Source organism: Amycolatopsis sp. NPDC051106, assembly GCF_040682775.1.
GTDB lineage: Bacteria > Actinomycetota > Actinomycetes > Mycobacteriales > Pseudonocardiaceae > Amycolatopsis.
In genome coordinates this window covers 1-55,690 of record NZ_JBFBBQ010000015.1, presented here as the reverse complement: position 1 = coordinate 55,690, position 55,690 = coordinate 1, and the positions used below count along the sequence as shown (strand labels likewise).

Below are 55,690 nucleotides of genomic sequence, written 5' to 3'. Positions count from 1 at the left end.
GCTCGTCGAGGCGGCGCAGCACGCGCGGCGCCGGCCCGGCGATGCTGATGGCGGCGATCGGCCGGCCCGAGTGATCGCGCACGGCGGCGGCGACGCACCCGACGTCCGGCTCGTTCTCGACCTCGTCGACCGCCCAGCCGCGGCGGCTGGTCCGCGCGAGGTCGTCGAGCAGCCGGAGCGGGTCGTTGATCGTCTTGAGCGTGAGGGAGTCGAGCTTCATCCGCCGGACGCGCTCGGCCCGGTCGGCTTCGGGCAGCGCAGCGAGCCAGGCCTTCCCGAGCGACGTGGCGTGCTGCGGCCGGCGCGTACCCAGGCGGCAGGCGAGGGTGACGGCGCTGGCACTGCGTTCGGTGGCGACGTAGACCATGGTGTCGTTGTCGGGCACGGCGAGGTAGGTGGTCTCCCCGGACCGTTCGGCGAGCGACGCGAGGTACCGAGGCGCGCACCGGTGCAGATCGGTGGCGGCCATGGCCCGCGCCCCGAGTTCGACGAGCCGGGTCCCGAGCCGCACCCGACCGGTGACCTGGTCGGCTTCGAGGTATTCGAGACTCTTGAGGGTGCCGACGATGCGGTAGGCGGCACTGCGGGAAAGCCCCAGTTGCCGCGCGATCGCATTGGTGGAAATCTCCTGGTGCCGACCCACGTGCTCGAGCACCGCGAGTCCGCGTTCGAGAGTTCCGCTGTTCTCCAGTGCGCGCTCCGGTCCCACGTTGCCCTCCGTTGGACGTTCCCGGTTTCCGCTCAGCGGTACGCATTTCCGCTGGGTGGGGTTGGACGGTAACACCTCCGATGTATGTGTGGAAGATCTTGAAACGTCTCAGAGTCAGACTCGGAGAATGCGGTTACTTGCGCGGGCTAATTGGTACAACCTCCGATGGTTAAGTTTCCTACCTATGGCGGTTGCGGAGCTTGGGACGGGGTCGTTCGACAAGTTCGACGGCGGGGGATTCAGATTCGTGAATGGGTTGTGAAGGGAGTAGAGACCGTCGCCGAACGTCTTGAATGAGTCATTCAGGACCCCCGCAGACCTGAATGACTCATTCAGGACATCCCGCCCGGCACTGCCGGCGGGGCTCGGTGGCCCGGGTCACGGACTCAGCGAACTCACAGCGCCCACCGAGCACCATCCAGCCGGTGACCGACCGCCGCCCCCTTCGTACCCGCGCGTCCGTGACCGCCGGCCGGATCACCGCTTGGCTCTCCCGCCACGCCGGACTCGGCCAAGGCGGCGTCATCGGCGGCCGCGTCACTCTCGCGCTCGATCCGAAAGCCCTTCGCGCGCTCGGGCGGGACCGCACGGTCGTGCTCGTCACCGGTACCAACGGCAAGACCACCACCGCCCTGATGATCACGCGGGCCCTCGAAGCGCTCGCCGAAGTCGCCGCCAACAGCGACGGCGCCAACATGCCCGATGGCGTCCTCGCCGCACTCGCCGCGAGCCCCGAAGCGCCCTACGCCGTTCTCGAAGTCGACGAGACCTACCTGCCCTGGGTTGCCGAGCAGCTGGAGCCGGCGGTGCTTGTGCTGCTCAACCTGAGCCGCGACCAGCTCGACCGCGTCGGCGAGGTTCGCTCGACCGAGCGCGATCTGCGCGCCGCGATCGCCGGACATCCCGGAACCACGATTGTCGCCAATTGCGACGACGTTCTCGTCACCTCCGCGGCGACCGCGGCCGCCAAGCCGCCGCTCTGGGTCGGGACCGGCCGCCGCTGGACCGGGGACTCGACCGCCTGCCCGCGCTGCGACGGCCTGATCGAACACGCCCAAGAACACTGGAGCTGCGCCTGCGGGCTCGCCCGCCCTGAGCCCGCCTGGACCCTCGACGGCGACCTCGTCCGCACGCCCGGTGGCCGCCAAGTCGACCTCGACCTGCGGCTGCCCGGCGACGCGAACCGCGCGAACGCCGCCTTCGCGCTCGCCGCCGCGCACCGGCTCGGCGTGCCGCCGCACACCGCCGCCGCCCGGCTGCGGACCATCACCGACATCGGCGGCCGCTACCGGACGATCCGCCGGTCGCGCCACTCCGTGCGGCTGATGCTCGCCAAGAACCCGGCCGGCTGGGCCGAAACGCTGCGCGTGCTCGACGAGGACACGCCGGTCGTCGTCGCGGTCAACGCCCAGGAAGCCGACGGCCGCGACCTGTCCTGGCTCTGGGACGTGCACTTCGAACGGCTGCGCGGCCGCCAGGTCGTCGTCACCGGCGAGCGTGGTGCCGACCTCGCCGTGCGGCTCTGCTACGCCGAGGTCGCGCACTGGGCCGAGCCCGACCCGGTCGCCGCGATCGACGCGCTGCCGCCCGGCGGCGTCGAGCTCGTCGCCAACTACACCGCCTTCCGCGAGCTGGTCGGCAGGCTGCCCGGTGCGTGACTCGATCGTCCACATCGGACTCCTGTTGCCCGAGGTCCTCGGCACCTACGGCGACACCGGCAACGCGCAGGTCCTGTGCCAGCGGCTGCGCTGGCGCGGGATCGAAGCCGAGGTCGTGCCGGTCGGGCTCGGCGTGCCGGTGCCGTCCACTTTGGACCTCTACCTGCTCGGCGGCGGCGAGGACGGCGCCCAGGCCCTGGCCGCGGCCCACCTGCGGAAGCACCGGCGGGCCCTGACCCCCGAGGCGGTGGTCTTCGGCGTCTGCGCCGGCCTGCAGGTGCTCGGCACCCGCTTCCGCGGCCTCGACGGCGTCGACCACGACGGCCTCGGCCTGCTCGACGTCACCACCGAACCCGGCGAGCGCCGCGCGGTCTCCGAGCTGGTCGCGACATCCTCGGAAATCCTGGACAACGCGCCGCTCACCGGCTTCGAGAACCACCTCGGCGTCAGCAAGCTCGGCGCCGGCAGCGACCCGCTCGGCCAAGTCGTGCGCGGCACCGGCAACGGCGACGGCACCGAAGGCGCGGTGACCGGCCACATCGTCGGCACCTACCTGCACGGCCCGGCGCTCGCCCGCAACCCCGCGCTGGCGGACCTCCTGCTGACCTGGACGGCCGGGTACCCGCTGCCGCCCCTCGAACTGCCCGAAGTCGACCGCCTGCGCGGTGAACGCCTCGCGCGCCGCCGCCGGACGTCGTGATGGCCGGTTACGCTGAGTTGGTGAAACTGGGCAGCGTGATCGCCGCGACCGGCGTCCGGATGCGGACCACCGCGGTGGCCGTCTTCGCGCTCGCGCTGGCCATCGCGGCCGCGCTCGCCGTGGTCGTGGTGCTGCTCGAAGAGTCGCTCGACCGCAGCGTCACCGAGAGTGCCCGCAGCACCGGCCGCCAGGTCGCCATCCAGCTCGTCCGCGAGGGCGCGCGCGACCTCAGCGCGTCCGACGTCGCCAGCACCGGCGACACCGAAGCCGTCACCCAGGTGCTCAACGCGCGCGGCGTGCCGATCGCGAGCGACCCGGCGATCGTCGGGCACCCGCCGCTGACCGCCGCCCGCCCGGCCGTCGGGCAGGAGACCATCGAAACCCTCCCGCTCGGGCTCAACGGCGACAGTGACGACTACCGCGTCGTGTCGCAGCAGGTCAACGGGCCGGGCGGGCCGTACACGGTGGTCTCCGCGCGCTCGCTGGAGCCGGTGACCGAGGCGTCGACCCGGCTGACGCTGCTGCTCGGGCTGATCGCGATCCCGCTGCTGGCGATCTCCGGGCTCGCGGTCTACCGCGCGGTCGGCTCGGCGCTGCGGCCGGTGGAGCGGATGCGCCGGACCGTCGCCGAGATCTCGACGCGCGACCTCGCCGCCCGCGTCGCGCTGCCGCCGGGCGGCGACGAGGTGCACCGGCTGGCCGTGACGCTCAACGAGATGCTCGGCCGGCTCGCGTCGGCGCAGGCGGCGCAACGGCGGTTCGTCGCGGACGCCAGCCACGAGCTGCGCTCGCCGCTGTCCACGATCAGCACCGCGCTCGACGTCTCCGGGCGGCACCCGGAGAGCGCGCAAGACCTGGTGCCGGTGATCGGCCGGGAGACCGCGCGGCTGCGCGAACTCGTCGACGACCTGCTCATGCTGGCCCGCACGGACGACACGACCGACCGGCCGTCGCGCACCGAGGTCGACCTCGACGACATCGTCCGCGCGGAGGCCGAGCGGGTCCGCGGCGAGTGCGCGCTGGAGGTCGAGGTCCGTGCCGGGCCGGCGAAGGTGCGCGGCAGCGAAACCCAGCTGCGGCGCGCGGTGCGGAACCTGGTCGACAACGCCCGCGGGCACGCGCGCTCGCGCATCCGCGTCGCCAGTTCGGTGCGCGGCGACGTCGCCGTCGTCGAGGTGAGCGACGACGGCCCGGGCGTCGCGGAAGCCGACCGCGAACGGATCTTCGAGCGGTTCGTCCGCCTCGACGCGTCGCGCCAGCGCGGGCACGGCGGCACCGGGCTGGGCCTGCCGATCGTGGCGGGCATCGCAGCGCGGCACGGCGGCCGGGCGTGCTACCGCGCGTCGGACGAGCCGGGCGCGCGGTTCGTGCTCGAGCTGCCGGTGCTGGAACTGCCGGAGGAGGAGTAGTGCGCCTGCTGATCGTGGAGGACGAGCGAGAGTTCGCGGAGACGCTGCGGCGCGGCCTGGTCGCCGAGGGGTTCACCGTCGACGTCGCGCACACCGGTCGCGAGGGCCTCTGGCGGGCCACCGAGCAGGAGTACGACGTCGTCGTGCTCGACATCATGCTGCCCGAGCTGTCCGGCTACGAAGTGCTCAAACGCCTGCGGGCGGCCGAAAACTGGACGCCGGTGCTGATGCTCACCGCGAAGGACGGCGAGTACGACGAAGCCGACGCGTTCGACCTCGGCGCCGACGACTACCTGTCGAAGCCGTTCTCCTTCGTCGTCCTCATCGCCCGGTTGCGCGCGCTGCTGCGCCGCGGGGCGCCGGCCCGGCCCGCCGTGCTGGAGGCGGGCGACCTGCGGCTCGACCCGTCCGCGCGGACCGTCCACAGAGGACAACAGCGGATCGAGCTGACCGCGCGCGAGTTCGGGTTGCTGGAGTTCCTGCTGCGGCGGCCGGGCACCGCGCTGACGAAGAACGAGATCCTGAGCCACGTCTGGGACGCGCACTACGACGGCGACGAGAACGTCGTCGAGGTCTACATCGGCTACCTGCGGCGCAAAATCGACGTGCCGTTCGGCACCCGTACCATCGAGACGGTCCGGGGCGTGGGGTACCGGCTGGTGGACGTTACCCGATCGTGATTTGCCGGGCGAAATCGGCGAGGGGGTCCGCACGGTGTCCGGCGCTGGTCCGTTTGCCGCCGCCGGTTGCCGCGGATCGCCCAGCCGTTCCCGCGAACCGGTGAAATTCCAGGTGTCGTTGATCATCCGCTGGCGGTTGTGCGCGTTGCTACGGTGGGCAATCGGCCGGGACGGGAAAAGCGATGACGGAATCGCCGAAACCGTCTCTCGCCCGAAGTGAAAGGTGGACCGGAATTTCGGAGTAATCCGTTTCCCGGGTTCACGCCACCGATTCCCGAGAGGCTGCGAGAATGGGCATGGACACCTGCGTCCGGTACGCCGAGGCGCTGCGGCGGCCGCTGAACACGCCCGGGCAGCCGTGACGCTGCAGCTCTACGGCGTCGTGCGCGCCGGGCACCCGCGGGCGCCGCGGACGGTGTGCTGGGAGGACCTGGCGATGGTCGTCGGCGAACCCGAACCCGATCCGGCGGTGCACCTGGCGGTGGTGTCCGCGCTCGTCGAAGGCGGGCCGGTGCTGCCGGTCCGGTTCGGCACCGTCGCCGACGACGAGGAAGCCGTCCGGGACGAGGTGCTGGCCCCCGCGGCCGCTAGCTACCGCGCCGACCTCGACCGGCTCGACGGCCTGGCCGAGGTGCACGTCTGCCTGCGGTTCACCGAGCCGGGCTCGGCGGCGCGGGCAGCTCGTTCCGACGTGCTGCTCAGCGAGGTCGCCGAACGCGCCCGCGATTCGGTGTCGCTGCCGGCGGGCGAGTCCGCCGACGAGCGGTGGGCGTTCCTGGTCGGGATGGGCGACCTGCTCGTCGTCCGCGACGCGGTCACCGGGCTGGCCCGCGACGACGGCGTCCAGGCCGACTGGATCGGGCCGCTGCCCGCGTACAGCTTCCTGGAGCGGCGGGCCTGCCCGCGGTGGAGCTGGTGAGCGCCGGCGAAACAGTCGCTGAACACTCTTTTCGGTACTGGCCGCCGTGGCTCGCGGTCGGCGATCCTGGCGTCGTGGTCACCAGTGAAGTCGCGGCGCTGCCCCGCGCTTTCGGCGGGCCCGGCTCGGGGCCGGGCCAGTTCCGCGCGCCGTCCGGAATCGCCGTCGACGTCCGCGGACGCGTGTGGGTGGCGGACACCGGCAACGACCGCGTGCAGGCGTTCACCCGCGACGGCGCGCTCGTGCGCGTGCTGTCCGGGCGGCTCAAGGCACCGGAAGGAGTCGCGGTCGACGCGGCGGGCAACGTCTACGTCGCCGACACCGGCAACCGCCGGGTGGTGCAGTTCTCGTGGCGGGGCGGGTTCGTGCGGGAGTTCGGCGGCTTCGGCCGGCCCCGCGCGGTCGCGCTGGACCCGGCCGGCCGCCTGCTGGTCGACGACGCCGGACGCCGGCGCTTCGCGCGGTTCGACACCCGCACGGGCGCGGCGCTGCCCGACACGACCGAGCCGATCAGCTCACCCCGCGACGTCGCGGACGACGGCCTGGGCGGAGTCTGGGTCGCCGAGACCGGCAACCACCGCATCGTCCACTTCGGAGCTTCCGCCTAGTTCTTCGAGATCGCGGCCGTCGCGCGGACGACGGCGGTGCAGCGGTTCTCGACGTACTCGAGCCCGCCTTCTTCGGCGATGCGGCGCGCTTCCGCCGAGACGATGCCCTGCTGCAGCCACAGCGCCTTCGCGCCGATCTCGACGGCGTCGCGGGCGATGCCGGGCGCCTCGGGGGACGGCCGGAAGACGTCTACGAGGTCGACGGGCTCCGGGATGTCCTTCAGCGACCGGTAGACCTTCTCGCCGAGCAGCTCGGTCGCGGTCGGGTGCACCGGGATGATCCGGAAGCCGTGCGCCTGCAGGACCGCCGGCACGCCGTGCGCGGCCTTGGCCGGATCGCGGCTCAGGCCGACGACCGCGATGGTCTTCGCGTCCGCCAGGATTTCTTCTGCCTTCATGTGGGTGGAACGCGCGGCGGGTGTCAAAGCTTCCAGAGCCGCAGGCCCCGGACGCGGTAGACGGGCCAGATCACGTGCCACGGCTTGCGGCGGGCGAAGGTCGCGGCGCACGTCAGGATGTTGCGGGCGGACGTCGTCGTGACCTCGTGGCGGTCCGGCCAGACCTCGCCCTTGGCGCCGACGGCGATGCGGAACACGGTCAGCAGGCCGCGGCCCTGGAGGTCGTACTTCGCGCCGGTGTCGCCCGAGTGGGGGGCCAGTTCGGCGATCTCGGCGCCGAACGCGCGGGCGGCCTGCGGCGCGACCTCGGCGGGAACGACGCCGACACTGCGGGTGATCGCCTTGCCGTGCAGGCGCCGCGCGTACCGGTGCAGCAGCGAGCGCTCCCACCACGGCAGCAGCCGCTGGTGGGCCAGCAGCGCGGCGCACTCGCCGTGCCCGATCGCGAAGATGCTCGTCAGCTCGTCGTAGGCGCCGTTCGTCGCCGGCTCGTTGAGGTGCAGCCGGACCTCGAACCGGGTGCGGGCGGTCAGTTCGTCGAGCCGCTCGCGGTGATCGAGCCGCGCTTTCGCGCGGGAGAGGGACCAGTCGGACATCGGACCTCCAGGCGTCGCGCACAGGGTATGCGGCGCGCGACGCCCGGAACAGGAGTTTCAGCCGATCTTCTCGCCGTACATCTCGCCGAGCGGGTCGGAGATCAGCTCGACGCGGGCACCGTCCGGATCGGACAGGTAGATGGAGGTCTCGCTCTCCAGCAGGTACTGCACGCCGGCTTCGTCGAGCTTGTCCTTGATCACGCTCCACCGTTCGGGCGTGACGGAGAGGGCCAGGTGGTGCAGTCCACCGAGGACCTCCGCGTAGGGGCCGAGGTCCAGACCGGGCAGGTCGAAGAAGGCGACGGCGTTGCCGTTGCCGACGTCGAAGAAGAAGTGGCTGGAGCCGGGGTAGTCGCGGTTCTCGATCAGCTCGGTGAGCGGGAAGCCGAGGATGTCCTGGTAGAACTCGATGGTCCGCTCGACGTCGCTGGAGATCAGCGCGGTGTGGTGGATGCCGCGCCCGTTCGTCGCCGGGCGGTCGGCGGCCGGGCGCAGGTGGCGCTCGCGCAGCTGGTCGCGGATCTCGGCGAGCTTGGTGACCTCGGCCTGGGTCGGTGCCATGTCCCTCACGTCCCTTCTTGCTGGTGCCTCGAACGGTACGCTTAATTTATCTTGCGCGCAAGAGGTTGACTGGCGAGAGGTCCGCTGGGCGGAACGTCGAGGCTTGTGTGCGAGGTGCACGCACGGCAGAGTCGCGGAGGTGGACGTCAGCAACGTGCAGGAGGCCGCCGCCGCTTTGACGCGGGCCTACGCGACGCACGAACCGATCGAGCCGCTGATCAAGACCTACCCGGAAGCCGGGGTCGAAGACGCGTACCGGATTCAGCAGGAGCAGGTGCGGCAGTGGGTCGAGGGCGGCGACGCCGTCCGCGGGCACAAGGTCGGGCTCGCCTCCGCCGCGATGCAGCGGCAGATGGGCGTCGACCAGCCCGACTACGGGCACCTGACCGGCAGCATGTTCCACCTCGAGCACCAGCCGATCCCGACGGCGGCGTTCCTGCAGCCGCGGATCGAGCCGGAGATCGCGTTCGTGCTCGGCTCGGCGTTGCGCGGCCCCGGCGTCACGGTCGCCGACGCGGTCCAGGCGGTCGACTTCGTACTGCCGTCGCTGGAGATCGTCGACTCGCGGATCCGGGACTGGAAGATCTCGCTGTTCGACACGATCGCCGACAACGCGTCGTCCGGCGGCGTGGTGCTGGGCAGCAGCCCGACGGCGCTGGGTTCGGTGGATCTGCGGCTGGCCGGCTGCGTGCTCTACCAGAACGGCTCGGTGGCGGCGACTGGCGCGGGCGGCGCGGTGCTCGGCTCGCCGCTCAACTCGCTGGTGTGGCTGGCGAACACGGTCGGCCCGCTGGGCGTCACCCTGGAACCCGGGCACGTCGTGCTGCCGGGATCGATGACCCGGGCGATCCCGGTGTCGCCGGGCGACACGATCGTCGCGACCATCGCCGGCCTCGGCAGCGTCACCGCGGTCTTCGCTCCTGCTTCGGAGGAATCATGAACGTGCGCGAGGCGGCCGCCGCGCTGTTGGGGACGGTTTCGGAGCGGGCTCCGCTCTCGGAAGACTGGCCCGGGTTGGACGTCGACACGGCGTACGCGATCCAGGACGAGGCCCTGCGGCTGCGACGGGCCCGCGGCGAGACGCTGATCGGGCTCAAGCTGGGCCTGACGTCCCGGGCCAAGCAGCAGCGAATGGGCATCGACTCGCCGCTGCTGGCCTGGCTGACGGACGCGATGGTCCTGCCGGCGGGCGCGCCGCTGCCGCACGACTCGCTGATCCACCCGCGGGCCGAGCCGGAGCTGGTCTTCGTGCTGGGCCGCGCTTTGGCGGGTCCGGGGGTCACCGCGGCGACCGCGCTGGCCGCCGTCGACCGCGTGTACGGCGGCATGGAGGTCATCGACAGCCGGTACGCCGACTACCGCTTCACGCTCCCGGACGCCGTCGCGGACAACGGCTCGTCGGCGTACTTCGGCGTCGGCCCGGTGGGGCTGCCGCCGTCGGCGTTGGACTTGTCCCTGGAAGCGGCGCTGCTGGAGGTCGACGGCCAGATCGTCGACACGGCCACCGGCGCGGCGGTCCAGGGCCACCCGGCGGAAGCGCTGGCCCTGGCGGCGAACGCCCTGGGCGCGCGGGGCCTGGCGTTGGAGCCGGGCTGGCTGGTCCTGACCGGCGGCATGACGGACGCGGTCCCGGTCCGCCGCGGCTCCCGCGTCGCGGCCCACTTCTCCCACCTGGGCTCGATCACCCTCTCCACCTGACCGGTGATGCCCCTCCAATCACGCGAGATGCCCTTCCAATCACGCGAGTTACGCGCCCAATCACGCGAGTTACGTGCTCAATCACGCGAGGTCGGCGTTTCCGCCCGGTCCGCGATGCGCGTGATGCCCCTGATCACCCGCGGCCAGACCGCGCGGGGCAGGTCGTGACCCATGCCCGGGACGATGTCCAGGTCCGCGCCGGGGATCGCGCGGGCCGTCGCGCGGCCGCCGGAGACGTGGACCAGGGGGTCGCGGGCGCCGTGCACCACCAGGGCCGGCACCCGCACCCGGCGCAGCCGGGGCCCGCGGTCGCGGTCGGCCATGACCGCCGCGAGCTGGCGCGCCGTGCCGCCCGGGTCGACGCCGCGGTCGAACGTGCGCTCGGCGCGGTCACGCATGCGCGCCTCGTCGAAGGGGTAGCCCGGCGAGCCGATCAGCCGGAACGTCCGCACGAGCATCTCGACGTAGGCCGCCCGGTCGCGCGGCGGGGTGCCGAGCAGCAGCGACATCGCCCGGCCGCTCGGCCGTCCGACGAGCCGCCCGCCGGTGCTGGACATGATCGACGTCAGCGAAAGCACCCGCGCGGGATTCCGGATGGCGAGGGTCTGCGCGATCATCCCGCCCATCGACGCCCCCACGACGTGCGCGGCCGGGATGCCCAGCACGTCGAGCAGGCCCGCCGCGTCGGCGGCCATGTCCGCGAGCGAGTACGGCGCGCGACGCAGCAGGTACGCCTGCGCGAGGTTGGCCCGGCCGTGCATCCGGCTCGACCGTCCCGCGTCCCGGTTGTCGAACCGGATGACGCGAAAGCCCTGTGCGGCAAGGTTTTCGCAGAACTCTTCGTCCCACCAGATCATCGGCGCGCCGAGGCCCATGACGAGCAGCAGCGGCCGGCCGCCCGCGTCGCCGAACGTCTCGTGACAGAGTTCGACTCCGTTGACTTGCGCCAGTTGTTCCGCCATCAGGCCTCCTGGGTGCGCGCGGCGCGGGGCGCCGGGACCGCCGTGCCGCTGCGGTACGCGCGCGCCTGGATTTCGTACAGCTCGTGGTACAGGCCGCCCTCGCGGATCAGCTCGTCGTGGGTGCCCTGCTCGATCAGCCTTCCCTTCTCCAGTACCAGGATCCGGTCCGCCGAGCGGATGTTGGCCAGCCGGTGGGTCACCAGGACCGTTGTGCGGCGGCCGTCGTGGGATGCGCTCGCGTGCTGGAGACCCGCGAACACCCGGGCCTCCGCGCGGGCGTCCAGCGCCGCCGTCGGTTCGTCGGCCACCAGGATCGAGGCGTCGCGGTAGATGCCGCGGGCGATGCCCATGCGCTGCCACTGGCCGCCGGACAGGTCGTGGCCCTCGTCGAACTTCTTCGACAGCACCGTGTTCTCCTTGGCGGGCAACGACTCGATCACCTCGTCCGCGCCCGAGTAGCCCACCGCCTCACGCCACGCCCGGCCGTCCGGGTCGGCACGGCCGAGGCGGCCTACCGTGATGTTGTTCGCCGCTGTCATCGGCCACTCCGCCGGTTCCTGCGCGATCACCGCGATGTTCGCGTGCACCGATGCCGGGTCGGCGTGCGCGAGGTCGACGTCGTCCCAGCGCACCACGCCTTCGTCCGGCGGGTAGAGCCCGGTCAGCAGCTTGCCGAGGGTGGTCTTGCCCGAGCCGTTCTCGCCGACGAGCGCGACCACCTCGCCGCGCCGGATCGTCAGCGAGACGTCCTTCAGCGCCGGGCTTTCCCGGCCCGGATAGGTGAACGTGACGCCCTCCAGCCGGATCTCGGCCGGGTCGGCGGGCGCGGACAGCGCGGCCGGCGGCGGCTGCAGCTTGACCGACTCCGCCAGCAGCTCGTTGTAGAACCCGATGTAGAACGAGTCCTCGTACAGCGAGTTGACCGCGCGCATGGTGTTGGACAGCGCCGTCGACGCCGTGCGCATCGCCAGCACCGCCGTGCCGGCCAGCGCCAGCTCCATCCCGCCGGAGTAGAGCAGCCAGCCCAGCACCAGGTACGCGACGGCGGTGCCGAACCCGGCCGCCGCCCGGCCGGTGGTGCGCACCAGGTTGCTGCGGTGCGCGAGCCGGACCTCCTCCCGCGTCAGGCTGCGCGAGATGCGCCGGTACTCGCCGAGCAGCGGCTCCTGCAGCGTCAGCGCGTGCCGTTCGAGGGCCATCGACCGCCAGGTGGCGACCTCCTCGACGACCGACTTGCGGATGTTGCGCCCGACCGTGTCGAGGAAGTGGCGGTAGTTCAGCTTCGCGACGCGGGCGGCGGCCCAGCCGTCGGCCGCCGCGGCGAGCAGCAGCACCGGGGCCAGCCACGGGTTGAGCAGGCCCGCGGTGAGCATCGCCGCCGCGAGCGAGATCGCCGACGACGTCAGGTCGGCCACCCGGCGCAGGCTCGTCTCGATCGCCCGGACGCCGAACCGCGCGCCCTGCCTGGCCAGCTCCCGGAAGTCCGCGTCCTCGAACGCGATCAGCCCGACGCGCACGACCGACGCGGTCACCGCGTCGTCGGCCGCCGCCGTGACGCGCGGCCGCAGCGCTCCCTCGACGGCCGCGACGGCGGCGTCCAGCAACGCCCGCGCCGCGTACGAACCCATGACGACCGCGATCGCCGGCAGCGACTGCAGCACCCGTTCCGGGGTGGCGCCCTGTTCGAGCAGCGCGGTGAAGACGTTCGCGGTGGCGAGCAGCCCGAACGCCGTGACGCAGCCCGAGACGACGTGCACCACGCCCGCCAGCAGTGTCAACCGCGGCGACGTCCGCCAGGCCAGCCGCAGCACGACGGCGATCGCCGCCGGCAACGCGCGCACGGCCTGACCGAACCCGGCGTCGGCCACGCGTTCGTCGACGCGCGCCCACTCGGGCATCTTGAGGTTCTCGACCCCGATCAGCGGGGGCGATTCCGTGGTGTCCTGGGGTGTTCCGGCGGATCCGCGCACACCTGCAGTTGTACTCCGGGGGTCCGACAATTCCGGGCGATCGCGTCCTCGTGCCGGAGAAAGGAGCTCGCTACTTGTCTTCCCGCGTGTACCGCGCACGCAGGAACGGGCTGAATTCGCGGTCCTCGCCCAGCTTGACGTCGATTTCGTGCGTCAGGGTGTCGCCGTCCGGGGTGAGCCGGTGCCGGGCCACTCCGCGAGGGGTCTGCTTGTCCAGGACGAGGGTGGCGCCGTCCCAGCCGCCGCGGGCGGGCGACTCGGGCGGGAAGCCGTAGCTGTCGAAGCCGTACCAGAGCGTTTCGCCGGTCTGCGGGTCGACGGTGAAAATGTTGTGCCCCAGGAACTCCGAGCCGTCTTCGCGGTGCTGGCGATACTGCTGGACCAGAGCGAAACCGTTGAGCGCCACGCGGTATTCGCAGTCGGCGCGCGCCGTCGAAGCCGGCGCCCACGGCGAAGCGGCGAGATCTTCGGTGCCGGTCCAGTCGCCGGCGAAGGCCTTGAGGGCGTCGTGCGCGGGCCCGAGAGTGGGCATGTCCATGGTCGTCTCCATTTCGACAGGTACCTGTCGATGTGCGAGACTAGCACGCATGCGGTCCCTTCGAGCCGAAACTTTCACCCGGGTGATCGACGCGGTCTTCGCGTGCAACGGCGGCTTCCTGGCCGCAGGAGACGCGCTGACGGAGCCGGTCGGGCTGACGGCGGCGCAGTGGCAGGTCCTCGGCTTCCTCGAGGACGGCCCGGCGACCGCGGCGGAGGTGGCGCGCCGCCGCGGGCTGCGCCGGCAGAGCGTGCAGGAGACGGTGAACCGCTTGCTGCGCAACGGAATGCTCGACCGCCTGCCGAATCCGGCCGACGCGCGGGCGCCGCTGTTGTCGGTGACCCGGCGGGCGAAGGAGGCGCTGCGCGAGCTGGGGGTGGCGCAGGTCGAATGGGCGGAGGACGTGGCGGAATCGGTGTCCCAGGAAGATCTGGAGACGACGCTGCGCACGTTGCGGCGGCTGCGGGAGGCCGCGGCCCAGCCGAGGTTGCCCTGAGGATGCGGATCAGTTCGCCGCGCCGGGGCCGGGGAGCGGGTCGATGTCGCGGGCGTGCATCGGCTCGCCGCAGTGGGTGCAGCGCAGGTCGACGGTGGTGATCTCACCGCACGCGTGGTGCCGGTAGAGCACCGGCGGGCCGGCCTCGCCGGCGAGCCACTTGTCGCCCCAGCGGGTCATGACCATGAGCATGTCGACGAGTTCGGTGCCCTTTTCGGTCAGGACGTACTCGTAGCGCGGCCGCCGGTCGTACGGCCGCCGCTCGACGATGCCCTGCTCGACCAGGTGGTTGAGGCGCTCGGTGAGGACCTTGCGCGAGATGCCGAGGTCGTCCTGGATCTGCTCGAACCGGCTGATCCCGACCCACACGTCCCGCAGGATCAGCGGCGACCAGGGCTCGCCGATGACGTCGAGCGTGCGCGCGATCGAGCACGCGGCCAGTTCGCTGAAGTTCGTCCGCTGCATGCAGGCCACTTTAGCACTTGGGGTTCCCTTAAGGAACTTCAACTGCTACGGTTCTGGAGTCTCCTCAAGGAACTCCGAAAGGATCGCGGCGATGAGCAAGGTCTTCAGCGCCCACGCGGTGTCGGTGGACGGGTACATCACCGGCCGCGGCGCCGGCCCCGGGCGCGGCCTCGGCGACGGCGGAACGCTGTTCGACTGGTACACCGACGGCGACACGCAGAGCCGGGTGTTCGGCTTCTTCAAGCTCAGCGAACCGAGCGCCCGCGTCTTCGACAGCCTCGCCGGCCGCGTCGGCGCGATCGTGGCGGGCCGCAACACCTACGAGGACTCGGACCACTTCGGCGGCGGCAGCCCGCACCCCAACGCCCCGCTCTTCCTCGTCAGCCACCGGCCGGCGCCCGAGCTGACCTCGCGACAGGCCCTGTTCGGCGACGTCGGGGAAGCCATCTGGGCCGCGAAGGAGGCGGCCGGAGGCAAGGATGTGGGCCTCATGGGCGGCGGTGTCCTGAGCGCGGCGCTCGCGGCGGGGCTCGTCGACGAGTTCGTCCTCCACCAGGTGCCGGTCCTGCTCGGCGGAGGGCGGTCGTTCTTCCAGGAGCTGCCCTCGCACGTGCGGCTGCGGCTCGTCGAAGCCGTCGCCGCACCCGGCGTCACCCACCTCCACTACGCAGTCGACTGAACAGCGGTCACCTGAGCAGCGGTCACCTCAACTCGAAGGAGAACACCATGATCGACGCCGACATCCGCCGCATCCTCGAAACCACCGTGGTCGCCCACCTCGCCACCGTCCTGCCCGACGGCGCCCCGCACTCGATCCCGCTCTGGGTCGACCCCGAAGGCGACCACATCGCGATCATGACCGGCCCGGATTCCCGCAAGGCCCGCAACCTGCGCCGCGACCCGCGGGTGGCGCTCTCCCTGACCCCGGCGGACAACCCGTTCGAGCCGGTGATCATCCGCGGCCGGGTGGTCGAGTGGATCGAGGGCGACGCCGCGTGGGAGATCGTCGACCGGATCGCGACGAAGTACATCGGACAGCCCTACTCGCGCGACCAGCTGCGCGTCGTCGGCCTGATCGAGGTCGACCGGCAGAGCATCGGCATGGGCTGACGTCAGTCCGGTTTGATGCCCAGCAGCGTCAGGAACGTGCGGAACCCGGCCGGCATGTCGACCCACTCCGGGTCGAGGAGCCACTGCAGCTGCAAGCCGTCCAGGACCGCGATCGCGACCGGCGCCAGCTGTTCCGGCGTCGCCCCCGGGGGAAGCTCGTCGCGGTGGCGTTCGAGCATCTGGGTCATGCCCGCCCGCACGCGCTCGTAGCGGTCGCGGAAGTACTCGCGCGCCGGGTGGTCCTCCGTGACGCTGTCCGCCGACAGCACCGTGTACGTCTGGACGATCCCCGGCCGGGTCGCGTTGTAGTCGACCAGTTCGGCCAGCTGGTTGACCGTCATCGCCGACTCGTCGCCCGGCGGGGCGTGCCCGAAGTGCAGCAGGTCCCACTCGTCGCGGGTTTCCAGCACCGCCGTCAGCAGGTCCTCCTTCGTGGGGAAGTAGTGCATCAGGCCCTGCTGGGTCAGCCCGACGCGGTCGGCCACCGCCGCCAGTGAAGTGCCGCGATAGCCGCGTTCGGCGATCACTTCGAACGCCGCTCGGACGATGCTCGCTCGGCGGTCGGCGCCCCTGGCCCGGGTCATGATCCCGAGCCTACGGGACAAGCCGTCACGGAACCATAACGTTCACTACCCATCGCCAGGTAGAGTACGTCTCCATGAGCTTCGACGTCGATGCCCTGCTGGCCGAGCTCGACCTGGACGCCAAGGCGAGCCTGCTCGCCGGCCAGGACGTCTGGAGCCTGCCCGCGCTCCCGCGGATCGGCCTGGGCTCCCTGGTGCTCTCGGACGGCCCGGTCGGCGTCCGCGGGGTGCGGTGGAGCCCGGACGACCCCTCGGTGACGCTCCCCAGCCCGACGGCCCTCGCCGCGAGCTGGGACCCGCGCCTGGCCGTGCGCGCCGGCCGGCTGCTCGCGCAGGAGGCCCGCCGCAAGGGGGTGCACGTCCTGCTCGCCCCGACCGTCAACCTCCAGCGCTCGCCCCTGGGCGGCCGCCACTTCGAGTGCTACTCGGAAGATCCCCTCCTCACCGGGATGATCGGCGCCGGCTACGTCACCGGCGTGCAGGACGGCGGGGTCGCCGTCACGGTCAAGCACTTCGTCGCCAACGACTTCGAGACCGAACGCTTCACCGCCGACGTCCACGTCGGCGAACGCGCGCTGCGCGAGCTCTACCTGGCGCCGTTCGAACTCATCGTCCGGCGGGCCAAGCCGTGGGGGATCATGGCCGCCTACAACAGCGTCAACGGCACCACGATGACCCAGCACGCCGAACTGCTCAACGGCGTGCTGCGCGACGAATGGGGCTTCGACGGCTTCGTCGTCTCCGACTGGCTGGCCGCGCGCGACACCGTCGCCTCCGCCAACGGCGGCCTCGACGTCGCGATGCCCGGCCCCCGCACGGTTTTCGGGGAACAGCTCGCGGAAGCCGTGCGCGGTGGCGAAGTCGACGAAGACGTCGTCGACGAGATGGTGCGCCGCGTGCTCCTGCTGGCCCACCGGACCGGCGCGCTCGGCGGCAGCCCCGCCGGAATGCAGTCCACTGTGGACGGCGACGCGATCGCGCGCGAGGTCGCGCGCCGGTCGTTCGTGCTGCTCAGCAACGAAACCGGTGTTCTCCCGCTCGAGCAGCCGCAGAGCATCGCCCTGATCGGCGCGCTGGCCGAGGACCCCAAGATCCTCGGCGGTGGCAGCGCCACCGTGTTCCCCGAGCACGTCGTCTCCCCTCTGGACGGCCTCCGGAAGGCCGTTCCCCCAGGCACCGACCTGGCGTTCGCCATCGGTGCCGATCCGCGAACGACGCTACCTCCGGCCACCGACAATTTCCGGCTCCGCGCGACCGCCAAGGCGGCCGACGGCACCCGATTGGCTGAATTTCCGCTCAGGGAAGCGAAAATAAACTGGATCGGCGAGCTCCCGAAGGGACTCGACATCGCCACGCTCGCGTCGGTCGAGATCGAGGGCACCTACCTGCCGGAGCGGAGCGGCACGCACACCTTCGCCGTCACCGGCCCCGGCGACCTCCGCCTCGACGTCGCCGGCCAGACCCTCTTCGACGGCGTCAACCTACCCGAAGGCGGCGACGTCTTCACGTCGATCATGCAGGTGATCGAGCAGCGCCGGGAGGTCGAGCTGACGGCGGGCGAGCTCGTCGACGTCAGCCTGACGTACTGGATCCCGTCGGAGATGGCGGAGTTCGCCCGCGGCACCTTCGCCTGGGTCACCTTCGCGCTCGGCCACCGCGGCCCGGTCCTCGACCCGGACGCCGCCCTCGACGAAGCCGTTGCCCTGGCGGGGAAGTCGGACGTCGCGGTCGTCGTGGTCGGCACCACCGCCGAGGTCGAGAGCGAAGGCTTCGACCGTTCTTCCCTGGCCCTGCCCGGAAGGCAGGACGAACTCGTCACCCGGGTCGCGGCGGTCAACCCGAACACCGTGGTCGTCGTCAATGCCGGCTCCCCGGTCGAACTGCCGTGGCGGGACGACGTCGCCGCGGTGCTGCTCACCTGGTTCCCCGGCCAGGCCGGCGGCGACGCGCTCGCCGACGTCCTTTTCGGCCGCGAAGAGCCCGGCGGCCGGTTGCCGACGACCTGGCCGGCGCGGCTCGAGGACGCGCCGGTCACCGACGTGACGCCGGAAGAAGGCGTCCTCGAGTACGGCGAAGGCGTGTACATCGGTTACAGCGCCTGGGCGCGCGCAGACGCACAACCCGCGTACTGGTTCGGTCACGGCCTGGGCTACACGACCTGGGTGTACGAGGAACTCGACGTCTACCCGGACGACGAAGGCGGCGCGCGCGTCCGGGTCCGCGTACGCAATTCGGGGACGCGCAAGGGCCGCGAAGTCGTCCAGCTCTACCTGGCCCCGACCGAGCGCGGTGACCGGCCGCCCCGCTGGCTCGTGGGCTTCGCGAGCGTCGAAGCGGGACCCGGCGAGGCGGTCGAGACCGACATCGTCGTCACGCCGAGGTCCGCCGAAGTCTGGCGCGACGGCTGGCGGCACATCGCCGGCGAGTACGTCCTGGAGGCTTCGCACTCCTACGCGCAGCCGCGGTTGAGCACGCGCGTCGTCCTCCAGAAAATCCGTTGACGGCCGCAGCGGGAAGCCGCTAACTTCGGCCGCGCACCCCGCAACGAGCGAAAGGGAGGTGGGTCCGATGATCACGCAATCGATCACGCGCTCCCACCTCGCCTCGAGGGTGCCGGGTTTCTGACCGGGAGCGCGTACTCCCGGAAGGACTTCCATGACCGATCTGGTCGTGCGCCCGCTCGAAGCGGGCGAAGAAACACTGTTCACCTCCCTGCCCGACCGCGGTCTCGTCGGCCGCAAGCTGTTCGGCCGCGACTTCGCCGAGATGGTCGCGAAGGGCGAGTACCGGCCCGGGTGGGTCTGGGTGGCGCTGCGCGATGACGTCGTCGTGGCGCGGGCCGCGTGGTGGGGCAGTGCCAAGGACGAGAAACCGATCGCACTCGACTGGTTCGACTTCACCGACTTCGACGCGGGCGTCGCACTGCTGAAAAGGGTGGCGCTGCGCGCGGAGTACGCCCTGGACACGCCGCCCGGCTGGCAGGACGACCCGGACGTCGCGCACGAGGTCACCGTGCGCGTCGAGGCGGCCGAGAAGGCGGGTTACCGCAAGCTCGTCGAGCGCTACCGGTTCTGCTGGACGCCGGAAAACGGCCTGCCGGAGCGACCCGGCAGGCTCGTGTTCCGGCCCGAGCCAGACGACGACGTGATCCTCGACGTCTTCAAGCGGGTGCACGTCGGCAGCCTCGACGCGCACGTGCGGAAGACGGTCGAAGAGCACGGGCTCGACGCGGCCGCGCGCGAGGACCTCGACATCATGCTGTGGATGCCGGCGCCGCGGGACTGGTGGCGCCTGGCGTACACGCCCGAGGGTGAGCTCGTCGGGCTCACGCTGCCGAGCCGCAACGCCTACGACCCGGTGGTCGGCTATGTCGCCGTCGTGCCGGAGCAGCGCGGTCACGGCTACGCGTACGACCTGCTGGTCGAGGCCACGCACGACCTCGTCGGGTACGGCGCGGAGAAGATCGTCGCGGGCACCGACGTCGGCAACATCCCGATGGCCAAGGCGTTCGCCAAGGCGGGCTACCCGGTGACGCACCACCGCATCGACCTGGTGTGACCGGAGCTTTCACGTGAAAGTGCCGCTCGGCACTTTCACGTGAAAGCGAGGCGCGGTACTCTCGCTAGAGCGATCTATCAAATCGGCGACAGGGGGCCCGGGATGGACGTTCTGCGGGAGAAAGGCTTGACGCCGCTCCGCGTGATCCTCGGGTTTTCGCTGCTCAGCACGACGATCCACTACGCGCACAACGCCATTCGCGTCGCCGACTACCCGCAGCTGCCGGGTGTTCCGGCGACGGTGGCGGGGATCGTCGTCGCCTTCGGCTGGGTGCTGTTCACGACGTTCGGCTGGCTCGGTTACCGCGCGTACCGGGAGGGCCGGTACCCCCGGGCGCTGGCGCTCCTGCTGGTCTACTCGCTGGCCGGGATGATCACGCTCGGCCACTTCCTGACCGGGGTGCCGCGGATCCCCGGGTTCTTCTTCGCGACGATCTTCACGGATGCCGCAGCGGGGCTCGCACTCTGGGTTTTCCTCACCTGGGCCTGGGCAACACTCAACCGGGTGACCTCGCGAGATCAAGTTTCTACACAACATTGACGTCCGTCGGAACTATGTAGACACTCGGACGAGTGACCACCACCACACCGGTGACCTTCGACCGCCGTCCGGACGAGTACCGCCACTGGCGCCTCCAGCTCGACGGGGAGGTGGCGTGGCTGGAAATGGACGTCGACGAGCAGGGCGGGCTCGTCCCGGGCTACGAGCTCAAGCTCAACTCCTACGACCTCGGCGTCGACATCGAGCTGTACGACGCCACCCAGCGGCTGCGGTTCGAGCACCCCGAGGTCCGCGTGGTGGTGGTGACCAGCGCGAAGGACAAGGTCTTCTGCGCGGGCGCGAACATCCGGATGCTCGCCGCGTCCGAGCACCACTGGAAGGTGAACTTCTGCAAGTTCACCAACGAGACCCGCAACGGCATGGAGGACGCCACCGCGCACTCCGGCCAGACCTACGTCGCCGCGGTGAACGGCACCTGCGCCGGCGGCGGCTACGAGATCGCGCTGGCCTGCGAAAAGATCCTGCTGATCGACGACAACTCCTCGACCGTCGCGCTGCCCGAGGTGCCGCTGCTGGGCGTGCTGCCGGGTACCGGTGGCCTGACCCGGGTCGTCGACAAGCGGCGGGTGCGCAAGGACCTCGCCGACGTCTTCGCGACGCGCCCCGACGGCGTCAAGGGCAAGACCGCGGTCGACTGGCGGCTGGTCGACGAACTGGTGCCGCGACAAGGCTTCCGCGAGGCCGTGGCGAAGCGGGCCCGGGAGATCGCGCGCGAGTCCGACCGGACCGGCGAGGGCGGCATCGAGCTGACCCCGCTCGAACATCGCTATGTCGACACGGAAGTGACCAAGGACCAGGTCACCATCACCGTCAAGGGACCCGAGAACGATCCCGGTGACCTGCACGAAGAGGGCGCGAACGGCTGGTTCCTCGCGATGACCCGCGAGCTGGACGACGCGATCCTGCGCCTGCGCACCAACGAGGTCGAAGCCGGTACGTGGATCCTGAAGACCCGGGGCGACCCGGAGAAGGTGCTCGCGCACGAGCAGGCCGTGTTCGGCGCGAAGGACTGGCTGGGCAACGAGATCACGCAGTACTTCAAGCGCACGCTCAAGCGGCTCGACGTCACCAGCCGCACGCTGATCGCGCTGATCGAGCCCGGCAGCTGCTTCGCCGGGTCGCTGCTGGAACTCGCGCTCGCCGCCGACCGCCAGTACCTCCTCGACGGCCCGCCGATCGACGACGAAGAGTCCGGCGAACGCGCGACGATCAGGTTGTCCGAAGCCAACTTCGGCCCCTTCCCGATGGGCAACGGCCTGACGCGCCTGCAGACCCGCTTCTACGGTGACGACGACCACCTCGCGTGGCTCGCGCGCGAAAAGAACCACGAGCTGAGCGCGGCCGAAGCCGTCGAACTCGGCCTGGTCACCGACGCCCCGGACGACCTCGACTGGGAGGACGAGATCCGGATCGCCTTGGAGGGCCGGGCGTCGCTGTCCCCGGACGCGCTGACCGGTATGGAGGCCAACCACCGGTTCGTCGGTCCCGAGACCATCGAGACCAAGATCTTCGGCCGGCTGGCGGCTTGGCAGAACTGGATTTTCACCCGGCCGAACGCATCCGGGCCCGAAGGCGCGCTGCGCCGATACGGTACGGGGCAGAAGGCCGTCTTCGACAGGAAGCGGGTCTAGCGCAGATGCCCGAGAAGATCGACTACGACGCCAAGATCCCCAACAACGTCAACCTCTCCGAAGACCGGCGGCTGCAGCGCGCGCTGGAGGGCTGGCAGCCGAAGTTCATGCACTGGTGGGGCGAGATGGGCCCGACGCTGGAGACCCAGGGCGTCTACCTGCGCACCGCCGTGAGCGTCGGCCGGGAGGGGTGGGCGCACTTCGACCACGTCAACGTCCCGGACTACCGGTGGGGGATCTTCCTCGCCGAGCGCGACCCGGACCGGCGGATCGCCTTCGGGGAGCACAAGGGCGAGGAAGTGTGGCAGCAGGTCCCGGGCGAATACCGCGCCGACCTGCAGCGGCTGATCGTCATCCAGGGCGACACCGAGCCGGCGTCGGTCGAGCAGCAGAAGCTCCTCGGGCTCACTGCGCCGAGCCTCTACGACCTGCGGAACCTGTTCCAGGTCAACGTCGAAGAGGGCCGGCACCTGTGGGCGATGGTGTACCTGCTGCACGCGTACTTCGGCCGCGAAGGCCGTGACGAGGCCGAAGGGCTCCTGCTGCGCAACTCGGGCAGCCCCGACGCGCCCCGCATCCTCGGCGCGTTCAACGAGGAGACCGCCGACTGGCTGGCCTTCTACATGTTCACCTACTTCACCGACCGCGACGGGAAGTACCAGCTTGGCACGCTCAAGGAGAGCTCCTTCGACCCGCTCTCGCGCACCTGCGAGTTCATGCTGAAGGAGGAGGCGCACCACATGATGGTCGGCACCACCGGCGTCGACCGCGTGGTGACCCGCAGCGCCGAGCTGATCCGCGAGCACGACACGCACGACATCGGTCCGCACGGCGGCATCCCGCTGACCCTGATCCAGAAGTACATCAACTTCCACTACACCGTCTCACTCGACCTGTTCGGCAGCGAGACCTCGACGAACGCGGCGAACTACTACACCGCCGGGCTCAAGGGCCGCTGGCAGGAGACCCGCCGCCGGGACGACCACAAGCTCACCGACGACGCCCGCACGCTGGAGAAACCGGCCGCCGACGGCACCTGGACGTCGGAGGAGATGCAGGCGATCCTGCTGCTGAACCTCGACCTCCGCAGCGAGTACGTGACCGACTGCCAGACCGGCGTGAAGCGCTGGAACAAGATCCTCGCCGACGCCGGGATCGACTTCACGTTCCGCCTGCCGCACCCTGGCTTCAACCGCGAAGTCGGCATAAACTCCGGCCACCACGTCACTCCCGACGGCACCATCGTCGACGAGGCGACCTGGCAGGCGGGCAAGAGCAAGTGGCTGCCCACCACCGAGGACCTGACGTTCGTCCGCTCGCTGATGCACCCGGTCTACGAGCGGGGGAAGATCGCGAGCTGGGTGGCGCCGCCGCGGCAGGGCATCAACGGGAAGCCCTTCGACTACGAGTACGTCCACCTCACGTAGGAGGTCCGGTGCCGACAGGGTTCAACGCCGCGGAGTACCTGCTTTCGGCCGGGCACCCGGACGCGACCGCGGTCGTGTCGCCCCGCCGCACGCTCACCTACGCCGAGCTGGCGGCCGAGGCGCGCCGGGTCGCGGGCGGGCTCGTGGAGCTCGGCGTGCGGCCCGAAGAGCGCGTCATGTTCTGCATGGTCGACGACGTCGAGCTGCTCACCGGCATCCTCGGCGCGATGCTGGCCGGCGCGGTCGCCGTGCCGGTGTCGACGATGGTCACCGGGCTCGAGCTGGGCAAGATGCTGGCCGACTCGCGGGCACGCCTGCTGTGCGTGTCCGGCGAGTTCGCCGAGCAGGCGGTGATCGCGCTCGGCTTCGCCCCCGAGGTCACCGACGTCCTGCTCGACCGGTCGGACGCGGCCGGCTTCGGGGTCCGGACGCACGAGTGGTCGTCACTGGGCGGGACGTTCCGAAGTGGACAGACGTGGGAGGACTCGCCCGCGCTGTGGCTGTACACGTCCGGGACGACGGGACAGCCGAAGGGCGCGATGCACCGGCACGCGAGCATCCGCGCGGTGTGCGAGACGTACGCGCGCGGCGTGCTGGCGACCACCTCGGCCGACCGTTTCCTGTCGGTCCCGAAGCTCTTCTTCGCCTACGGCCTGGGCAATTCGTGCTTCTTCCCGCTCGGGGCGGGCGGGACGACGCTGCTCGAACCCGCACGTCCGACGCCGGCGCTGTTCGCCAGACGGGCTCGTGAAGAGAAGCCTTCGCTCTTCTTCGCCGTCCCGACGTTCTACGCGGCGCTGCTCGCGAGCGACGTCCCGGACGACTCGTTCGCTTCGGTGCGGCACGCGGTTTCGGCCGGGGAGCCGCTGCCGGCGTCGCTGTTCGAACGGTTCCGCGCCCGCTTCGGCCTGGAGATCCTCGACGGCATCGGGTCCACCGAGGCGCTGCACATCTTCCTGTCGAACCAGCCCGGCGCGGTGCGGCCGGGCACCACCGGCGTCGCGGTGCCGGGCTACTCCGTCCAAATTCGCGACGAGGCGGGCGCGGTGATCGACGCTGCCGGCCGGCCGGGCGAGCTGTTCGTGGCCGGGCCGTCGACGGCGACCGGCTACTGGGCCCGGTACGACGCGACGAAGCTCGTCTTCCAGGGCGAGTGGCTGCGGACCGGCGACAGTTACGTCCGCAACGAGGACGGCACGTATTCCTGCCTCGGCCGCTTCGGGGACATGCTGAAAGCGGGCGGGATCTGGGTGTCACCGTCCGAAGTGGAGGAACGGCTGCGCCGGCACCCGGCGGTGGCGGAGGTGGCGGTGGTCGCCGCACCGGACGCCGACGGCCTCGACAAGCCGGTGGCGTGCGTGGTGGCCGCGCCCGGGTTCGCGGTGGACCCGGACGAGCTGATCGAGTTCTGCCGCGAGGGCCTCGCGTCGTTCAAACGTCCGCGAGGAGTGGTCGAACTGGCGGAACTGCCGAAGACGGCGACGGGCAAGATCCGCCGGAACGTGATCCGCGAGCAGGTCCGGGACGTCCTGCGGGTGGTGCCCAGCACGTGATCGACGGCTACTTCGTCGTGGACGCGCACGTCCACACACCTCGCCTGCCCACGCTCAAACCCGCCTGGACGCAGTGGGCGCACGACTTCGCGGGGTCGTACCCGTGGCGTTCGGTGTACTCCTCTTCGGGGGAGGTGATCCCGTCGGCGATGGACGAGCTGATGGAGTCCGAGGGCGTCGACCGCGTGCTGCTGTTCTGCGAATACAGCCCACGGGCGACGGGGATCCAGCCGATCGAAGACAACTTGCCTTTGGTTTCTCACAACCCCACGCGGTTCCGGCTGGTGGCGAACGTCAATCCTCACCTGCACCACCCGGCGGCTTCCGAAGTCGCGCGGCAGCTGGACCTGGGTGCGGTGGCGCTGAAGATCCACCCGGTGCACGGCGCGTTTTCGCCGGCGGACAAGGAGCTGTACCCGGTCTACGCATTGTGTGCCGAGCGTGGGGTGCCGGTGATCCTCCACTCGGGAACGTCGAGCTTCCCGGGGTCTCGCACGAGTTTCGGGAATCCCGAGCTGATGTCCGATGTGATCGAGGACTTTCCTTCACTGCAGTTCGTCTTCGCCCACGGTGGTCGCGGGTGGTGGTACGACGTGGCGGCTTTCCTCGCGCTGGCGCGGGACAACGTGTGGCTGGATCTCGCCGGGCTTCCTCCCAAGAAGCTGCCGGAGTACTACCAGCGCTTCGATCTGGCTCGACTGGCGGGGAAGTTCGTGTTCGGGACGGACTGGCCCGGAGTGCCTTCGGTCGCCAAGAACGTGCGGACGCTGGCCTCGCTCGGCCTGCCCGACGACGTCTTGACCGGCGTCCTCGGGGGCAACGCGATCAAGCTGATGCCGGGCCTAGCCTAGGACCTGGTGCAGGCAAAGCACATTGCCTTCGGAGTCGGTGAACCAAGCCGCCCGCTCGTTGCCCAGCTCGGCGATGTGGTCGACGGTCTTCAGACCCTCCACGTCGAAGTCCTGGAACCTCACCCCGTGGCTTTCGAGGGTCGAGATCTCCCTGGGGAGGTCCGAGACCTCGAAGGTCAACGCCGTGTTTTCGCTCTGCGCGCCGGCCGGCATAGTGCGGAGCCCGATGGCCCCCGCGCCTGCCGCGAAGTACAGCGTTCCGTCTTCGCCCTTCCCCGTCCGCTTCAGGCCCAGGGAGTCCGCGTAGAAGTGGCCAGCGCGTTCGCTGTCGGTCACCGGGAGCATGGTCGTGATGGTCGATTCGGTCAGCATGACTCCCATGGTGCGCCCCGGCGCGCACCGCTGTGACCTCGACTTTTTCAACCTCAGGCGTTGAACGCGCGCAGTGTCCGCATGGCTTCCGCGAGTGCCGATGCGTCGTCGCCCAGTGGAGTCAAAACGATGCGCCGCAGGATCTCCGCCGCCGCCGTCCGGGCCTTCTCCGCCATCTCCAGCCCGTGGTCGGTCAGCGCCGCGAACGTGACGCGGCGGTCGTCCGGGCTCGGGACGCGGCAGATCAGGTCCGCCGCCACCAGGCGGTCGGCCACCTTCGTGAAGCCGCCGCTGGAGAGGGCCGCCTCCGTGGCCAGCTTGGTCATCGGCATCCGGTGGTCGGGCGAGCGGACCAGCCGCAGCAGGATGTCGAACGACGCGGGCGCGAGCCCGAGACGGTCGGCGATCTCGCCCATCAGCTTGTCCTGCGTGGCCAGGTAGCCCTCGATGACCAGGCCCCACCACGTGACGATCTCGTCGTCGTCGGTCTTCGGATCCACCCGATCAGCCTACCGGAAAGTCTGTACGGAATATATCTTGCTCGCGAGAGGTTCTGTGGTTACCTTGAATCCAGGAGGAAACCATGGCGATCAAGACGTCCGGCCTGCACCACGTCACCGCGATCGGCGGCGACCCGCAGCGCAACGCCGACTTCTACCTGCGGACCCTGGGCCTGCGGCTGGTGAAGACCACCGTGAACTTCGACGACCCGGGCACCTACCACCTCTACTACGGCGACAGCGCCGGCAAGCCGGGCTCGCTGATGACCTTCTTCCCCTGGCCCGACGCGCCGAGCGGCCGCCACGGCACCGGCCAGGCGACGACCACGTCGTTCTCCGTCCCCGAAGCCTCCATCGGCTGGTGGAAGCAGCACCTGGCCGCGCAGAAGATCGAGACCGGCGAAGTCCGCAACGCCGACGACGAGGACACGCTGACCTTCCGTGACCCCGACGGCTTGAAGCTCGCCCTCGTCGCACACGCGCAGGGCGACCCGCGCGACCCGTGGGACACCGAGCTCGTCCCGGCCGAGCACGCGATCCGCGGCCTGCACTCCGTGACGCTCTCGGTGACCAAGGAGGACGCGACCGCCGGCATGCTCACCGACGGCCTGGGCCTCAGCTTCGCCACCCAGGAAGGCAACCGCCTGCGGTTCGCCGCCGGTGAAGGCGGGCCGGGCGCGCTCGTCGACGTCCTCGTGACGCCGGACGCGCCGCGCGGGCTGGTCGCCGCCGGCACCGTGCACCACGTCGCCTGGCGCGCGCCCGACGAGCCGACCCAGAAGGCCTGGCGCGAGGAGCTCGTCGACCAGGGCGTGCACGTCACGTCCATCCTGGACCGCCAGTACTTCCGCTCGATCTACTTCCGCGAGCCGGGTGGCACGCTCCTGGAGGTCGCGACCGACGAGCCCGGGTTCGCCATCGACGAGCCGCTGCTGGAGCTGGGCCGCGCGCTCAAGCTGCCGCCGTGGCTGGAGCCGCGCCGCGAAGAGATCCAGCACATGCTGCCCCAGCTGAACCTCCCCGCCGAGAACAACCCGGAGCTGTCATGACGCTCGAGCACAAGTACGTCGAGGGCTCGCCGGACGCGCCGCTGCTGCTCCTGCTGCACGGCACCGGCGGCAGCCCCGACGACCTGCTCGGCCTGGCGCGCGAGCTGAGCCCGGACTCCGCGGTGCTGGCCCCGGCCGGCCCGGTGACCGAGTACGGCGCCGCGCGCTGGTTCCGGCGGCTCGCCGAGGGCGTGTTCGACCACGAAGACGTCGTGAAGCGCGCGCACCAGCTCGCGGACTTCGTCGTCGAGGCGCGGGAGAAGTACGGGCTGGGCGACCGGCGGCTGGTCGCCGTCGGCTTCTCGAACGGCGCCAACATCGCGGCCGCGGTGACGCTGCTGCGGCCGGAGGTAGTGCGCGAAGCCGCGCTGTTCGCGGCGATGTCGCCGGTCCCGGCACCGCCTGACCTGGACTTGTCGGCTTCCCGCGTCTTCCTGGCCAACGGCGAACGCGACCCGATGGCGCCCCTGGCGTCCACCGAGGAATTGATCGGGCTGCTGCGCGAGCGCGGTGCCGACGTCGTCACGCAGCGCCACCCCGGCGGGCACCAGATCACGGCGGACGGCGTCCGCGCGGCCACGAAGTGGATCATGGCCTGACGTTTGTACGGACCGTATATCGGCGCGGCCTACGATCGGGTGATGACTAACGAGGCACTACAGCGTGCTACGAAACTGCTGGACGGCGTCATCCTCGCCGACGGGCACAACGACCTGCCGTGGGAGCTGCGGGAGCACGGCGGTCCGAACCCGGTCGAGGCGGTCGCGTCGCTCGACCTGACCGTCCGGCAGCCGGCGCTGCACACCGACTTCCCGAAGCTCGCCGACGGGAAGCTCGGGATGCAGTTCTGGTCGGTGTACGTGCCCTGCGAGTTCGAAGGCCACAGTGCCGTCACCGCCGTCCTCGAGCAGATCGAGGTCGTCCACCAGCTGGCCGAGCGCTACCCCGACCGGCTCCGGCTGGTCGACACCGCGGACGAGGCCGAGGCCGCGTACGCCGACGGCCGGATCGCCTCGCTGCTGGGTGCCGAAGGCGGGCACAGCATCGCCGAGTCGCTGGGCGTGCTGCGGATCCTGCGCCGCCTCGGCGTCCGCTACATGACGCTGACGCACAACTTCAACACCACCTGGGCCGACTCGGGCACCGACGAGCCGGCCCACGGCGGCCTCACCGAGTTCGGCCGCGACGTCGTGCGCGAGATGAACAAGATCGGCATGATGGTCGACCTTTCGCACGTCGCGCCGTCGACGATGCGGGCGGCGATCGAGGTCAGCTCGGCGCCGGTGATCTTCAGCCACTCCTCCTGTCGCGCGGTGAACGACCACCCGCGCAACATCCCGGACGACGTCCTGGCGCTGCTGCCCGGCAACGGCGGCGTCGCGATGACCACGTTCGTGCCGGCGTTCATCTCGCCGAAGGTCACCGCGTGGGACCACGAGCTGAAGGCCGCGATGGAGGCCGCCGGGCAGGAGTACCGCAACCTGGCCCAGCGCGGGGAGTTCGTGAAGCAGTGGGACGGCCCGGTCAAGCCGAAGGCGACCGTCGACGACGTCGTCGCGCACGTCGAGCACGCCCGCGAGGTCGCCGGGATCGACCACATCGGCCTCGGTGGCGACTACGACGGCGTCGGCACGCTGCCGGAGGGACTGGAGGACACGTCCAAGTACCCGGTGCTGTTCGCGGCGCTGCTCGAGCGCGGGTGGAGCGACGAAGACTGCGCGAAGCTCGCCGGGAAGAACACGCTCCGCGTGCTGCGCGAGGTCGACGGCTTCGCCCGTTAGGGGGTTTGACAGAGCGCTCCCCGCGTGCCGGACGGACACTGGGTACATGACGCACGCGCGCGGGGACGCGGCCGGCCGCCCCACCGGCCCGACCAACCACGACCTGCCCGGGAACGAGGTGCCCGAGGGTGCCCTCGAACCCGCCGAACTGCGTGCCGGTGACGTCCGGCCCGGCGCCGAGGAGGTCACGCCGGTACGTCCGGCGCCGGCCAGGCCCGGCGCGGCCACGAAGAAGCGGACGCGGCCGACGCGGATCAGCGGCACGTGGGTCGCGGTCATCGCCGGCCTGGTCGTGCTGGTGGTGCTGCTGGTCTTCATCCTGCAGAACCTCGACCCGGCGACGGTGCACTTCTTCGGCGCCGAAGGCAGCCTGCCGCTGGCCATCGCGATGCTGTTCTCGGCCATCGGCGGCGCGGTGCTGGTCGCGCTGATCGGCGGCGCCCGCATCCTGCAACTGCGCAAGCAAGCCCGCCGCCCCCGCTGAAGCGCCACTTTCCCCGAGAAAGTGACGCTCTGAAGGTCCCAAGGCGTCACTTTCCCTAGGAAAGATGCGTCCGAAGGCCCCCTGGACGCATCTTTCCTAGGGAAAGTGATCCGGAGGTCCCTCCTCCGGTGTACTTTCACGTGAAAGTGCGCTCCGGGGTCAGGCGATGATCGAGGTCATGCCGAGCATGACCTCGCAAACGTTTTCGTCGCCTGAAGTCTTGACGCGGCTTAGGTCGGGGGTGCTGCGGGTGCAGAGCCGCCAGAACGTGTCCAGGTCCGTCGTCACCGCGGCCAGCGGTGTGCGGGACGGCGGTGCGCCCCGGTCCAGGGCCCAGCCGTCGCGCTCGCGGCGGGCGTGCCACTTGCCGGCGCCGGTGACCGTGTACCCCACCTGCTTGCCGACGCGCGCCTCGACGTCGCGCAGCGTGTGCGGCAGCGCGCGGACGAACGTGTCGGCGATCGGCTCGGCGTACTCGGCCTCCAGCGGCGTGTGTTCGAGCGCTTCGCGGATCTGCACGTGGTGGACCCAGAACTCCGAATAGTCGCGGGCCGCGTCGAGCCAGCGCGGCGCCGGCTCGTCGCCCGCCCACGTCACGGGCTCGCCATCGGCGTCCAGGTCCAGCTTCGCCCAGTACTCGGTGGTCTGGCCCATGAACTCGTACATCATCGTGAGCAGGACGTCGGTCGAGAGCCGGCGGCAGGCGACGACCCACTCTTCGTTGATCCGGTCGATGAAGCGGGGGAAGGACTCCCCCGGGCGGGGGGCTTCGGAGGCGTGCCCGTCGCGGCTCCGGGACAGCCGGCCGACCTTGCCGCCCAGCAGGTGAGCGGCCAGGTCCTTCACCGTCCAGCCCGCGCACCCCGTCGGGCGCTGCCAATCCTCCTCGGTCAGCGCGCCGAGCAGCGTCATCAGCGCCTGCTCCTCTTTCGAGAAGTACGGGAGGACGTCGATCGGCGGGCCCCAGCGCGTCGGACTCATGCCTGCATCCAACACGCACATCACACCACCGTTCGGCCTACCCGCAGGTAGCATCACCGCGTAAGCAGAGGGGAGCCGACCCGTGAACGCAGAGCGACCGAACGGCCGGGGCACCGGTGACGAGGTGGCCGATCTGGCGCGGCGTGCCGGGCAGCTGGCGGGCTGGGCCGCGCGCACCGGGTTCGCGCTCGGCCGCAAGCTCCCCGGCGTCGAGACGGCCGAACGCACGGTGCGGCAGGTGGAACACCAGCTGCTGGCCGAACTGCGCCGTCGCCTCGACGAGGTCGACGACCCCTACCACGCGGCGCTCACGGCGGCGTCCGCGATGAACCGCCCGGCGGTGCCCGGGAAGGTCGAAGCGACCGTGACGCTCGTGCCGGCGCGCGACAACCACACCGAACCGCTGCGCGCCGCGATGGCCGAGCTGCTCAACCACTCCATCGGCTTCGGCCGTGACCGGGCCCGCGAGTACTTCTACGCGATCATCCTGCGCCAGCTGACCCCGGACGAGGCCCGCATCCTGTCCGCGCTGTCGGACGGCTCGCCGTTCCCCGTGGTCGACGTCGTCGAGCGCACCGGCCTCGGCAGCAGCGGGCGCGTCGCGCTGCGCAACGCGTCGACGGTCGGCAAGGCGGCCGGGGTGTCCCTGCCGGACCAGGTGCCCGGGTACGTCACGCGGCTGATCGGGCTGGGCCTGGTCGATCTCGACGAAGAGGTGCCGTCGCTGGAGACGCAGTACGAGATCCTGTTGACCGACGAAACCGTGCGCGACGCGGAGAAGCACGTCAAACGCGCGAAGTACGTCCGGCGGACGATCCACATTTCGCGCCTGGGCGCTCAGTTCTGGCACGCCTGCGACCCTTCTGCCGATCCACGCAGCTTCGGCTGACCCGGATGGGGTCGTTCCTCGCCGGCATCGTCGCCGACTTCGCGCAGCACTGGCCCCTCTACGTCTCGATCCCGGTCGTCGCTGCGCTGATCGGCTACGGCACCAAGCTCGTCGCGATCCGGATGATGTTCCAGCCGGTGGAGTTCATCGGCGTCAAGCCGTTCTTCGGCTGGCAGGGCATCGTCCCCAAGCGCGCGGCGCGGATGGCGAGCATCGCCTGCGACACGATGACCGAGCAGCTGATCAAGCCGGCCGAGGTCGTCGCGCGGCTGGACGCCTCCCGGATCGCGAAGGAGATCGAAAAACCGCTGCTCGCGGGGGTCGAGGACATCGTGCGCGAGGTCGCGGGGCACTACCAGCCGGGGCTGTGGGAGTCGCTGCCGGTGCGGGTCCAGCGGCTGGTGATCGAGCGCGTCCAGCACGAGTCGCCGCGGATGGTCGCGGCCGTGCTCGACCTGATCAAGTCCGATGTGGACAGTGTGTTCGACCTCAAGGGCATGGTGGTCACCAGCCTGGTCAAGGACAAGCGCCTGCTGAACCGCATCTTCCAGGAGGCGGGCGCGAAGGAGTTCAAGTTCATCGCCCGCTCGGGTCTGGTGTTCGGCGGCGCGATCGGCGTGATCCAGATGGTGGCCTGGGTGCTGTTCAAGTTCCCGCTGATCATGCCGCTGTTCGGCCTGTTCACCGGCTGGTTCACCGACTGGCTGGCGCTGCGGATGATCTTCTTCCCGATCGAGCCGCGCAAGTACTTCGGGGTCACGTGGCAGGGGCTGTTCCTCAAGCGGCGCGCGGAGGTCGCGGAGGCGTACGGGGCGCTGATCGCGCAGGAGATCATCACGCCGCACAACGTCATCGAGGCGATCCTGCACGGGCCGCTGTCCGACCGGGTCCTGGCGTTGATCCAGCGCCAGCTCGACCGGGAACTCGGGAGCGTCGCGAAGCCGCTGCTGGTGTTCGCGGTCGGCAGCCGGAAGTACCAGGACGTCAAGCTGGCGATCGCGGAGCAGATCATGTCCCGGCTGCCGGAGACGATGCGCTACATCGAGGACTACGCGACGGACGCGATGGACATCCGCAACGTGCTGGTGTCGAAGATGAAGGAGCTGTCCCCGCACGAGTTCGAGCGGCTGCTCCGGCCGGCTTTCGAGCAGGACGAGTGGATCCTGATCGCCACGGGCGCGGTGCTGGGCTTCGCGGTCGGTGAAGGTCAGGTCCTCCTCCTGGAGCACCTGGCGGCCTGAGCCCGGCCGGGCGAGGAAGTCCACCCGAACGGCCGTACACCCGGACGTATCCCCGCGCTCACCTTGCGCCTCTACTCTGCGTCAGGACGACGACGGGCGGGGGAGCCCCATGCCTCAACCAGCCGAACCGTGGCAGCAGGAGATCCGCCTGGCGATGACGATGGTGGGTGGCGCCAGCCTCGCCATCTGGATGGGCGGGGTCGCCACCGAGACGTCGCAGCTGCTGCGCGAGTCCAGAGGTGACGCCGAGCCCGGGCTCTACCGCAAGCTGCTCGACCTCCTGCGCGCGACGGTGTCGATCGACGTCCTCACCGGGACCAGCGCCGGCGGGGTCAACGCCGCCTGCCTCGGCCTGGCCGAGGCCTTCGGCTCCACGCCGCAGATGCTGCGGGACACCTGGATCGAGGTCGGCTCGCTGGAGAACCTCGTCCGCGACCCGGACGAAGCGCAGCCGCGGTCGATCCTCGACGGCGATCGCGTGCTGCTCGCCGACTTCGAACGGGCGCTGCACCGGATCACCGACGCCGGCTCCGCGCCCGCCGAGCCACCGGACGTCACCGTGCTGCTCACCGGCACCATGATCGACGGCGAGACCACCCGGTTCGACGACGCGCTCGGGAACCTCGTGCGGGACACCGAACATCGGATGCTCTTCCGCTTCGATGGTCCACTGTGGACGCAAGGCGTGCAGGGCCCGCTGGCGCTGGCCGCGCGCTCCACGGCGTCGTTCCCGGGCGCCTTCGAGCTGTCGCGGATGCCGATCGGCGACGCCGCCGCCGACGAGCTGCACCCCGACATGACCGCCTACACCGACCTGACCCGCTCGCACTGGCTGACCGACGGCGGGGTGCTGCTCAACAAGCCGCTGCGGCCGGCGCTGCGGGAGATCTTCGAACGCCCCTCGCACGCCGATGTCCGGCGGCTGCTGCTCTACGTCGTGCCGACCGGTGAGCGGGAGGCGACCGAAGTCCCTTGCGACGCCGCGAACCCGCCGTTGCTGTCGAACGCGATGAGCAAGGTCGTCGCGACGGTGATGAGCCAGTCGATCAGCGCCGAGCTGGAGGACCTGACCCGGCACAACGACGCCGTCGTCCGGACCCGTGACACCCGCGTCTCGCTGGCGGCGCTGGGCCTGCGCGGCGGTCCGGAGTGCCTGATCGACCAGGGGATCGCCACGTCCTACCTGGAGCGGCGGACGGCCGAGGACGCGGCCGAGCTGGTCGGCGTCGCCACCCGCCGGTACGCACTGTCCGGTGTGGACACCGAGGACCGGGAGTGGGCCTCGGGAATGTCGCAGCAGCTGCGCGCGGTCGCCGTGGCCGGGCTGAGCAGCGGCATCCCGCCCGAGCCGCCGTCGGCGAGCATGACCGTGGCGGACCTCGTCGCGTACCGCACGAGCGCGCTCGACGACGCCGTGGCGACCGGGCTGCAGCTGATCAACGCCGGGTTCCGGCTGGGCCCCGATCCCGCGCAGGCGAAGGAGCTCAACAACGCGCGAGCGGGGCTGCACGCGGCGCGGAAGAAGTCCGCGCGGGGCACGCGGCTCGCGCAGTGGGTCGCCGGGCACGACGAACCCGGCGCGAGCAGCACCCTCGAAACCTGGATCCGCGAGCTCGCCGAGGAGTGGGCCGGGCTCGGCCGCTCGGACGTCGTCGCGCAGGCCTGGCCGATGGTCGTGACGGCGCTGCGGGCGGCGGCGCCCACGTTGCGGACCCTGAGCGACGAGTCCCCCGGGACGGTCAAGACACTGCTCGACTGGCTGGCGCTACCCGACGGCGGTGACGACGTCGTCCAAGCGCGGCTGCTCGGCCTGCACGTCGCGACGCGGGGGCTGCTCGCGCAGGCGCCGTCGGTCGACCAGCGGGTCGAGCTCGTGCAGGTCAGCGCCGATTCGCGGACGTTGCTGGACCTGAAGCGCCGCCGGTCGGGAGACAAGCTGACCGGGATGCAGGCCGACTACTTCGGCGCGTTCTACAAGTCGTCGTGGCGGGCCAGCGACTGGATGTGGGGCCGGGTCGACGGCGCCGGCTGGCTGGTGCAGTGCCTGCTCGACCCGCGGCGGCTGGAGACCCTGCGCGACCTCGTCGGGGCGGACGCCTTCCGCGACGAGCTGGTCGCCGCGCTGAAGCCGCTCTGGCGAGGGCCCGGTCGCGACGACAACGCCGAGCCCGCCGAGGTGGCGGAGCTGACCGGCCAGCTCGACGCCGAACTCGCGTTCCTCGGGCTGGACTCGGCGCTGAACGCCGTGGACTTCACCACCGGGCGGCCGGTCAGCATGCCGGTGACGGCGATGGTGCTGGCCCGCGGCCGCCAGGCGGAGATCGCCGCGGAGGAGCTGCCGGTCGTCGCGAAGCAGGCGGCCGCCGACGTGAAGGTGAGCGGCTGCAGCGGCGCGGCGTCGGCCGGGTTCCGCGCGCGGGCCGCGCAGCCGATCGCCGACGCGGCCGCCGCCCAGCGCGTGTTCCAGGCGTGCCGGGTGTCGGCGGAGAAGCTCGCGGGCGAGCAGGGCACGGCCCAGCTCACGCGGACGCTGGTGAAGCTCGGCGCCGCGACGGTCAACGCGGGGACGGTGGCGTTCCGCCTGCCCGGCGGCTGGCCGAAGACGGTCGCGGGCATCCTGCGGACGGTCGCGCGCAGCACGGCGAAGGTCACCCGGAGCGCGTCCAAGCTGGGGACGCCGGGTTCGCTGGCCGCAGGTGTGCTGGCGCTGCTGGCGGGCCTGGTGATCGGCGACAGCGGCGGCGTGATCCTGCAGTGGATCGGCCTCCCGGTGCTGGCGGGCGCGGTCATCTACCTCGCGACGGCGCTGCTGACGATGGGCCGTTCCGCGCGCCGGCTGTTCGCGGTCCTGGGGGTGCTGGTCGTGGCGGCGCTGCTGCTGGCCGCGTTCCTGCCGCCGATCGCGCGGCCGTTCTTCGGCTGGCTGGGGAACGTGGTGGCGGGCTGGCGGCGCGGCGAGGGCGCTGTGTGGTGGCTCGTGGTGTCCGGGCTGCTGATCCTGCCGGCGGTGGTGATGCCGGTGAGCGGGATCCGGCGCCGGCTCCGGAGCCGGCGCCGCGCCTGACCGGACGAATCCACGGTCCGCGGGCCGCTGGGAGAGAAGCGTCCGGTGGCGGGCGCCGCTCGTGCGGAATCGTGCGGAACACGGCCCGTCGCCTTGCGATCACGGCTCCGAAGGTTCATGGTTCGGGAAGGTCGTGAACCACGGGTGCGCGACCGGGACAGGCCGATGCCCTGCGCACGTCCGCATCAAACATGTTTGTGGGACTGCTCACCGGGTACTCCGCGTCGCCCCAGGTCATTGCGGGGGTCGTGAGCTGCGTCGCTGGCAGGTCGAAAATTCTCTGTTACGTTTCCTGAGTATGTCCGTAACGCACTTGATCGAATCGCCGACCAAGGCGGACGGCGCGCAGCTGTGGCGAATCGCGCGCGATTCCGCCAAGCTCGATCTCAACTCGCCGTACGCATACATGCTGTGGTGCCGCGATTTCGCCGAGACATCGGTGGTCGCGCGCGAGGACGGCAAGGCGGTCGGGTTCGTGACCGGCTACCGCCGGGCGGAAGAACCCGACGTCGGGTTCGTCTGGCAGGTCGCGGTCGACGCGTCGCAGCGGGGAAAGGGCCTGGCCGGCAAGCTGCTGGACGCCCTGTACACGCGGCTCGTCGCCACCGGGGTGCGTTACCTCGAGACCACCATCACCCCGGACAACGAAGCGTCCATCCGGCTGTTCACCTCCTTCGCGAAGCGCTGGGAGGCGTCGGTGGAAACCACGGAGCTGTTCGCCGGCGCGGATTTCCCCGGCGATGGTGAACATCTGCCGGAAGAGCTTTACCGCATCGGTCCGCTCTCAGTACGCAAAGATCCGGGCGAGTAGGAGAAAAGAACCGTCATGAGCATCTTCGAAGAGCTCGAATCCGAGGTCCGCAGCTACAGCCGCGGCTGGCCGGTCGTGTTCGACCGCGCCCAGGGCAGCCACCTCTACGACGAGAGCGGAAAGCCCTATCTGGACTTCTTCGCCGGGGCCGGCGCGCTGAACTACGGGCACAACAACCCGCACCTGAAGCAGGCGCTGATCGACTACATCCAGCGTGACGGCGTCACCCACGCGCTCGACATGTTCACCGTGGCCAAGCGCGACTTCCTGCAGACCTTCCGCGACAAGATCCTCGACCCGCGCGACCTGAACTACAAGGTCGTGTTCCCCGGTCCGGGTGGCGCGAACGCCGTCGAGGCCGCGCTGAAGCTGGCGCGCAAGGTGACCGGCAAGGAATCGGTCATCAACTTCACCAACGCGTTCCACGGCATGACGCTGGGCGCGCTGTCGGTCACCGGCAACTCGATGAAGCGCGGCGGCGCCGGTGTCCCGCTGGTGCACGCCACGCCGATGCCGTACGACGCCTACTTCGACGGCGCCATGCCGGACTTCCTCTACTTCGAGAAGCTCCTCGAAGACTCCGGCAGCGGGCTCAACGAGCCGGCCGCCGTGATCGTCGAAGGCGTGCAGGGCGAGGGCGGCATCAACGCCGCGCGCCTGGAGTGGCTGAAGGGGCTCGACGACCTCTGCAAGCGCCACAACATCCTGCTGATCCTCGACGACGTCCAGATGGGCTGCGGCCGCACCGGGCCGTTCTTCAGCTTCGAGGACGCCGGGATCAAGCCGGACATCGTCTGCCTGTCGAAGTCCATCGGCGGCTACGGCATCCCGATGGCGCTCACGCTGATCAAGCCGGAGCTCGACGTCTGGGAGCCGGGCGAGCACAACGGCACCTTCCGCGGCATCAGCCCCGCGTTCGTCACCGCGACCGAGGCGATCAACGTCTACTGGAGCGACGACGAGCTCGAGAAGTCGACCAAGGCGAAGGGCGAGCGCATCGCCGCCGCGTTCTCGGGCATCGTCGAGGCCTACCCGGACGCGAACCTCGTCGCCAAGGGCCGCGGCCTCGCGCGCGGCCTGGAGTTCGGGGACGGCGAGCTGGCCGGCCGCGTCTGCGCGGAAGCGTTCGCGCGCGGCCTGCTGATGGAGACCTCCGGCCCCGACGGCGAAGTCATGAAGCTGCTGCCGCCGCTGACCCTGACCGACGACGAGCTCACCCAGGGCCTGTCGATCATCGACGAGTCCATCAAGGCCGTCCTGAAGAAGTAAAGGAGTACGACGTGCTCGTCCGCACCCTCGACGAGGTGACCGACACCGACGCCGACATCAAGACCCCGAACTGGCGCAGCAAACGCATCATCCTGGCCAAGGAGGGTGTCGGCTTCTCGGTGCACGAGACCACGCTCTACGCCGGGACGGTCAACGACTTCTGGTACGCCAACCACATCGAGGCGGTGTTCATCACCTCCGGCGAAGGCGAGATCGAAGACCTCGCCACCGGCAAGGTGTACGAGCTCAAGCCCGGCACGCTGTACCTGCTCAACGACCACGACAAGCACCAGGTCCGGCCGAAGACCGAGATCAAGTGCGTGTGCGTGTTCAACCCGCCGGTGACCGGCCGCGAAGTCCACGACGAAAACGGTGTGTATCCGCTGATCACCGAGGAATGAGCACCGGAAAGGAAAACAGGAGGCGAACCCCGTGACGCTGATGGACACCCGGGTCGACGACGGTTACCCGACCCGGATCACCGGTACGCCGGCCCAGCTGCCGCGCGTGCACCCCACCGTGTGGGGTACCGAAGCCGACGGCCCGATCGACGCCGCCACCCTGGCGAACCACGAGACCAAGGGCTACACCGTGGTCGAGAACATGCTCTCCGTCGGGGAGGTCCAGACGTACTGGCAGGAGCTGGTGCGGCTGTCCTCCGACGAGGAGCTGGCCCGGGACGAGCGCGTCATCACCGAGGCGAAGACCGGTGAAGTCCGGTCGATCTTCGACGTCCACGAGATCTCGGACCTGATCGCCGAGCTGGTGCGCGACCCGCGCGTGCTGGACCGGGCCCGGCAGCTGCTCGGCTCCGAGGTGTACATCCACCAGAGCCGCGTCAACTACATGCCCGGGTTCAAGGGCACCGGGTTCTACTGGCACTCGGACTTCGAAACCTGGCACGCGGAGGACGGCATGCCGTCCCCGCGCGCGGTCAGCTGTTCCATCGCGCTCACGGACAACTACCCGTTCAACGGCGGCCTGATGATCATGCCGGGCTCGCACCGGACGTTCGTCCAGTGCGCCGGCGAGACGCCGGACGACAACTACAAGTCGTCGCTCAAGGACCAGCGGGTGGGCGTGCCGAGCGAGGACGACATCACGAAGATGGCGGCCGAGCACGGCATCGACCAGTTCACCGGCCAGGCCGGCTCGGCGCTGTGGTTCGACTCGAACATCATGCACGGCTCCGGCAACAACATCACCCCGTACCCGCGCTCGAACATCTTCCTGGTGTTCAACAGCGTGGAGAACGCGTTGCAGGAGCCGTTCGCGGCGAGCGCCCCGCGGCCCGCGTTCATCGCCGGCCGCGACTCGACACCGATCTCGCGCTGAGCCGGTCTGCCGAGCCGGTGGCCCGGCGGTGACCGGCCCGGTGCGCTTTGTTACCGTGTCGCCACCGCGCGGGCGTGTGGCTCGCGCAACAAACGTCTTCGCTGACGACCGGCGGGTGCTTCGCTCGGGGTGAGCCCACCCGCCCGGTCGCCGGTGGTGACGGACGGGCGGACCGCGCCCCCTGGCGGCCCGGCCGGGAGTTCCACCACGACCCCGTACCAGCGGCTCGGGACCGCCGGTACGGGGTCGTGGCATGTCCGGGGTGACGGATCGCCGGTGGATGTCGCACCGCGTCCCACTCGGCGCTGCGGAATCCGCAGAACCGCCAAAACTCCTGGTACCGGCCCTGCTCGACAACCGGTCACCACGGTAGGTTGATTTCGCGGCGAGGGAGACCCCGGGGAGGTGGGCGCGAGCATGGCCGAAACCCGGTTGCAGCTGCTCGGGCCCGTCCAGCTCTTCGACGGCGATATCGCCGTTCCGATCGGCGGTCCCGGCGTCCGCGGCCTGCTCGCCCTGCTCGCGCTCAAGGCCGGCAAGGTCGTCGGGCTCGACGAGATCATCGACGCCCTCTGGGGCCACGATCCGCCCGCCACCGCCCGGACCATCGTCCACGGCAACGTCTCCCACCTGCGGCGGATCCTGCGCGACATCGACGGCCCGAGCATCCTGACCACCCCGCCGGGCTACCGCCTGGCGATCGAACCCGACCGGATCGACGTCCACCGGGCGCGCAGCCTGCTGGACCGCGCGTCGCAGGCCACCCCCGACGTCGCCGCCGCGCTGCTGGCCGAGGCGCTCGCGCTCTGGCAGGGCCCGGCGCTGGGCGGCGTGCCCGACTCGCTGCGGGCACCCGAGCTGGAGGACCTGCGCCTCGCCGTGCACGGCGCCCGCGTCGACGCCGACCTCGGCCTCGGCCGGCACGCCGAGCTGATCGTCGAGCTGAGCCCGATCGTCCGCGCCGATCCCCTCGCCGAGCGGACCGCCGGCCAGCTCATGCGGGCGCTGTACCACGCCGGTCGCCGCGGGGACGCGCTCGAGCTGTACCGGACCGTCTCGCGCGCCACCCTCCGCACCCTGGGTGTCGAACCCGGCGCCGAGCTGCGCTGGCTGCACGAGCGCGTGCTCAACGACGACCTCCCGGCGCCCACCTCCGCCGTCCCGGCCACCGCCGAGGAGCCGGGCAAGCCGATCTCGCAGCTGCCCGCCGCGGTGCCGAGCCTCGCCGGGCGCGCCGACGAGCTGGCCTGGCTCGACAGCCTGGTCACCCGCGCCGAGGCCGGCGAAACGACGATCGCGATCGTCACCGGGACCGCCGGGGTCGGCAAGAGCTCCCTGGTCGTGTGGTGGGCGCACCGGGTCGCGCCGCGGTTCCCGGACGGCGTCCTGTTCGCCTCGCTGCGCGGCTTCGACCCCCACCACCCGCCGCTGGAGCCCGCCGAGCTGCTGACGCAGTTCCTGCTCGGCCTCGGCGTCGAGACCGCGAAGATCCCGGAACTGCTCCACGAACGCGTCGCGCTGTACCGGTCGCTGATCGCCCAACGGCGGATGCTCGTGCTGCTCGACGACGCCCGCACCGCCGAGCAGGTGCGCCCGCTGCTGCCGCCGAGCGCGCGGACGATGACCGTGGTGACCAGCCGGTCGCGCCTCGACGGGCTGGCCGTGTCGAACGCGGCCAAGCAGCGCGTGCTCGGCACGCTCGCGCCGGACGACGCCGTCCGGCTCATCGAGGAGCTCGCCGGTCCGGCCGACCTCAACCACGCCCTCGCGCGGCTCTGCGGCTACCTCCCGCTCGCGCTCCGGATCGCCGGCGCGCGGCTTTCGGCGAGCGCCCAGCGCACCGCCGAAGAGCTGGTCGACGAGCTGGGCAACGAGCGCACCCGGCTGGCCGGGTTGCAGGTCGACGGCGCCGAAGAGGGTGTGCGCGCCGCCTTCGACGTCTCGTTCCGCGGTCTGCCCGGCGAGATCGCCGAGACGTTCCTGCAGCTCGGCGCGGTGCCCGGCGTGCTGGTCGGGCCGCACCTGATGGCCGCGGTGGCGCAGATCCCGGTCGTCGAGGCCCGGCGGCGGCTGCGGGTGCTGGCCGCGCACAACCTGATCGCCGAGACCGCCCGGGACGTCTTCGTGCCGCACGACCTCGTCTGGCTCTACCTGCGGGAGCTGGCGGAGCAGGAGCTCGGCGAGAAGGAACGCGACGAGGCGTTCGGCTGGACGGTCCGCTACTACCAGGCGGTGGCCGACCGGGCGCGGCGCCGGCTGGGCCACGTCGCCGACCCGCTGGACTTCACCGGCGTGCTCGCCGACGAGGCGATGCCGCCGCTGACCGGCTTCGGCGAGGCGCAGGACTGGTTCGCGGCCGAGTGGCCGAACCTGCTCGCGGTCCTCGACGCCGCCTACGCGGCCGGTCGCCACGACGACGTCTGGCGGCTGGCGCTGCTGGGCCACACGTACCGCGTCGCGTGCCCGCTGCCGGACGAGTGGTCGCGGATGGCCGACCTCGGCGTCGCCGCCGCCGAAGCCGCGGGCGACGTCGCCGGCCAGTGCTGGCTGCGGCTCGCGCGGTGCGAGATCGCCTTGACGTTCGAGCTGCCGGGCGCGGGTCTGGCCGACGCCGAGCGGGCGCTGGAGCTGTCCGCGCGCGTGCCGGACACGGCGCTGAGCACGTCGGCCGGCCTGCAGCTCGGCCGCGCGTTGAGCCGGCGCGGCGAGCACGAGAAGGCCATCGACCGGCTGACGCGGGCGATCGCGGAGGCCCCGGACGTCACGCTGCGCGGCCAGGCGCTCAGCAGCTGCGCGCAGGCGGAGAAGCGAGCCGGCCGCCTCGCCGACGCGCTCGCTCACCAGCTGGCGGGGCTGGCGATCGACCGCTCGCTCGGCGACGACGACCGGGTGGTCGTCTCGCTGGACAAGCTGGCCGGGCTCAGCCTCCGGACCGGTGACCTGGAGGCGGCGGAGCGGTACGTCTGGGAGGCGATCGACCTGGCGATCAGCCGCGAGTTCGCGGCCCGCGAGGGCGCGCTGCGGCTGACGCTGGGCCGCATACTGCGGGCGCGCGGCGATCTCGACGGTGCGCGGGAGCAGTTGGCGTTGTCGGTCCGCATTTACGAGCGGGTGCATCCGAAGCTGGTCGGTGAGGTGCGGACCGAACTCGCCGAACTGCAGTGAAGATTTCGCGCGACAACTTTCCGGCGGGGATCCACATTCGTGGCGAGAATGCCGGTTGCGAATGGATCACGACGCGGCTCCGGCGGTGAATCCTTAGTGGATTCTTAGTGCCCCCGGACGGCGTCCGCGTAGGTTCGGCAGTGCCGGCTGAGCCCTAGGGGAGGGGCAGGCTGAGACGCCGGCGCCGGGCCCCGTGCGGGAAACCCCCGCCGGGGCCGGGAGCCGCCAGGAGCGGCTCGTGGCGGCCCGGCCGGCCGACGTGGGGGTGGGCCGGCCGGTCGCCAGGCTCGGCGGAAACCCGCGGCTCAGCCCACGTTCGCCGTGCAGAGCGCGATCGTCGTCCCGCTGTTTTCCGCGACCTTCTTGCCGTCGACCAGAATGGCGCAGCTGATTATGTTGTTGAGCTGCGCATTGCGGGTGTCCGCGGTCAGCGTCAACAGGTAGGAACCATTGTTGTAGGACGCCGCGCCCTGCCAGGCGTCGGTGCTGGCGGGCGCGTTTTCCGTCCGCTGGTCCGACAGGCTGCCGTACCGCACGGTGGCACCGCCGGCGGAGGTCACCTGGAACGTCACGGAGTGCTTGTCGCCGGCCAGCGCGGGCAGGTGCAGCCCGGACTCGCCGCCGCCGAGGAAGGTCGAGTACAGCAGCATCCCCGCCGTCGTGAGCAGCGCCGCGACCGAGACCGCCGTGGCGGTGATCGCCAGCCCGCGGTCGCCCGCCGTGCCCTTCTTGACCTGGACCAGCCCGATGACCGCCAGAACCAGCCCGATTCCGGCCAGCGGCCACGCGACGAACTCGATATCCGGGACGAACGCGACAACCAGGGCGGCCACGCCGAGCAGCAGGCCGACGATCGCGAGGATGTTCCGCCCGGGCTTCGCGTTCGCCTGACGACGCTCCGTGGCCGTCACCGGTGGCGCGGGCCGTCCGTGGCGCGCGGTGGCCGGCGGCGGGTACTGCGGGTCGGTCATCATGCGAACCCCTTCGGGTGGGAGTGCGACGACGTTAACCCATAAGAGTGCCCGCGAGCGAAATTGTTACATTCTGGAAAAAGTCATTGTCCCACCATTTTGCGCCGGGTATCGGTATTTCCTGACAACGCGCGCAGGGTGTGGCCCGGTGATCAATGGGAAGAATATCGGAGTTCCCACTGTTCGAGGGTCGGTTTGCCGACCTCACGGCAGGTAGCGTAAATACCGCACGAGCGTCCGGGCACCGCCGTGAGGCCTACGACGACCGTCGGTATCGGCGTTCAAGACGAAGGTCGTATATCGGACTTCTCAGTCGAAAAGGCTGACCTCGGGAGTGATTTCGAGGAGTTCGAAAACGGGCCGGCCGCGGCGGCCGTCGATCGTCGTCGTCCGCACGACGCGCAGCCGGGCCGTCACCGGGCGGTCGAGGTTCTCCTTGATCTCGTCGAGCAGGTCCGGCGCCACCGCGCCCTGGATGGTCCCGCCCGACTCGCGGTCGAGGTAGAAGATCCGGCGGCGGGTGCGGACGCCGTCGAGCCGCCCGCGCACCGTCTCGTAGCCGACGGCCTCGCGCGACTCCCGGAGGCTGCCCTGGAGGATCCGGGCCTGTTCGGTGGTCATGCTGCGGGTGACCTGCTCGCCCGCGGTCGGGGTCAGCGCCATGCCGATGCCGGCGTTCTTCGCGACGGCGTTGACGATGTCGCTCACGGCGTTGCGGACGGTGTCGCGCTGCAGCAGCACGGCGTCGAGCGCGCCGTCGTCCGAACCGTTCGCCGGCAGGAAGTCGCAAAGCTCCTTGACGGCGCGTTCCGACAGCGTCTCGATGCCGTCGACGATCAGCGCGTCGTCGGAGACGTCGAGTTCCGGGAAGCCGAAGAAGATCGCGTTGCCCGCCTGGCCGCGCTGGATCAGCGGCGCCTTGTCGCGGTCGGCCTGCTGGACCTGGGTGACCTCGCCGGACGGGTTCCGGATGATGTGCCCGATCTTCGCCGTCGCGTCCTGCAGCGCCCGGCTGATGTCGGAGAAGGTGTACGCGTCGATCGTCTGCTCGCCGATCACCGAGACGTGCAGCAGCGGCGACCGCGAAGTCCGCTCGAACTTGGCGTTCGCCGCCATCGCCGAGGCGCGCGCGAGGTCGTCGAGCCACGTGCCGCCGGGGATCTCGTCGGCGATGCGCCGGAACTCGTTCCTCACCAGATCATCTCCGGGTAGCCCTTGCCGCCTTCGGCCCAGACCTCGGCCCAGACGTCTTCGTCGCCGGGGCGGCACAGGAAGCCGTCCAGCATGCCCCCGACCGGCTGCACCTGGTCCAGGTACATCGCGGGCTGCCCGACGATCACGCCGCGCAGGGTGAGCAGGCCGTACAGCGCCGACCGGCCGGTGTCATCGAGCCGCTTCAGCGCGCCCCACTCGTCCGGGATGAGGACGACGTCGAGGCCCTGCGGCGGGTGCGCGGTGCGCGTGACGAGCTCGCCGCCGATCCAGGCGCGGCCGGACGAGATGATCCGGCGGGCCACGCCGAGGTAGCTGTTGAGCGCGCTGAACAGGATTTCGCGGTCGTTCTGGTGCGGGGCGTCGAAGACCAGGCGTTCGTAGACGTCGGCGAGGTCACAGGGGTGGCGGCCCGGCGGCAGTACTTGCTGGGGCGTCCAATGGGGGAGCGCCACGCCACCCCTCCTCAGGCCTCGCTCACAGTGCGTAGCCGAACTTACCAGGATGGGTGTCAGCCACCGCGTCCAGGCTGGTGCGGCCACTGCGGGGTGACCTCGTCGGCCTCCGGCCAGGCGGGTTCCTCCTCGGTGGGCCAGTCCTCGTCCTGCGCCCCGCGCTGCGGCGGCAACGGGAGCCGGCCTTCGCGGTGGCCCACGGGCTCGGGTTCTTCGTCGTCGTGGGCGCTTTCGGGCCGGTCGGTCCCGGGCTGCATCCAGGCCGCGGGGATGAACTGCGTCTGCTCGGTGGCCAGCGGTTCGGGCTCGGGCTCGTACGGCTCCGGCTCGTACGGCTCGGGTTCGGGGGCGGCCTTGGGGCGTTGGGCGGTGCGCAGGACGAGCCACGAGGTGAGCGCACCGAGGGCGAAGGCAATGATCAGCCACAGCCAGATCTGCCCGAACAGCCACACCATCTGCTCACTCACCCCTCAAACGACTGTGATCTCGACGCGCCGGTCCTCTTCGCCGCCGGTGGCGGGCCGGGTGTCGCCCAGCCCCCGGTAGGTCACGCGCTTGGCCGTCAGCCCGTTGGTGGTGAGGATCCGCGTGACGGCCCTGGCGCGGTCCCGGGAAAGCTTCAGCGCGCCGCTCTCGCTGCCGGACCCGCGGGCGGCGTGGCCGGTGACGCGGTACCGGAAGGTGCCGGGCGACTTCGTGAGGGCGATCGCGACGGCGCGGGCGGCCTGTTCACCTTCGGGGGTGAGCCGGGCGGTGTCCGGCACGAAGGTGATCGGCGCCTCGACGAGCATCCGGTCGATCTCGGCTTGCACGCCGGCCTTGTCGGTGGGCGGCGGCGGAGCGGTGGCACTGGTCGTCGGCGGCGGGCTGCTGGTGCTGGGGCTGACGGTGGGGGCGGGGGTGGTGGGTGCCGGGCTGCTCGGCGCCACGGGGGTGACATCGCCTTGCAGCTGGGCGGCCCGCACACCGTCGACGTTCTGGACGACTTCGAGGGCCCTCAAGGCCTGGTCGGGCGCGAAGCCGCTGAGGGTGGCGTCCCGGCCGTCGAAGGTGACGTTGCCGTTGCCTAGGCCGGCTTCAACGAGCGCGGCTTGGGTGTCGGCGGTGAGGTCACGCTGGATGTTCCCGCCCTGAGCCCAGGTGACGACCCCCGCCAGCAAAGCGGTGACCAGCACCGCGATCGGGACCACGAGGATCCAGCGACGACCACCGGACATAAGGGGACTGTAAGCCGGGTGACGCGGGTTGGCGAGCCGGGGAAGAGTGGTCGTCCACAAGTTGTCCCCAGGGGAGTCGACATGTGGACAACTGACGGGGCTGTGATCGTTTCAGCACTTTGCGTCGGCGGTGGCCGATACGATGGACTCGGGGCAGCCCCCCTGGGAGCGGCGGGGGACGCCCGGGGGGCTTTGGGGCTTGGTGGGCGGCAAAGTCGGGTGGTGCGGTCAGCTTGGCCGCCCCGGCGCAGGCCACGGGCGCGTGGTGTCCTGGGCAAACGTCTTGAATGGGTCATTCAGGACCTCCCAAGACCTGAATGACTCATTCAGGTCATTTGAATCCGGCTGCGGCGGGCGAGGCGGTCCTCTGTCGAGGCGGAGGGGACACCGAACCCGGCTTCGCCGGGCTTGGTGTCGCGCATGAATCATTCGAGACGTCCGGACCGCGGGCGAGTGGGCTTGATCCGTCGCACGGCAGTGGCGGAAGCCAAGCGATTGAACCGTGACTCTGCCGGAACCCTGCCTGGGAGCGGCGGGGGATGCTGGGGGTTCGGGGCTTGGTGGGCGGCAAAGGCACGGGGTTCGGTCGGCTCGGTGGTGGCGGCTTGGGTGTCTTGAATGACTCATTCATGTCGTCGGACGCCGTGAATGAGTCATTCACGGCATCGCGACCAGCCAGCCAGCCAGCCGGCCAGCCAGCCAGCCGGCCAGCCAGCCGGCCACGGAGCGGCGGGGGACTCAGCCGGGCCTGGTCACGGAGGTCATGAACGACTCGTTCACCTCGTCCGGCGACAGGAAAGAGTCGTTCATGACGTCCGCCGCCTGGCCCACGAACGGCAGTGGACCCAGGGGGCCCAGGGCCCCCAGGAGACCCGGCGGACCTCAGCTGGCCTGCTGCTGGGCCTGGGCGTTGTCCGGTACCTCGAGAACTTCCAGCGGAACGAACGGCGCGAGCTCAGGCCGCTTCGGCGACAGCCCGTCCCCCATGGACTGCCCCCGCAGCTGCCGCCGGATCCACGGCAGCAGGTGCATCTTCGTCCACGTCAAATCCGATCGCCGCGAGTCGATCCAGCGGCTCGGGACCAGTTCCGGGGGCCACGGCTCCCGCCAGTCGCCGTCGATCGGCATCCCCAGGACCTCCGCCGCCTTCAGGGCGATGCGCCGGTGGGCCTCCGGGGAGAAGTGCAGCCGGTCGTCGCTCCACGCGCGGCGGTCGTGGAGGGGCGCCATCGTCCACAGGTCGACCACGCGGGCGCCGTGGCGTTCCGCGATCGCCCACAGATGAGTGTTGTAGATCCCCACCTTGCCTCGCAGAACCGACATCACGGACAGCACCTTCGTGTCCGGGCCGTTGAAGATGAGCACCGGGATCCCCGCCGCGCGCAGCTTCGCGACGCCCTCCTCCAGGCGCTCCGCCACCGCGTCCACGTCCGCCCCCGGGACGATGATGTCGTTGCCGCCCGCGCACAGCGTGACCAGGTCGGGCTTCAGCTCCAGGGCGATCGGCAGCTGTTCGTCCATGATCTCGTCGAGCATCTTGCCCCGCAGGGCCAGGTTCGCGTACTGGAAACCGGGTCGGCCGGCCGCCAGGATCTCGGCGAGCCGGTCGGCCCAGCCGCGGAACGAGCCGTCCGGCAGCCCGTCGTTGAGCCCCTCGGTGAAGCTGTCCCCGATCGCCACATAGCTGTCGAATCCGTACACGTTGGGTCCCCTTCCCGTCCTGCGACCGACTCCCCGACATGTAGTTGTACACCACAACTAACCATCCGGGCCCCACCGGTGTTCAGCCTGCGGTAACAGTGTCTTATCTTGTCGGCCTTCTCCGCCTCTCTATTACGTAGTCTTCACCTTCTCCATGCCGTGAGACAGCACACTCGAAGGCAATCACCAGACTCTTGTGGCGAAAATCTCCCTGCTTGGAGCCTGCGCGGCCGGATCCGGCACGCTGGACACGTGTCCGCAGAACCCCGTGAGTCACTCGCGCAGATCCTCGGTGGCCGCCGGGGCGCGCTCGACGCCAGCATCCCGCCCGCCGGCTTCGTCGTCGGCTGGCTCGCGGCCGGGCAGTCCATCGCCTGGGGCGCCGGCGTCGCCATCGCGGTCGCCGTGGGCCTCGGGGTCTACCGCATGGTCCGCGGCGGGAAGATCCGCGCGCTGGTCGTCAGCCTCGCCGCCGTCGTCGCGGCCGCGCTGATCGCCCTGCACACCGGCCGGGCCCAGGACTTCTTCCTGCTGCAGCTGATGTCCAATGTGGCCAGCGCACTGCTCTGGGCGGCCAGCATCGTGATCCGCTGGCCGCTGCTCGGCGTCGTCGTCGGCCTGGTGCTCGGCCAGAAGACGCGCTGGCGCCGCGACCCCGTGCTGCTGAAGGCGTACTCGCGCGCCAGCTGGGTGTGGGTGTTCGGCCAGTACACGCTGCGGGTGGTCGTCTACGGCCTGCTGTGGTGGTCCGGCCAGGTGATCGCGCTCGGCGTGGCCCGCACGGTGCTGTCGTGGCCGCTGGTCGCGCTAACCGTCGCGGTGAGCGGCTGGGTGCTCTACCGGGCGCTGCCCCCGGAACACCCCGGTCTGCGATTGGCCCCGGAAACCGCTCCGGACGACGTACCCAGGACATAAGGCGGCCCCCGGCGAGGGGGGAGGGTCCGGGGGCCGATGACTACGTTACCCGGCCGACCGGGGTTCAGTCGACGTTTTGGCGTCTTCCCGTCGTGTTTTACTCAATTTTTTAGGGAAATACTGGTCTAGCCACCCCTTCGCCGAAGGCGTCCACGGCCGCGAGCCAGGCTGCCCCGAGCACCCCATCGGAGCTGGTCAGCACCTCGAGCCCGGCCAGTCCGCGGCGCACGAGGGCGCCGACCGGGCTGGTTCCGGTGAGCACGGAACCCACGAGCACGACCGGGGTCGACTCGCCGGGTTCGCGCGCGGCGAGGGCGTTCGCGACCAGAAGTCCAGCCGCCCGGGTGACGATTTCACGCGCCGCGGGCTCACCCGCGTCGTGCGCCGCGCTCACCAAAGGGGCGAATCGGGCGAGCCGCACCGGCGCTTCGGCGTTGGCCGTCGTGATCAACGCGCGTGACGCCGCGAGCCGCTCCGCGTCCGTCCGGACGTCCAAACCGGACAGTCCGAGCGCGGTGGCGAGCACCGCCGACGGCAACCCGTCGAGGGACCGGTCGCGCCCGAGAGCCTCCAAAGTGGATCGGACGGCTTCGCGGCCGAGCCAGAAGGCGGACCCTTCGTCGCCGAGCAGCCAGCCGTAGCCGCCCGCGGTGCCGGCCAGCCGGCGCTTGCGGATCCGGCCCGCGATGGAACCGGTGCCGGCGACGAGCACGGTCCCGTCCGGCGCCGAGGTCGCGGACGCGTACGCCACTTCGGCGTCGGCCACGACCCGGACGCCGGTGAGCCCGATCCGCGCCCACGCCGCGTCGAACACCGCCGCCACGCGCACGTCGCTGAGCTTGCTGACCCCGGCCATGCCGACGACGGACGCGCGCACGTCGCCCGGATCGCGCGTGCCCAGCGCCGCGGTGATCGCGTCGGCGATCCGGCCCGCCGCGACTTCCGGCGTGTGCGCGTTGGGGTTGGCGCCTTCGCCGCGCCCGGTGCCCAGCACCGCGCCGGCGGCGTCGACCAGTGCGGCCCTGGTCGACGTTCCGCCGGCGTCGACGCCGATCGCGTAGCTCACCTCGTCTTGGTCACCTTCAGCAGGCCGCGCGGGCTGTCCGGGTCGCCGCCGCGGGCGAGCGACAGGCCGAGCGCGATCCGCTGGATGGGCAGGATCTCCAGGATCGGCGCCAGCTCCTCGGCCGTCGGGGCGACGTCGATGCGCAGCGCCGCCGGCACCTCCGAGGCGGCCGAACCGACCGCGAGGACGTCCGCGCCGCGCTTGCCGACGGCGTCGAGGACCTCGTGCATCGCCAGGCCGCCCTGGCCCTTGCTGGTCACCGCGAGCACGGCGGTCTCGCCGTCCACCGCCGCGACCGGGCCGTGCAGCAGGTCCGCGCCGCTGTACGCGCGGGCGGCGAGGTAGCTGGTCTCCGCGAGCTTGAGCGAGCCTTCGAGCGCGGTGGCGTAGGAGTAGCCGCGGCCGGTGGTGAGGACCCGGTCCACGAAGCGGTACCGGTCGACCGCGCGCTGGACGCCCTCGGCGGCGCCGTCCAGGGTCTGCCGCGCCAGCTCGCCGATCTTCTCGGCGTCGGCGGCCTTGCCGCCGCGCACCGCGTCGATCAGGAGGTAGAGCGCCATCAGCGTCGCCGAGTACGTCTTGGTCGCGGCGACGGCCTTCTCGACGCCGGCGCCGATGTCGACACCGAGCTCGGACGCCGCCCGCAGCGGCGAGTCCGGCGTGTTGGTGACGGACACCGTCAGCGCGCCCTGGCGGCGCGCCGTTTCGGTGACCTCGATCAGGTCAGGGGAGCCGCCGCTCTGGCTGACGGTGACGAACAGCACGTCCCGCAGATCGGGCCGCGCGCCGTACAGCGTCGCCGTGGACGGGGAGACGAGACCAGCCGGAAGGCCGAGCAGTACCTCGATCAGGTACTTCGCGTACAACGCTGCGTGGTCGCTCGATCCACGCGCGGCGAGCAAAGCGAAGCGCGGAGGCCGTTGTGAGATCTTTTCCGCCACCTCGGCGATTTCCGCCTGACGCCCCACCAGTCCGGCCAGGACGTCCGGTTGCTGGTCGATCTCCGCGGCCATGTGCTCGCCGGGCCGTTGTTCGGTCATCATTTTCCTCTCCACCTCCGGCATTATGTACCGGACTCAGGCGGCGTCGGTCAGGTCTAGACCAATCTTAGTGGGGCGGCGCGTTTGGGGAAAAGGGTACGTTTCTTACGGGGACGTGGCGTGCGATGAGGGAAGACATAGGGAGTCGGGCATGTTGGAGACCACCACCACGGGCGAGGCGGGCGCCGTCGCCGGGATGCGCGGGCAGCGCGAGCCCAAGTACTGGGCGCTGAAACAGCACCTGCTCGACCTCTTGGACGTACTGCCGCCCGGTTCGCCGATCCCGACCGAACGCGCGCTCGCCGGGGAGTTCACGGTTTCCCGCACCACCGTGCGCCAGGCGCTGGCCGACCTCACGGCCGAGGGCCGGCTGCACCGTGTGCAGGGCAAAGGCACTTTCGCGGCCGAACCTAAGCTCGCGCAGCGGCTGCAGTTGTCGTCCTACACGGAGGACATGCGCCGCCAGGGTCTGAAGCCGTCTTCGAAGCTGCTGGAGCTCGAGGAGCTGCCGGCCGAAGGCGACCTCGCGAAACTGCTCGGAATCCGCACGGGCGCGAAAATTCTTCGCCTTCGACGGCTTCGACTGGCGGACTCGCAGCCGATGGCGCTGGAGACTTCGCACCTGCCGGCCGGCCGATTCCGCGGGCTGCGCAAGCACGTCTCGGCGGGCGGTTCGTTGTACGCCGTTCTACGCGAGTATTACGGAGTGGAACTGGAGCGCGCCGAAGAGTCGATCGAGACGTCGCTCGCCGGTCCCGAAGAGGCGGAGATGCTCGGCGCGGACGTCGGCATGCCGGTGCTCCGGCTGACCCGGCACTCGTTCGCCACGGACGGCAAGCCGGTCGAATACGCGCGCTCGGTCTACCGCGGCGACCGGTACAAGTTCGTCACCACGCTGATGCCGTGACCCGGTGTTGACGGCGATCACCCCGCACGGTGGAGTGGCGGGGTGACTGCCACCGAAGACACCGGGATCCGGTGGGGGACGCACGCCGCCCGCGGCGTGCTCGCCACCACCATCCTCGGCTCGGGCATGGCGATGCTCGACGGCACCATCGTCAACGTCGCCCTGCCCCGCATCGGCGCCGAGCTGAACGCCTCCGTCGCCGGGCTCCAGTGGATCCTCGACGGCTACCTGCTGGCGCTCGCCGCGCTCATCCTGGTCGCCGGCTCGCTCGGCGACCGGTACGGCCGGCGCCGCATGTACCTCATCGGCGTCGTCTGGTTCGGCGTCGCCTCCGGGCTGTGCGCCGCCGCCACGTCGACCGAGATGCTGGTCGCGATGCGGATCCTGCAGGGCATCGGTGGCGCGCTGCTGACCCCGGGGTCGCTCGCGATCCTCCAGTCGTCCTTCGCGCACGACGCCCGCGCCCGCGCGATCGGCGCCTGGTCGGGCCTCGGCGGCATCGCGGCGGCCGCCGGGCCGCTGCTCGGCGGCTTCCTCGTCCAGGTCTGGTCGTGGCGGCTCGCGTTCCTCATCAACGTGCCGATCGCGATCGCGGTCGTGCTGATGGCCCGGAAGTTCGTCCCCGAGTCCCGCGACCCGGAGGCGACCGGCCACCCGGACTTCGGCGCCGCCGCGCTCGGCGCCATCGGCCTCGCCGGGGTCACCGGCGCGCTGGTCGAGGCGCCGGCGCGCGGCATCGGCGACCCGATCGTGCTGGTCGCGGGCGTGCTGGGGATCGCCGGACTGACCGCGTTCGTCGTCGTCCAGCACCGCTCGCGCGAGCCGCTGGTGCCGCCGTCGCTGTTCCGCGACCGGACGTTCACCCTGGCCAACGCGCTGACCTTCGCCATGTACGCGGCGCTCGGCGGCGTGATGATGCTGCTGGTCATGCAGCTGCAGGTGTCGCTGCACTACTCGCCGACGGCGTCCGGGCTGGCCGGGCTGCCGCTCACGGTGATCATGCTGCTGCTCTCGGGCCGTTCGGGCGCGCTGGCCCAGCGCATCGGGCCGCGGGTGCAGCTGGTGGTCGGCCCGATCGTCGTCGGCATCGGGATGCTGCTGATGCTGCGCATCGCACCCGGCGCGTCCTATCTCGGCACGGTGCTGCCCGCGGTCGTCGTGTTCGGGCTCGGCCTGGCGACGGTGGTGGCCCCGGTGACGGCGACGGTGCTCGCCGCGGCCCCGGACCGCTACGCCGGCGTCGCTTCGGGGGTCAACAACGCGATCGCGCGGTCCGGTGGGCTCTTGGCTGTCGCGGTGCTGCCCGCGGCGGCCGGGCTGACGGGCGAGGCGTACGCCGACCCGGTGGCGCTCACCGCGGGCTGGCGGATGGCGCTGGTCATCTGCGCGGCGCTGGCGATCGCCGGCGGGCTGATCGCGCTGGGCATCCACAACGGGGTGCTGGCGCCGCCGTCCGGGCCGCCGTCTCCGGACGGGGACCCGGACGCGGCCTCGACGTCGGCTTCGGACGAGTGCCCCCACCTGGGCGAGTGCTACCACTGCGGAGTCGAGGGCCCGCCGACGCACATCCGCCGCGGCTCCCCGGTCGCCGGCTCGTAAGCGCCCCAAGGCGGCCTTGGTTGCGTCCAACGCACCCAAGGCGGCCTTCGGTGCGTTGGACGCACCGAAGGCCACATTGGGGCGCTCGGGGCCCGGCTCAGCCCGCGAGGATCTCGGCGAACAGGGCCGGGTCCGCGTTGCCGCCCGACACGATCGCGACCGTGCGGCCGGCCGGCAGCTCGCTCGCGTGGAACAGGTACGCCGCCGTCGTCACCGCGCCGCTCGGCTCGGCGACCAGGCGGGCCTTGCGGGCGAGCGTGCGCATGGCCTCGCGGATCTCGTCCTCCGAGACCGTGACCATGGCGTCGACGACCTCCCGCAGGTGCGCGAAGGTCAGCTCGGACGGCTGCGCGCGCAGGCCGTCGGCGATCGTGCGGGCGCGGTCGGCCTGGGGCCAGTCGACCTGACGGCCCAGGCGCAGCCCCTCGGCCGTGTCGCCGGCCAGCGCGGGCTCGACGCCGATGACCTTCGCGCGCGGCGCGCGGGCCTTGATGGCGGTGCCGACGCCGGAGGCCAGCCCGCCGCCGCTGACCGGCACCAGCACGACCTCGACGTCGGGGAGGTCCTCGGCGATCTCGAGGCCGGCCGTGCCCTGCCCGGCGATGATGGCCGCGTCGTCGTAGGGCGGGACGAGGGTCAGCCCGCGTTCGGCGGCCAGTTCGTGCGCTTTGCCCTCGTGTTCGCCGATCGGCACCTCGATCACCTCGGCGCCGTACCCGCGCGTGGCCTCGACCTTGATCCGCGGCGCGACGTCCGGCACGACGATCACCGCGGGCACTCCGTACTGCTGCGCGGCGTAGGCGACTGCCTGCGCGTGGTTGCCGCTCGAGTAGGCGATGACCCCGCGGGAGCGGCTTTCCTCGTCGAGGGCGCCGATCGCGTTGAACGCGCCGCGCACCTTGAACGCGCCGACCGGTTGCAGGCTTTCGGGTTTGAGCCACAGGGTTCCGCGGGGATCCCACGTCTGGAGCAACAGGGGCGTGCGCACGGCGACACCTTGGACGCGCTTCGCCGCGGCCTCGATGTCAGAGATCGTCACCAGTTCCATGTGCCGAGTATGTCAAGAAAACGTTCGATCAGCACTGTCTATTATGGACGGTCGGAGTGGCCCTCCTCACGTCGTGGCAACGTGGGGAGTCCTTCGCGCGCCCTACACGTTGGACAAGGGGAGAAGACTCACTACCGGATCGGGATCATGAGCAAGGAGAACGCAGCGGCTTCCGAAGCGAAGGAAGAGAAATCAGGACTGAGGATCGCGCAGGTGCTGGCGACGGCGCTCGCGGCGGTGACCGCGGCGCTGCTGGGGTCGACGCTCGGCGTGGCGGGCACCGTGGTCGGAGCCGGCGTCGCGAGTGTGGTGTCGACAGTCGGCGGCGAGCTGTACCTGCGCTCGTTGCAGCGCACGCGCGAGGCGGCGCTCAAGGCGCGTCAGCTGGCGACGTCCGGGATCCGGCGGCGGGGTAACGCCGGGCCCGAGGTGCCCATCACCGACCAGCCGACCGTGCAGCTGGCCAAGCCGCCGGAAGAACCTTCACGGCTGTCCGCGCGGCTGCGGAAACTGCGCTGGCCGTTGATCATCGGGACGAGCGTGGTGGCGTTCGCGGTGGCGATCCTGGCGGTGGTCGGCGTCGACGCGGCCACCGGCGGCAAGGTGGCGGGCGGCACGGGCGCGAGCATCGGCAAGATCTTCGGCGGCGGTTCGGGGAGCAAGGATCCGGCCCCGTCGACCACGCCGACGACGACCGGCACCGACGACACGCAGGTGTCCCCGAGCGAGACCCCGTCGACCTCGACGGACACCACGAGCCCGCCGACCACGTCGAGCACGCCGACGACGACCCCGAGCACGACGACCCAGCAGCCGTCGACCTCGGCCCCGGCCACGACGACCCCGCCGACCAGCAAGGGCGTGACGGCGACGCCGACCCCGTAGGTCCGTGGATTTGGGCATTTTTGGGGAAAAATTCAAAAAAAAAGAAAACAACGCGGTGGGGGAGGGGCAGGGGGGGGGCGACAAGCCGGGC

55 protein-coding genes (1 of these 55 cut by a window edge) are annotated in these 55,690 nt (G+C 70.9%); 34 read left to right on the top strand and 21 right to left on the bottom strand.

From position 1 onward, the window contains the following. Positions 1-709, bottom strand: the 5' portion of a protein-coding gene (locus AB0M83_RS14640; RefSeq protein WP_286001464.1) for an IclR family transcriptional regulator. 74 nt of this gene lie to the left of the window's left edge; only the first 709 of its 783 coding nucleotides appear in the window; the start codon lies at positions 707-709; its stop codon lies beyond the left edge, outside the window. Between the two features lie 425 nt (positions 710-1,134). On the opposite strand from AB0M83_RS14640, the gene AB0M83_RS14635 reads away from it, so the two are divergent. From AB0M83_RS14635 to AB0M83_RS14610, 6 genes are all read left to right on the top strand, one after another. Next, positions 1,135-2,367, top strand: coding sequence for a MurT ligase domain-containing protein (locus AB0M83_RS14635; RefSeq protein WP_364517059.1), 1,233 nt, complete (start codon positions 1,135-1,137; stop codon positions 2,365-2,367). Continuing rightward, a complete protein-coding gene (locus AB0M83_RS14630) occupies positions 2,360-3,067 on the top strand; it encodes a glutamine amidotransferase (protein WP_364517057.1) in 708 nt (235 codons plus the stop codon). Before AB0M83_RS14635 ends, AB0M83_RS14630 begins: the two co-directional genes overlap by 8 nt. 20 nt (positions 3,068-3,087) lie before the next feature. Continuing rightward, positions 3,088-4,476, top strand: a complete 1,389-nt coding sequence (locus AB0M83_RS14625) for a HAMP domain-containing sensor histidine kinase (protein ID WP_364517055.1) — start codon at positions 3,088-3,090, stop codon at positions 4,474-4,476. Then, positions 4,476-5,156 (top strand): response regulator transcription factor, encoded by a 681-nt coding sequence (locus AB0M83_RS14620; protein WP_284746845.1) that lies wholly within the window; start codon positions 4,476-4,478, stop codon positions 5,154-5,156. Before AB0M83_RS14625 ends, AB0M83_RS14620 begins: the two co-directional genes overlap by 1 nt. Before the next feature lie 358 nt (positions 5,157-5,514). After that, positions 5,515-6,075, top strand: coding sequence for a GvpL/GvpF family gas vesicle protein (locus AB0M83_RS14615; RefSeq protein ID WP_364517053.1), 561 nt, complete (start codon positions 5,515-5,517; stop codon positions 6,073-6,075). A 74-nt stretch (positions 6,076-6,149) separates the two neighbouring features. Then, positions 6,150-6,683 carry an NHL repeat-containing protein gene (locus AB0M83_RS14610; RefSeq protein WP_364517051.1) on the top strand — a complete coding sequence of 178 codons (534 nt, stop codon included), beginning with the start codon at positions 6,150-6,152 and terminating at the stop codon, positions 6,681-6,683. Here AB0M83_RS14610 and AB0M83_RS14605 read toward each other — a convergent pair. The 3 genes from AB0M83_RS14605 to AB0M83_RS14595 are packed head-to-tail and all read right to left on the bottom strand — an operon-like array spanning position 6,680 to position 8,238. Further along, positions 6,680-7,081 carry a CoA-binding protein gene (locus AB0M83_RS14605; RefSeq protein ID WP_284746852.1) on the bottom strand — a complete coding sequence of 134 codons (402 nt, stop codon included), beginning with the start codon at positions 7,079-7,081 and terminating at the stop codon, positions 6,680-6,682. The genes AB0M83_RS14610 and AB0M83_RS14605 overlap by 4 nt on opposite strands. 23 nt (positions 7,082-7,104) lie before the next feature. Next, a complete protein-coding gene (locus AB0M83_RS14600; RefSeq protein ID WP_364517049.1) occupies positions 7,105-7,677 on the bottom strand; it encodes a hypothetical protein in 573 nt (190 codons plus the stop codon). A 57-nt stretch (positions 7,678-7,734) separates the two neighbouring features. After that, the gene (locus AB0M83_RS14595; RefSeq protein WP_364517047.1) at positions 7,735-8,238 is read right to left on the bottom strand and encodes a VOC family protein; all 504 of its coding nucleotides are present in this window, start codon (positions 8,236-8,238) and stop codon (positions 7,735-7,737) included. 139 nt (positions 8,239-8,377) lie between these two features. On the opposite strand from AB0M83_RS14595, the gene AB0M83_RS14590 reads away from it, so the two are divergent. Continuing rightward, positions 8,378-9,178, top strand: coding sequence for a 2-keto-4-pentenoate hydratase (locus tag AB0M83_RS14590; protein WP_364517045.1), 801 nt, complete (start codon positions 8,378-8,380; stop codon positions 9,176-9,178). Next, positions 9,175-9,936, top strand: a complete 762-nt coding sequence (locus AB0M83_RS14585; protein WP_364517043.1) for a fumarylacetoacetate hydrolase family protein — start codon at positions 9,175-9,177, stop codon at positions 9,934-9,936. The genes AB0M83_RS14590 and AB0M83_RS14585 overlap by 4 nt, the downstream gene beginning before the upstream one ends. A 77-nt stretch (positions 9,937-10,013) precedes the next feature. Here the strand turns inward: AB0M83_RS14585 and AB0M83_RS14580 are convergent, their stop codons facing one another. From AB0M83_RS14580 to AB0M83_RS14570, 3 genes are all read right to left on the bottom strand, one after another. Then, complete coding sequence (locus tag AB0M83_RS14580) at positions 10,014-10,898, bottom strand: alpha/beta hydrolase (protein WP_364517041.1); 885 nt, start codon at positions 10,896-10,898, stop codon at positions 10,014-10,016. Continuing rightward, positions 10,898-12,796 (bottom strand): ABC transporter ATP-binding protein, encoded by a 1,899-nt coding sequence (locus AB0M83_RS14575; protein WP_364517218.1) that lies wholly within the window; start codon positions 12,794-12,796, stop codon positions 10,898-10,900. The genes AB0M83_RS14580 and AB0M83_RS14575 overlap by 1 nt, the downstream gene beginning before the upstream one ends. A gap of 142 nt (positions 12,797-12,938) precedes the next feature. Continuing rightward, positions 12,939-13,406: a DUF1579 family protein gene (locus tag AB0M83_RS14570; RefSeq protein WP_364517039.1), complete on the bottom strand. Its 468-nt coding sequence runs from the start codon at positions 13,404-13,406 to the stop codon at positions 12,939-12,941. A 49-nt stretch (positions 13,407-13,455) separates the two neighbouring features. On the opposite strand from AB0M83_RS14570, the gene AB0M83_RS14565 reads away from it, so the two are divergent. Beyond that, on the top strand, positions 13,456-13,902 hold the full coding sequence (locus AB0M83_RS14565; RefSeq protein WP_364517037.1) for a helix-turn-helix domain-containing protein: 447 nt from the start codon (positions 13,456-13,458) through the stop codon (positions 13,900-13,902). A gap of 9 nt (positions 13,903-13,911) precedes the next feature. Here the strand turns inward: AB0M83_RS14565 and AB0M83_RS14560 are convergent, their stop codons facing one another. Next, entirely contained in the window at positions 13,912-14,367 is a 456-nt protein-coding gene (locus tag AB0M83_RS14560) for a helix-turn-helix domain-containing protein (protein WP_364517035.1), read from the bottom strand. A gap of 91 nt (positions 14,368-14,458) precedes the next feature. Here AB0M83_RS14560 and AB0M83_RS14555 point away from each other — a divergent pair, with 91 nt between their 5' ends. Further along, positions 14,459-15,046, top strand: a complete 588-nt coding sequence (locus AB0M83_RS14555) for a dihydrofolate reductase family protein (protein WP_364517033.1) — start codon at positions 14,459-14,461, stop codon at positions 15,044-15,046. Positions 15,047-15,093: 47 nt separating this feature from the next. Beyond that, positions 15,094-15,477 (top strand): TIGR03618 family F420-dependent PPOX class oxidoreductase, encoded by a 384-nt coding sequence (locus tag AB0M83_RS14550; protein WP_364517031.1) that lies wholly within the window; start codon positions 15,094-15,096, stop codon positions 15,475-15,477. 2 nt (positions 15,478-15,479) lie between these two features. On the opposite strand, the gene AB0M83_RS14545 is transcribed toward AB0M83_RS14550, so the two are convergent. Continuing rightward, positions 15,480-16,061, bottom strand: coding sequence for a TetR/AcrR family transcriptional regulator (locus tag AB0M83_RS14545; RefSeq protein ID WP_364517029.1), 582 nt, complete (start codon positions 16,059-16,061; stop codon positions 15,480-15,482). Positions 16,062-16,135: 74 nt separating this feature from the next. On the opposite strand from AB0M83_RS14545, the gene AB0M83_RS14540 reads away from it, so the two are divergent. The 7 genes from AB0M83_RS14540 (at position 16,136) to AB0M83_RS14510 (ending at position 25,642) form a co-directional block, all read left to right on the top strand. Further along, entirely contained in the window at positions 16,136-18,562 is a 2,427-nt protein-coding gene (locus tag AB0M83_RS14540; RefSeq protein WP_364517027.1) for a glycoside hydrolase family 3 C-terminal domain-containing protein, read from the top strand. Positions 18,563-18,716: 154 nt separating this feature from the next. Next, positions 18,717-19,619 (top strand): GNAT family N-acetyltransferase, encoded by a 903-nt coding sequence (locus AB0M83_RS14535; RefSeq protein ID WP_364517025.1) that lies wholly within the window; start codon positions 18,717-18,719, stop codon positions 19,617-19,619. Positions 19,620-19,721: 102 nt separating this feature from the next. After that, on the top strand, positions 19,722-20,159 hold the full coding sequence (locus AB0M83_RS14530) for a hypothetical protein (protein WP_364517023.1): 438 nt from the start codon (positions 19,722-19,724) through the stop codon (positions 20,157-20,159). Between the two features lie 32 nt (positions 20,160-20,191). Next, positions 20,192-21,811, top strand: a complete 1,620-nt coding sequence (gene boxC / locus AB0M83_RS14525; RefSeq protein WP_364517021.1) for a 2,3-epoxybenzoyl-CoA dihydrolase — start codon at positions 20,192-20,194, stop codon at positions 21,809-21,811. A 5-nt stretch (positions 21,812-21,816) separates the two neighbouring features. Further along, on the top strand, positions 21,817-23,238 hold the full coding sequence (gene boxB / locus AB0M83_RS14520) for a benzoyl-CoA 2,3-epoxidase subunit BoxB (protein WP_364517019.1): 1,422 nt from the start codon (positions 21,817-21,819) through the stop codon (positions 23,236-23,238). Between the two features lie 8 nt (positions 23,239-23,246). Beyond that, complete coding sequence (locus AB0M83_RS14515; RefSeq protein WP_364517017.1) at positions 23,247-24,791, top strand: benzoate-CoA ligase family protein; 1,545 nt, start codon at positions 23,247-23,249, stop codon at positions 24,789-24,791. Next, positions 24,788-25,642 (top strand): amidohydrolase family protein, encoded by an 855-nt coding sequence (locus AB0M83_RS14510; protein ID WP_364517015.1) that lies wholly within the window; start codon positions 24,788-24,790, stop codon positions 25,640-25,642. The genes AB0M83_RS14515 and AB0M83_RS14510 overlap by 4 nt, the downstream gene beginning before the upstream one ends. Here the strand turns inward: AB0M83_RS14510 and AB0M83_RS14505 are convergent. Both AB0M83_RS14505 and AB0M83_RS14500 read right to left on the bottom strand, forming a co-directional pair. Next, the gene (locus AB0M83_RS14505; RefSeq protein WP_364517013.1) at positions 25,634-26,014 is read right to left on the bottom strand and encodes a VOC family protein; all 381 of its coding nucleotides are present in this window, start codon (positions 26,012-26,014) and stop codon (positions 25,634-25,636) included. The two genes, AB0M83_RS14510 and AB0M83_RS14505, sit on opposite strands and share 9 nt — an antisense overlap. A 53-nt stretch (positions 26,015-26,067) precedes the next feature. After that, positions 26,068-26,514 (bottom strand): MarR family transcriptional regulator, encoded by a 447-nt coding sequence (locus AB0M83_RS14500; protein ID WP_364517011.1) that lies wholly within the window; start codon positions 26,512-26,514, stop codon positions 26,068-26,070. Positions 26,515-26,597: 83 nt separating this feature from the next. Between AB0M83_RS14500 and AB0M83_RS14495 the strand changes: the two genes are divergently transcribed. The 4 genes from AB0M83_RS14495 to AB0M83_RS14480 are packed head-to-tail and all read left to right on the top strand — an operon-like array spanning position 26,598 to position 29,828. Further along, complete coding sequence (locus AB0M83_RS14495) at positions 26,598-27,563, top strand: ring-cleaving dioxygenase (protein ID WP_364517009.1); 966 nt, start codon at positions 26,598-26,600, stop codon at positions 27,561-27,563. Further along, positions 27,560-28,162 carry an alpha/beta hydrolase gene (locus tag AB0M83_RS14490; protein ID WP_364517007.1) on the top strand — a complete coding sequence of 201 codons (603 nt, stop codon included), beginning with the start codon at positions 27,560-27,562 and terminating at the stop codon, positions 28,160-28,162. The genes AB0M83_RS14495 and AB0M83_RS14490 overlap by 4 nt, the downstream gene beginning before the upstream one ends. Before the next feature lie 42 nt (positions 28,163-28,204). Beyond that, entirely contained in the window at positions 28,205-29,344 is a 1,140-nt protein-coding gene (locus tag AB0M83_RS14485; RefSeq protein ID WP_364517005.1) for a dipeptidase, read from the top strand. A gap of 46 nt (positions 29,345-29,390) precedes the next feature. After that, on the top strand, positions 29,391-29,828 hold the full coding sequence (locus tag AB0M83_RS14480; protein ID WP_364517003.1) for a lipopolysaccharide assembly protein LapA domain-containing protein: 438 nt from the start codon (positions 29,391-29,393) through the stop codon (positions 29,826-29,828). Between the two features lie 159 nt (positions 29,829-29,987). Here AB0M83_RS14480 and AB0M83_RS14475 read toward each other — a convergent pair whose 3' ends face one another. Further along, positions 29,988-30,809, bottom strand: coding sequence for a maleylpyruvate isomerase family mycothiol-dependent enzyme (locus tag AB0M83_RS14475; protein ID WP_364517001.1), 822 nt, complete (start codon positions 30,807-30,809; stop codon positions 29,988-29,990). A gap of 82 nt (positions 30,810-30,891) precedes the next feature. On the opposite strand from AB0M83_RS14475, the gene AB0M83_RS14470 reads away from it, so the two are divergent. The 8 genes from AB0M83_RS14470 (at position 30,892) to AB0M83_RS14435 (ending at position 42,583) form a co-directional block, all read left to right on the top strand. Continuing rightward, complete coding sequence (locus AB0M83_RS14470) at positions 30,892-31,698, top strand: Abi-alpha family protein (protein WP_364517000.1); 807 nt, start codon at positions 30,892-30,894, stop codon at positions 31,696-31,698. A 5-nt stretch (positions 31,699-31,703) separates the two neighbouring features. Next, positions 31,704-32,939 (top strand): DUF445 domain-containing protein, encoded by a 1,236-nt coding sequence (locus AB0M83_RS14465; protein ID WP_364516998.1) that lies wholly within the window; start codon positions 31,704-31,706, stop codon positions 32,937-32,939. 109 nt (positions 32,940-33,048) lie between these two features. Further along, the gene (locus AB0M83_RS14460; RefSeq protein WP_364516996.1) at positions 33,049-36,003 is read left to right on the top strand and encodes a patatin-like protein; all 2,955 of its coding nucleotides are present in this window, start codon (positions 33,049-33,051) and stop codon (positions 36,001-36,003) included. Positions 36,004-36,301: 298 nt separating this feature from the next. After that, a complete protein-coding gene (gene ectA, locus AB0M83_RS14455) occupies positions 36,302-36,814 on the top strand; it encodes a diaminobutyrate acetyltransferase (RefSeq protein WP_364516994.1) in 513 nt (170 codons plus the stop codon). A gap of 15 nt (positions 36,815-36,829) precedes the next feature. Further along, positions 36,830-38,083: a diaminobutyrate--2-oxoglutarate transaminase gene (gene ectB / locus AB0M83_RS14450; protein WP_364516992.1), complete on the top strand. Its 1,254-nt coding sequence runs from the start codon at positions 36,830-36,832 to the stop codon at positions 38,081-38,083. A gap of 11 nt (positions 38,084-38,094) precedes the next feature. Further along, positions 38,095-38,484 carry an ectoine synthase gene (locus AB0M83_RS14445; RefSeq protein ID WP_364516990.1) on the top strand — a complete coding sequence of 130 codons (390 nt, stop codon included), beginning with the start codon at positions 38,095-38,097 and terminating at the stop codon, positions 38,482-38,484. Positions 38,485-38,515: 31 nt separating this feature from the next. After that, complete coding sequence (thpD, locus tag AB0M83_RS14440; protein ID WP_364516988.1) at positions 38,516-39,418, top strand: ectoine hydroxylase; 903 nt, start codon at positions 38,516-38,518, stop codon at positions 39,416-39,418. A 417-nt stretch (positions 39,419-39,835) separates the two neighbouring features. Then, positions 39,836-42,583 carry a BTAD domain-containing putative transcriptional regulator gene (locus tag AB0M83_RS14435; protein ID WP_364516986.1) on the top strand — a complete coding sequence of 916 codons (2,748 nt, stop codon included), beginning with the start codon at positions 39,836-39,838 and terminating at the stop codon, positions 42,581-42,583. Positions 42,584-42,888: 305 nt separating this feature from the next. Here the strand turns inward: AB0M83_RS14435 and AB0M83_RS14430 are convergent, their stop codons facing one another. The 6 genes from AB0M83_RS14430 to AB0M83_RS14405 form a co-directional block, all read right to left on the bottom strand. Then, positions 42,889-43,557, bottom strand: a complete 669-nt coding sequence (locus AB0M83_RS14430; protein ID WP_364516984.1) for a DUF4190 domain-containing protein — start codon at positions 43,555-43,557, stop codon at positions 42,889-42,891. Between the two features lie 306 nt (positions 43,558-43,863). Further along, a complete protein-coding gene (locus AB0M83_RS14425) occupies positions 43,864-44,748 on the bottom strand; it encodes a hypothetical protein (protein ID WP_364516982.1) in 885 nt (294 codons plus the stop codon). After that, positions 44,745-45,221 carry a hypothetical protein gene (locus AB0M83_RS14420; protein WP_364516980.1) on the bottom strand — a complete coding sequence of 159 codons (477 nt, stop codon included), beginning with the start codon at positions 45,219-45,221 and terminating at the stop codon, positions 44,745-44,747. Before AB0M83_RS14420 ends, AB0M83_RS14425 begins: the two co-directional genes overlap by 4 nt. 56 nt (positions 45,222-45,277) lie before the next feature. After that, positions 45,278-45,676: a hypothetical protein gene (locus tag AB0M83_RS14415; protein WP_364517216.1), complete on the bottom strand. Its 399-nt coding sequence runs from the start codon at positions 45,674-45,676 to the stop codon at positions 45,278-45,280. A 15-nt stretch (positions 45,677-45,691) separates the two neighbouring features. Further along, positions 45,692-46,438 carry an OmpA family protein gene (locus AB0M83_RS14410; protein ID WP_364516978.1) on the bottom strand — a complete coding sequence of 249 codons (747 nt, stop codon included), beginning with the start codon at positions 46,436-46,438 and terminating at the stop codon, positions 45,692-45,694. A gap of 882 nt (positions 46,439-47,320) precedes the next feature. Beyond that, positions 47,321-48,139 carry an SGNH/GDSL hydrolase family protein gene (locus tag AB0M83_RS14405; RefSeq protein ID WP_364516976.1) on the bottom strand — a complete coding sequence of 273 codons (819 nt, stop codon included), beginning with the start codon at positions 48,137-48,139 and terminating at the stop codon, positions 47,321-47,323. 252 nt (positions 48,140-48,391) lie between these two features. Between AB0M83_RS14405 and AB0M83_RS14400 the strand changes: the two genes are divergently transcribed. Next, the gene (locus AB0M83_RS14400) at positions 48,392-49,054 is read left to right on the top strand and encodes a DUF3159 domain-containing protein (protein WP_364516974.1); all 663 of its coding nucleotides are present in this window, start codon (positions 48,392-48,394) and stop codon (positions 49,052-49,054) included. Between the two features lie 109 nt (positions 49,055-49,163). On the opposite strand, the gene AB0M83_RS14395 is transcribed toward AB0M83_RS14400, so the two are convergent. After that, positions 49,164-50,120, bottom strand: coding sequence for a BadF/BadG/BcrA/BcrD ATPase family protein (locus tag AB0M83_RS14395; RefSeq protein ID WP_364516972.1), 957 nt, complete (start codon positions 50,118-50,120; stop codon positions 49,164-49,166). Beyond that, a complete protein-coding gene (locus AB0M83_RS14390) occupies positions 50,117-51,163 on the bottom strand; it encodes an SIS domain-containing protein (RefSeq protein ID WP_364516970.1) in 1,047 nt (348 codons plus the stop codon). The genes AB0M83_RS14395 and AB0M83_RS14390 overlap by 4 nt, the downstream gene beginning before the upstream one ends. 148 nt (positions 51,164-51,311) lie before the next feature. Here AB0M83_RS14390 and AB0M83_RS14385 point away from each other — a divergent pair, with 148 nt between their 5' ends. Beyond that, positions 51,312-52,067, top strand: a complete 756-nt coding sequence (locus tag AB0M83_RS14385) for a GntR family transcriptional regulator (protein WP_364516968.1) — start codon at positions 51,312-51,314, stop codon at positions 52,065-52,067. Positions 52,068-52,109: 42 nt separating this feature from the next. Beyond that, entirely contained in the window at positions 52,110-53,666 is a 1,557-nt protein-coding gene (locus AB0M83_RS14380; RefSeq protein ID WP_364516966.1) for an MFS transporter, read from the top strand. Positions 53,667-53,763: 97 nt separating this feature from the next. On the opposite strand, the gene AB0M83_RS14375 is transcribed toward AB0M83_RS14380, so the two are convergent. Further along, positions 53,764-54,714 carry a threonine/serine dehydratase gene (locus tag AB0M83_RS14375; protein WP_364516964.1) on the bottom strand — a complete coding sequence of 317 codons (951 nt, stop codon included), beginning with the start codon at positions 54,712-54,714 and terminating at the stop codon, positions 53,764-53,766. Positions 54,715-54,861: 147 nt separating this feature from the next. Between AB0M83_RS14375 and AB0M83_RS14370 the strand changes: the two genes are divergently transcribed. Next, positions 54,862-55,599: a hypothetical protein gene (locus tag AB0M83_RS14370; protein WP_364516962.1), complete on the top strand. Its 738-nt coding sequence runs from the start codon at positions 54,862-54,864 to the stop codon at positions 55,597-55,599. Positions 55,600-55,690 lie beyond the last annotated feature (91 nt).

Excerpts from the sequence above, each read along its gene's own strand:
- AB0M83_RS14605 (WP_284746852.1), bottom strand. The coding sequence starts at position 7,081 with ATGAAGGCAGAAGAAATCCTGGCGGACGCGAAGACCATCGCGGTCGTC.
- AB0M83_RS14600 (WP_364517049.1), bottom strand. The coding sequence starts at position 7,677 with ATGTCCGACTGGTCCCTCTCCCGCGCGAAAGCGCGGCTCGATCACCGC.
- AB0M83_RS14595 (WP_364517047.1), bottom strand. The coding sequence starts at position 8,238 with ATGGCACCGACCCAGGCCGAGGTCACCAAGCTCGCCGAGATCCGCGAC.
- AB0M83_RS14585 (WP_364517043.1), top strand. The coding sequence starts at position 9,175 with ATGAACGTGCGCGAGGCGGCCGCCGCGCTGTTGGGGACGGTTTCGGAG.
- AB0M83_RS14580 (WP_364517041.1), bottom strand. The coding sequence starts at position 10,898 with ATGGCGGAACAACTGGCGCAAGTCAACGGAGTCGAACTCTGTCACGAG.
- AB0M83_RS14575 (WP_364517218.1), bottom strand. The coding sequence starts at position 12,796 with ATGCCCGAGTGGGCGCGCGTCGACGAACGCGTGGCCGACGCCGGGTTC.
- AB0M83_RS14570 (WP_364517039.1), bottom strand. The coding sequence starts at position 13,406 with ATGGACATGCCCACTCTCGGGCCCGCGCACGACGCCCTCAAGGCCTTC.
- AB0M83_RS14565 (WP_364517037.1), top strand. The coding sequence starts at position 13,456 with ATGCGGTCCCTTCGAGCCGAAACTTTCACCCGGGTGATCGACGCGGTC.
- AB0M83_RS14560 (WP_364517035.1), bottom strand. The coding sequence starts at position 14,367 with ATGCAGCGGACGAACTTCAGCGAACTGGCCGCGTGCTCGATCGCGCGC.
- AB0M83_RS14555 (WP_364517033.1), top strand. The coding sequence starts at position 14,459 with ATGAGCAAGGTCTTCAGCGCCCACGCGGTGTCGGTGGACGGGTACATC.
- AB0M83_RS14550 (WP_364517031.1), top strand. The coding sequence starts at position 15,094 with ATGATCGACGCCGACATCCGCCGCATCCTCGAAACCACCGTGGTCGCC.
- AB0M83_RS14545 (WP_364517029.1), bottom strand. The coding sequence starts at position 16,061 with ATGACCCGGGCCAGGGGCGCCGACCGCCGAGCGAGCATCGTCCGAGCG.
- AB0M83_RS14540 (WP_364517027.1), top strand. The coding sequence starts at position 16,136 with ATGAGCTTCGACGTCGATGCCCTGCTGGCCGAGCTCGACCTGGACGCC.
- AB0M83_RS14535 (WP_364517025.1), top strand. The coding sequence starts at position 18,717 with ATGACCGATCTGGTCGTGCGCCCGCTCGAAGCGGGCGAAGAAACACTG.
- AB0M83_RS14530 (WP_364517023.1), top strand. The coding sequence starts at position 19,722 with ATGGACGTTCTGCGGGAGAAAGGCTTGACGCCGCTCCGCGTGATCCTC.
- boxB (WP_364517019.1), top strand. The coding sequence starts at position 21,817 with ATGCCCGAGAAGATCGACTACGACGCCAAGATCCCCAACAACGTCAAC.
- AB0M83_RS14505 (WP_364517013.1), bottom strand. The coding sequence starts at position 26,014 with ATGCTGACCGAATCGACCATCACGACCATGCTCCCGGTGACCGACAGC.
- AB0M83_RS14495 (WP_364517009.1), top strand. The coding sequence starts at position 26,598 with ATGGCGATCAAGACGTCCGGCCTGCACCACGTCACCGCGATCGGCGGC.
- AB0M83_RS14490 (WP_364517007.1), top strand. The coding sequence starts at position 27,560 with ATGACGCTCGAGCACAAGTACGTCGAGGGCTCGCCGGACGCGCCGCTG.
- AB0M83_RS14485 (WP_364517005.1), top strand. The coding sequence starts at position 28,205 with ATGACTAACGAGGCACTACAGCGTGCTACGAAACTGCTGGACGGCGTC.
- AB0M83_RS14480 (WP_364517003.1), top strand. The coding sequence starts at position 29,391 with ATGACGCACGCGCGCGGGGACGCGGCCGGCCGCCCCACCGGCCCGACC.
- AB0M83_RS14475 (WP_364517001.1), bottom strand. The coding sequence starts at position 30,809 with ATGAGTCCGACGCGCTGGGGCCCGCCGATCGACGTCCTCCCGTACTTC.
- AB0M83_RS14465 (WP_364516998.1), top strand. The coding sequence starts at position 31,704 with ATGGGGTCGTTCCTCGCCGGCATCGTCGCCGACTTCGCGCAGCACTGG.
- AB0M83_RS14460 (WP_364516996.1), top strand. The coding sequence starts at position 33,049 with ATGCCTCAACCAGCCGAACCGTGGCAGCAGGAGATCCGCCTGGCGATG.
- ectA (WP_364516994.1), top strand. The coding sequence starts at position 36,302 with ATGTCCGTAACGCACTTGATCGAATCGCCGACCAAGGCGGACGGCGCG.
- ectB (WP_364516992.1), top strand. The coding sequence starts at position 36,830 with ATGAGCATCTTCGAAGAGCTCGAATCCGAGGTCCGCAGCTACAGCCGC.
- AB0M83_RS14435 (WP_364516986.1), top strand. The coding sequence starts at position 39,836 with ATGGCCGAAACCCGGTTGCAGCTGCTCGGGCCCGTCCAGCTCTTCGAC.
- AB0M83_RS14430 (WP_364516984.1), bottom strand. The coding sequence starts at position 43,557 with ATGATGACCGACCCGCAGTACCCGCCGCCGGCCACCGCGCGCCACGGA.
- AB0M83_RS14415 (WP_364517216.1), bottom strand. The coding sequence starts at position 45,676 with ATGGTGTGGCTGTTCGGGCAGATCTGGCTGTGGCTGATCATTGCCTTC.
- AB0M83_RS14410 (WP_364516978.1), bottom strand. The coding sequence starts at position 46,438 with ATGTCCGGTGGTCGTCGCTGGATCCTCGTGGTCCCGATCGCGGTGCTG.
- AB0M83_RS14390 (WP_364516970.1), bottom strand. The coding sequence starts at position 51,163 with ATGATGACCGAACAACGGCCCGGCGAGCACATGGCCGCGGAGATCGAC.
- AB0M83_RS14385 (WP_364516968.1), top strand. The coding sequence starts at position 51,312 with ATGTTGGAGACCACCACCACGGGCGAGGCGGGCGCCGTCGCCGGGATG.
- AB0M83_RS14375 (WP_364516964.1), bottom strand. The coding sequence starts at position 54,714 with ATGGAACTGGTGACGATCTCTGACATCGAGGCCGCGGCGAAGCGCGTC.
- AB0M83_RS14370 (WP_364516962.1), top strand. The coding sequence starts at position 54,862 with ATGAGCAAGGAGAACGCAGCGGCTTCCGAAGCGAAGGAAGAGAAATCA.